A 55,753-nucleotide genomic window follows, 5' to 3' on the forward strand; every position below is an offset into this window, starting at 1 on the left:
CCTCATGAAAACACTGACCGAGAACCCGGTGGGAACTGAGTCCTCCCCGCGCCGGAACCTCAAGCGCGTAGCCGCCGCGGCGGCCGTCGGGAACTTTGTGGAATGGTTCGATTCCGCTGCATACGCCGTGATGTCCGTGACGATCGCTAAACTTTTCTTCCCCGACTACTCCACGACGGCCTCCCTGATGGCCGTGTGGGCCATCTTCGCCGGCGGCTTTATCGCCAGGCCGTTGGGGGCCGCCTTCTTCGGCCGCTACGGCGACAGAATCGGCCGCAACAAAATGCTCGGTTTGTGCGTCCTGATCATGAGTGCGGCCACGTTCTGCATCGGCATCCTGCCCACGTTCGCCGTGATCGGCGTCTGGGCGCCGATCCTACTGTTTGTGTTCCGCGCCATCCAGGGCTTCACCACCGGCGGAGAATATACCGGTTCCTCCGCGTTCATTGTCGAATACGCCCCGGAAGGAAAGCGCGCCACCTACGCCAGCATCATCCCCGCCACTGTAGGACTGGCTTCTGTGGCCGGCGCACTGCTGGGCGCGGCCATTACGGCCAACCTCAGCACGCCGGACCTCCAAGCCTGGGGCTGGCGCATCCCGTTCCTGCTCGCCGCCCCGCTTGGCCTGATCGGCCTCTACATCCGGTCACGGGTGGACGATACTCCCATCTTCCGCGGGCTTGAACAGAAGGGGAATGTGGCCAAGCGCCCGCTCGGAGATGCCATCAGGCTGTGCTCCCGGCAGATCTTCACCCTGTTTGGCTACAGCATCACGAACGCGATCGCCTACTACCTCATGAGTAGCTACATGATCGCGTACATGACCTCCAGCTTGGGCTACTCCAGCACGGAATCGATGATCACCAGCGTTATCACCATGCTGGTTTACACAGTGGCCTGTCCGTTTGCCGCACGGGCCAGCGACCGGTTCGGACGCAAACCCATGCTGCTGGCGGCCTGCCTCGGCTTTGTCGTGCTGACCATTCCGGCATTCTCCATCATGCCTCTGGGCCTTGGTTTCGCAATCCTGGGAACCAGCATCCTGGGATCGCTGGTGGCCGTGATCGGAACATCCAACGTTCCGGCCCTCGTGGAGATGTTCCCCAGCTCGGTTCGCTCCTCTGGATCCGCCATCGGCTACACCCTCGCCTACGTCCTGTTCGGCGGCACGGCACCGTTCGTTGCCACAGGCCTCGTGGCCAGCTTCGGAACCCCGCTGGCCCCTGCCTTCTACCTGATGGCCATGGCGGTAGTCTCCGCCGTCGTCGTCAAGTTCTCCTTCCGCGAAACCAAGTCACTGTCCCTTTCACGGACAACTGTCCTCTAAGGATAATTCCACGTCAGGACTTGATGCGCCTGGCGTGACGCCAGGGGCGCGGCCTCCGGTACCGAATTGGGTTAGCAAACTCACCTCGGATCCCGGAGGTCCGCGCCTTTTTGCGTGCCCGTTAAATACTGCGCCGTCCGCTACGCCACATCCGAGACAGCGCAAGCCCTGGATATTGATGACTTGATAGACATTGATTGGAGCATTAAAGGCATTGGACAGTCATCAAAGGGAAACCCTAGAGTTTCTCTTCAAGAGTCCATTCAGGTGTCACCGATCACACCTGCAACAACATTTTGGAGGTAAAGCAGTGGCACGTATCGACCTATCGAACGTTGAAGTAATGTTTCCGCCGTCGCAGCGGAACGGTGACCCGGTGACTGCCCTTAGTGGACTGGAGTTGTCTATCGGCGACAGTGAGTTTGTCTGCCTGCTCGGCCCCAGCGGATGCGGTAAGTCCACGGCACTGAACGTCATTGCCGGATTTGTCCAGGCAACGGACGGCGCTGCCACCGTGGACCGGAAATACATTGAAGGCCCCGGCACCGACCGGGGCGTTGTCTTCCAGAACGCCAATGTCTTCCCCTGGCTGACGGTGGAGAAGAATGTCGGCTTCGGGCTCACCCTGAAGACCGCCAAAGGCCGGCGCGACAATGGGGAGAAAGTCGCGACGATCCTGAAAAGAGTGGGCCTCGAAGGCTTCGAAGATGCCCTACCGATGGAACTTTCCGGAGGCATGCTTCAGCGTGTGGGAATTGCCCGCGCCCTGGTGAACGATCCGTCCGTCCTCCTCATGGACGAGCCTTTCGGCGCCCTTGACGCACAGACGCGCATCATCATGCAGGAACTGGTCCTGGAACTCTGGGAACAGCAGCGCAAGACCGTGCTTTTCGTAACCCATGACATCGACGAAGCACTGCTTCTTGGAGACCGCGTCGTCGTGATGTCAGCGCGGCCCGGCAGGATCACAGAAGACATCCGGGTTAAGCTCCCCCGTCCCCGCAGTTACGCCATGACCACCACCCCCGAATTCATGGCGCTGAAAGCCCACCTATTCGACAGCCTGCACTCCGAGGCTGTCCGCGCGGACCGCCTCGAAGCTCGCGCCTGACGTATCTGCACCTCCCCCGCATCAGTCCCCCTTTTTTCGTAGGAGTTGAAATTCAATGAAGCGCAAGCTTTCCATTCTGCTGGCCACAACAATGATGTTGTTCCTGGCCGCATGCGGATCCACCACCCCATCAGACTCGGGCGCGGCGGCACCCAAAGACGTGATCAAAATCGGGTGGGTACCGTGCCTCTGCTGGACCAGCTGGGCTTCGGTGCCGGCGGCGCTGGGATCATCCGATCTCAAGGTGGAACTGGTTCCTTTCAAGAGCAGCAACGACGTGATCGTCGGACTCTCCTCCGGTTCCATCGACATGGGCACGGCCGGTTACAACAACGCGGCATCCCTTCTGGTCAAGCAGGAGCTGCAGGCCAAGTACGTCTCCGGGATCAGCGCCAACGGTTCTGTGTTCATTGCGTCGCCAAAGAGCGGCATCGATTCCTGGGCGGATCTCAAGGGCAAGAAGATCGGCACGGTCCGTGGATCCACCCAGTACGTCAATCTGGTGACAGGCATGAAGGCCCAGGGTCTGGACCTCAACAAGGACTCTGAATTCGTCAACTTCCAGAACTTCAATGATCTCAACCTCGCCCTTCAGCGCGCGGACGTCGATGCCATGACCACCTTCCCGCCGAACTCCGGCATAGCTGTCTCTGGCGGCTACGGCGTTGAGGTTCCGGCCATCAACGAGACGCTCTACGACGGTTCCTTCTACGTCGCAAGTGGCGTCCTCGCTACCGACAAACTCATTGATAGCCGTCCGGACGATGTACAGAAGATCGTCGATACCCTCTACGCGCAGGGTGAGAAGCTCAACGGCGACAAGAATCTCTGGGTGGACACCTTCGCCAAATTCGCCACCAGCACCGAACCTGCGGCACTCCTCGCAGCACTCAACGCCGGACAGACCAAGTGGGACCCGCAGCTGAACGAGGACCAGCTCAACAAGGTTGCCTCAACTCTGGCCGAGCTAAAGGAAATTCCCCGCGACACTAGCGTGGAGTTGACGGCAATGCTTGATTACAGCTTCCTCGAAAAGGCATCCGGCAAGACCGCGGCCGCCCTCGGTCGGAAGTGACCGCCATGACCATCACAAACAGCGTCAAGGAGACGCACGCAGGGCCTTCCCCCAGGCCGCAGGCCGGACGCCCGCGCAAAGTGCAAAGCAGAAAAACGTGGGAATCCGTCCTGCGGATCGTGATCTGCCTCGCCGTTCCCTTAACCTTCCTCGTGTCTTGGGAATGGGCAGGCCAAGCTAAAGCTTTGGCCAATGGATTGTTCCCGCCGATCTCCACCGGTTTCTTCGCCTTGATCGACTGGGTCTTCAACGGCTCCGCGGAAAACGGACTGGTCCCCCAATCGATCTACTCGGGCACCTGGGTTGAACATGTGGGTGCCAGCATCGCCCGAATCCTTGCCGGCTTTGGAATCGGTGCGGCCCTCGCCGTTACGCTGGGAATCTCGGGAGGCGTGTCCTCGCTGGTTCGCGGCGCCGTTGACCCAATGATCAGTTCCATCCGCCCCATCTCCATCACGGCATGGGTTCCTTTGACCCTGGTGATCTTCGGCATCGGCAATAGCCCGGCCATCTTCCTGACAGCCCTCGCCAGCTTTTTCCCCATCTACGTCAACACTCTGGACGGAGCACGATCCGTCTCCCTCCAACTCATCAGGGCTGCCGAGATGCTGGGCGCAAACCGGAGGGAAGTCATTATCCGGGTGGTCCTCCCCGCAGCGCTTCCGTCCATCGTGACCGGGCTCCGTGTTGCAATCGCCATCGCCTGGACCACGGTGGTCATAGCCGAAATGTTGGGGGCGAAATCAGGACTGGGTTACGTCCTGATCGATTCCTATAACCAGTTCCGCTTCGACTATGTCATCGCCGGCATGATCAGCCTTGGTGCCATGGGCTTCCTGACGGAAAAGGGACTGAAGCTGCTGTTCGCCCATCCGCTCCGCTGGGTCAGCAAGTCTGCCCGATAGGACCATCGAGGTGCGCATTCCTACCGCACACCGTCCAACATCCTTTGATATCAGATAAGAAATGAGCACATTTTCATGGACCGCAATGACGTTCAATGGGCCGGCTACTGGAGCGCCCTTGTCACTCCCTTCACAGAGGAAGGGAAACTCGACGAGGAAGCCTTCGCACGGGTTACCGACATAACGGTCAGCCAGGGCGCACACGGAATCCTCGTCAATGGGAGCACGGGTGAATGGGTCAGCCAGAGCATTGAGGAACGTAAGCGTCTGGCCGAAATCGCCGTTGAAGTGGCAGCCGGGCGCGCACCAGTTGCCGTGAACGTCACCGCCCCTACCACCCAGGTCGCTGTGCGTTTGGCAAGGCACGCGGCCTCAGCCGGTGCGGAGTCGGTCATGGCGGCGGTTCCCGTCGGAGCCCGTCCCACGGCCAGGGAAGCCGAGAACTACTTCAAGGAGATCTTCGCGTCGACTGAACTGCCAGGCTGGCTTTACAACTTCCCGCAGGACTCCGCAACCCGACTCTCCGTTTCCCAGATCGTCAACCTGGCAAAGATCCCCACCGTCGTCGGCGTGAAACAGAGCACCGACAGTTTGCCGGAGTTCCTGGAGACCATCGCTGCTGTCGGAGATGAGCTGAGGGTCTTCGGCCACATGCTTTCACGGCTTGGCGCGTCCTTGATCCTGGGCGGCTACGGCGGTGACGGGCACTTCGGCTCGGGCATGCTCCTGGGCAGCAGGCAGCCGGACTTCTTCAACCACCTCCAAGCCGGGCGGGTGGCAGAGGCGCTCGAGATCGCCGATGCTGTCCATACCCTGAACGACACCCTGCGCGGCAGCGAGGATGACTACAACTGGCGCTATGGCGGAATGCAGGCCTCGCTCAAGGCTGCCATGAACATCCTCGGCCAGCCCGGCGGATACCCGCGGAAGCCGAAGCTCCCCGTTGAAGATGACGCTTCACTGGACGCCATCCGGCAGGCACTGGTGGAAGCGGGCGCCCTGACTCACGAGCCCGCGGCGTGACTGACCTGTCCGCTTCCCCGGCATACGTCCCGCTGGCGGTGTGCGAGCAGCTTGCCAGCGAAATAGCGCCGGAATCAGCATGGAAGTACGTTGATTCCGGCGCGGCCGACGAAATCACGATGTCGGAGGCTTCGACCAGCTGGAACTCCTGGCGGCTGCTGCCCCGGGTATGCCGGGACGTCAGGAACATTGATACCAGTACAACCTTCATGGGATCCGACCATGCCCACCCCATCGTGGTGGGTCCTACCGGTTGCCACAGGTTGATGAACGCAGCCGGCGAACCAGCGACGGCGGCCGGTGCCTCTGCAGCCGGGGCACCGTTTGTTTTGAGCTCGTACACGACAAGCACCATCCCGGACGTCAGCGCCGCAGCCACGGGGCAGTGGTGGATGCAGGTAAACGTCCCGCCGGACACCGGTTTCGTCCACGAGCTGCTGGCCGAGGCCAGGGAATACGGTGCCACCGGAGTGGTCTTCACAGTCGACACCCCGGTGGCCGGCCTGCGCGAAAGGCAGGGCTGGGACGGCGTTACCCTGCCCGTCGGTATGGAATTTGGCGTGCTGGCCAAAGCACCGTTCCAGACGAGGCCACCAGCGCACTTTGACGATATCTACAGACCGGCGCTGGATGCAGGACTCGTGTGGGACAAGCTGGCTGCACTGATTCAGGCGGCAGGGATGCCCGTGGCGGTCAAGGGCATTCTGCACCCCGAGGATGCCCTCTTGGCGGCCGACAGCGGTGCCTCGGCGGTCATTGTCTCCAACCACGGTGGCCGGAACCTGGACACAACGGTCCCGACGGCCCTTGCCCTGCCTGCTGTCGCGGCCGCCCTTGGATCGGCCGTGCCGCTGCTGGTGGACGGTGGAATCAGGCGTGGAACCGACGTCGTGAAGGCGATTGCTTTGGGTGCCAGCGGGGTGCTGCTGGGACGGCCCGCCCTTTGGGGGCTTGCTGTAGACGGCCAGCGCGGTGTCGAAGCGGTGGTACGACGCCTGCACTATGAACTGCGGATGGCCATGGCAGCCTGCGGGGCACGGTCCATCCAGGAGGTACGCGAGTTGGACCTGATCCGATGAGCTACGCCGGTATCCGCCGTCGCCCTCTGCCGGTCCGCAATGAACCGGAGCTGAACATGTCAGGCTTTGGAGGACATGTAATTACTGTCATCTCCATGCCTCCGAATGATGTCGCGGAGAGTTGACAGCGTGGGATCGTCTTCGCCCTTCCTCCACGCCATGGCAATAGTGGATCGCGCCGGACGGCCCTTGAACTCCGCGAAGGCAACTCCGGGCCGCGGAATAAGCGACACCGGCCCGGATACGACGCCGGTCCCCTCCCCCGCCGCCACTAGCGCCAGCAGCATCGGAGTGCTTGTCGTCAGATGCTTGATCCGGGGCCGGAAACCGGCCGCTGTACAGGCACTGATAAAAGCGGTGGAAATTCCGCGGCCGATTTTCTGGTCATACAAAACGAATTCCTCATCCTGCAGATCGATGAGGTCAACCTGCGCCTGCGCCAACGGATGCTTCACCGGCAAGGCCGCCACAAGGTAGTCATGGTAGGCAAATTCAAAGTCGACGGCGTCGTCCTCCACGGGTGCCCGGAGGATCCCCAGATCCAGCGAGAGGTCCTTCAAGCCCGCCAATTGCTGTGGGGTATGAAGATCGTGCAGCTCCAGGGATACCCCTGGCACTTCTGTCCTGAAGTCCGCAAGCACTTTGGGCAGGATCCCGTAAGCAGCCGTTTCCACACAGCCCACCATCAGGGTTGGCTCCTCACCTTCAGCAGCGCTGCGACCCGTTTCCACTATCCGCTCCCACCGGGCGACCAGGTAGCGCGCCTCATCAACAACAGCCTCGCCAGCGCGGGTCAGACGTACGTGCCGGGACGTTCTCTCCAGAAGAGGGACCCCCACGGACTTCTCCAGCGCCTGGATGGACCGGCTGAGCGGCGGCTGCGTGGTGTGCAGCATGGCGGCCGCCCGCCCGAAGTGCAGGGTCTCCGCCACGGCAATAAATGCCTGAAGCTGTGCCATGGAGGGCACCTTGGTCATTTCCAGTTCCCGTTCGTGAGCGTTAGTGAAAATCACTCTACCGTCACCTCACAAGCAGCGGGCCGCTCCGCAGCCCGGACCACACTCCCTACCCAGAAGGAATCAGAGAGATGAACGAATCCATCATCGGCGAATTGCAGGCGATCTGTCCGGAGGTGCGGATCAGCACAGACGAGGCAGTGCTCGCAAGCAACGCTGTGGACCAGTCCCCTGTCCTTGACTTCCACCTTCCCATCGCGGTGGTGTGGCCGGTATCTGTCTCCGAGGTTCAAACAGTCATGAAGCTGGCCCACAGCCAGCAGATTTCGGTGGTCACCCGCGGCGCCGGGACCGGCGTTTCCGGCGGCGCCCACGCCACAAGGCGCTGCATTGTGCTGAACCTGCAGAAGATGGACAAGATTCTCGAAATTCATCCGGAGGACGAGATCGCCAGGGTGGAACCGGGCGTCATCAACGTCAACTTGAACACCGCCGTTGCTGAATACGGACTGATGTTTGCCCCGGACCCGGGAAGCTACCGCCAATCGACACTCGGTGGGAACATAGCCACAAATGCAGGCGGCCTCCGTTGCGCCAAATATGGCGTGACCAGGGACTCCGTGCTGGCCCTTGAGGTGGTCCTGGCTGACGGCACCCTCATCACTACGGGACACCGGACTTTCAAGGGTGTCGCCGGGTACGACTTAACCGGGCTGTTCGTTGGCTCCGAGGGAACCCTTGGCGTTGTTGTGGGGGCCACGGTCCGCCTTCGGTACCTGCCGCGGGAGGTCCACACTATAGCCGCGTTCTTTCCCGCTTTCACGGATGCCGCTGCGGGAGTGCTGGCCATCGGTCAAGCACGGATCCAGCCCTCAATCATGGAAATGCTGGACGCCAACACCCTCTCCCAGCTCGACAGACTGCGCAACACCCAGCTGCGCGCGCTGGGCGGGGCACTCCTCCTGATCCAGACCGACGGCTTCGGTGCTGCGGCTGAGGCCGCGCATATCCGCACTCTCCTGGAGTCGCGGGGAGCCACCCTTCTGGATGATGCAGACGGCGAAGCCGCAGCATTGGTCGAGCTGCGCCGCGGCAGCAGGGGCGGCGAGATTGACGACGAATACAGCGTGGGTGAAGACGTCGCCGTTCCAAGGTCCCGGCTGGTGGACTACATTGCGGAAATGCAGAGAATGGCAGTAGAACATGGCGTCGGGCTCAAGGTCGTGGCCCACGCAGGCGACGGAAACCTCCACCCCACGTTCTGGGTGGGGTCGGGCCAGAAGGACAAGGTTCCCCACCTGGACGCCGCACTGGACGAATCGGTGCGCGTTGCCCTGGCCATGGGAGGAACCATCACGGGCGAACACGGAATCGGCCAGTACAAAGTCCGCTGGCTGCCCTTGGAACAGCAGGACGAAGTCCTGGAAATTCAGCGCGAAATCAAGCGCGTGCTGGACCCGACGAACATCCTCAACCCCGGCAAGATTTTGCCTGCCCTTAACTAGCCCGGCGTTTCCTGGAAGGCGCTCGTCGACGCCACCGGTTGACGACCGGACTGGGCGGTCCACTCATACCGGTCCCCCGGCCGTCCGCGTCGGGCAGCTGCCATTCCTGCACGAACAGGCGGTCAGCCTCACCGCCCACCGCTTCCGCGCTCCACCCCCAGAAAGTCAGAACGGAAATCAAATGAACCTCAACGAACCTACTGTCCTGCCCTCAGTGGCATTCCTGGGAGCAGGAGCAATGGGCGGAGCGATCATTCGCGGCCTGCTGAACGCGAAGGTGAAAGTCACGGGCGGCATCCGCGCTACCGGTCAGTGGTCCCCACAGATGCAGGAGCTGACCGGCGTCGAAGACGTAACGGGTTATGACGCGGCTACCGATCCAGCCGCCAACGTCAAGGCCGTCACCGACGCAGGCATCGTAGTCCTGGCCCTCAAACCCGACATAATTCCCCGAGTTCTCAAGGAGATTGGAGGCGCGGTCAAACCCGGTGCCGTTATTGTCAGCATCGCGGCCGGCATTACCATTGCTACCTTGGAGTCGCTGCTGCCCGATTACGTTTCGGCGATCCGCGTCATGCCAAACACCCCGGCCCTTGTCGGGAAAGGCGTCACCGGCATCAGCGCAGGAACAAGGGCGAGCGAACAGGACATGGCGCTCGTTGAGCAACTCTTCATCACCGTGGGGGCTGTACTCACAGTTCCCGAGAACCAGCTTCATTCGGTCACGAGCATCTCGGAGTCTGGTCCGGCTTACGTCTTCTTCCTCATCGAGCAACTCACGGAAGTCGCCATTGACAAGGGCTTCACGCCTAATCAGGCAGCATTGCTGGTCAATGGAACGTTCAGGGGCGCGAGCGAGCTATTGGCCAGTACGGACAGGTCGCCCGGTGAATTGCGTGCGCAAGTCACCAGCCCGAACGGCACAACCGCCGCCGCTCTGGCCATTCTGGAGGAAGGCGGTATCAGGGAATTGTTTGGAAAAGCCACTGACGCAGCTGTTTTCAGAGCCCAGGAGCTCGCCGGTCGACAGACCGCATGACTGCGGTCATGCTGGCGCTGCTCAGTCACGAGGACAGGCTCCTACCAAGCGAATACCAGAGGTCCTCTCCGTAATATCGCTGATTCGGGCTGATCGACGCCGAAACCTCGAGTTCATGGGCAACGAAAAAACCCCGCAGTTCCCGTGTATAAACGGGGAACTGCGGGGTTCTAGCTGGTGGCTCCGACCGGCGTCGATCCGGTGACCTTTCGATTTTCAGTCGAACGCTCTACCAACTGAGCTACAGAGCCTAGGTGACGTGTCACCTTGAGAGCCGGAACTTCTTCCGGCAATCAGAGCGACCCTGACGGGACTTGAACCCGCGACCTCCGCCGTGACAGGGCGGCGCGCTAACCAACTGCGCTACAGGGCCTTGCTGTTTTCTTGCTTCTCTGCAGTATCGCTACTGCAATTTTTCAAGGCCTTTAGCCTACCAGACTTTCACACCCGGTTTGACCAGTTCCTTGCGTACCCCCAACGGGATTCGAACCCGTGCCGCCGCCGTGAAAGGGCGGTGTCCTAGGCCGCTAGACGATGGGGGCCAGGACGCCATCCGGCTAAACACGCGATAACAAGGGCAAAAATTAAGGGCCGAAGCCTTTCGTTTTTGTCCTTTCGGGTTCCTCCGAACTGGACTATAAAACTATAAGGGCAGACCCCCGGATAATCCAAAACCGGCCGCCCCGCTGGTGCAAAATGGGTGCAAGACGGGGCGCGGTGGACCGAGGGACCTGGCTCCACGTTCAAGATTCAGGCGTTCCGGAGGGCTGGCGCTCGAGGCCGGTCCGGACGCGGAAAGTAGCGGCCGGGCCCATGACCCCCGGCCCACCGACAGCCTAGCCCCGGGACGGTTCCGCGCCCTCGCGCCGCCATGGAGTGAGCCTGGGCAGCCAGCGCGGGACATTACGGCGGTACTCCTCATAGACCGCACCGAACTTCCGGGTCAGTGCCGGCTCCTCGTACAGCCGGACGAAGGCCACCACCGGGACGGCGCCGATACCCAGGGCCACAAAGAGCTTCGGCTGGCCCAGCAGCAATCCCTGCCCGGCGATGGCCGCCGCAATGGACACGTACATCGGATTCCGCACGTACCGGTAGAGCCCGCCAACCACCAGTTGCCTGGGAGGGGCAAATGGTGCGGGGGTTCCGATGCCCTCGGCCGCGAAATGTACGAAGGAGTTCGCGATCACGGCCGCGCCTGCGCCGATCAGCAGGGCGCCGCTGATCTGCGCAGGTATCCCGCCCGGGACCGGGGCCTCCACTTCCCAGCGGGTCAGAAGCCACGGCACCACGCCGGCGACCGTTGCAGGGGCAACCGCGAAGGCGGCAGTACCGATGGCTGCGCGCTTTCTCTCGCGGGCGGAAGCCGAGGATGCTGTCATACCAGCAATCGTGAACCCCCGACACTGAGCGGGCTAGGGCCTACCGGCCCCTGAGCCGGCGGGGCCGGTTCCGGATCTGCCTCAGCTTTCCGCTATCCCGTGCGTTGGCACCGCACCGGCGGAATGGTGGGCGGACGCGATGCTCAGGTCACGAGCAGCACGGCGAGCGTTATCATCACGGCGGCGATGCCGGCGTCCAGCACGCGCCACGCGTTACGGCGCTGGAACAGCGGCGCTAGGTACCGCGCGCCGGCCCCGAGCGCCGCGAACCAGGCGATGCTCCCCAGTCCCGCTCCCGCCGCGAACCACCACCGCCCATCAGCCCCGTGGGCGCCGGCCAGGGAACCCAGCAGCAGGACAGTGTCCAGGTACACGTGCGGGTTCAGCCAGGTCAGGGATAGGCACGTGCCCAGGGCAGCCAGCCAGGTGCCCCCTTGCCGGACGCCGGGCTCGGCCAACGGCGCGCCGCGGATGGCCCGGAAGGCCGCGAGGCCGCCGTAGGCCAAAAGGAAGGCGGCGCCTGCCCACCGCACCACGTCCAGGACAGCCGGAGCCCGCTCGATCAGGACGCCGATGCCGGCTACCCCCAGCATGATCAGCACGAGGTCCGAGACGGCGCACACCGCAACAACCAGGAGGACATGCGAGCGCAGGATGCCCTGGCGGAGGACAAAGGCATTCTGGGCACCGATGGCGATGATGAGGGACAGGCCACTGGCGAGGCCGGAGAGCGAGGAGAGGACCACCCTCCCCACGGTAGATGCCGGAACAACATGAAGCCACTTAAAGATTCTGACGCAGCGTAAGCTCAGCTAATGATTGATCTCCACCCGGACCAGGCCCGGACCCTGGCGGCCATCGTCGCGTACGGAAGCTTCGACGCAGCGGCAAGCCACTTGTCGGTCACCGCCTCGGCCGTCAGTCAACGCGTCCGCGCCCTGGAGGTCGCAGTGGGCCGTCCGGTGCTGCGGCGGACCCGTCCGGTGGAACTCACGTCCGCGGGGCAGGCCGTGGTGCGCTTTGCCCGCCAACTGGACATGCTCTCCGCCGACCTGGCCGAGGAACTCGAGCCCGGCACCGCAGAGTCCAATCCCCGGCTCACCCTGGTGATCAACAGCGATTCGCTGCACACCTGGGCGCTGGCGGGCCTGGCTGCGGTGGCGGGTTCGGTGCAGCTGGAAATCCTGCGCGAGGACCAGGATTACTCGCTGGACCTCCTCCGCAGCGGGGCCGCCGCGGCGGCGGTCACCACCACCGCCAAGCCCGCGCCCGGCTGTTCGTCCCGCCGGCTGGGCGTCATGCGCTACCTGCCGGTCTGCAGCCCGGACTTCGCCAGCCGCTGGTTCGACGCCGGCGTGACCGCGGAAACGCTCGGCGCGGCCCCCGTCATCATCTATGACCGCAAGGACGATCTCCAGGACCGCTACCTGCGCAAGATCAGCCGCAAACCGCTGCAGCCGCCGCGCCACTACGTCCCCGCCGCCCAGGAATTCGGCGAAGCCATCCGGCTCGGGATGGGCTGGGGGCTGATGCCTGAAATCGAAACCGGGGGGGACCTGCAGCACCGGCGCCTTACTGTCCTGGCCCCCTCCAGCCACCTCGATGTGCCGCTGCACTGGCAGCAGTGGCGCCATGGATCGGCAGCCCTGGACGAGGTCGCCGCCGCGATCCAGGCCGCGGCGCACCTGCTCCGCTGAGGCCGCTGTTCCGGCGGCTGGCAGGAACTCGACTAGAAGTGGCCGATTTCCGCCAGCCGCCCGGACGCGGCACGGATTAGATTGGCAGCATGGCCACAACCGCCCAGACAGGCTCCCCGCACCCGGAAAGCAACCACCGGAAAACTTCGCAGCCGGACAGCACCCACGAAGTGCCGCCGGAGGCTGCCACCGCCGCATCCCCGAAACCGCCGATGAGGCCCGGCCAGATCAGCAGGCTCGGCATCGCCGCCGTCGTGGTCACCGTTGTGCTCTGGGCCTCCGCCTTCGTGGGGATCCGCGCAGTGGGTCCCAGCTTCTCCCCCGGCCCCCTGACGCTCGGCCGGCTGGCGATTGCCGCCGTCGTGCTGGGACTCGTGGTGCTCCCTCAACTGAGGAAGAACCGAAAGCACAGCCCTCTGCCCAAGGGCCGCGAGTGGTGGCCGATCCTGGCCTACGGCGTCATGTGGTTTGGCGGCTACAACGTCGCCCTGAACGCCGCCGAACACCTCCTCGACGCGGGCACAGCCGCCCTGCTGATCAACGTCAATCCCATCCTCGTCGCGGTCATGGCCGGTCTCATCCTCAAGGAAGGCTTCCCGCGCTGGCTGATCATCGGCAGCCTGGTGGCCTTCGCCGGGGTCGCGGTGATTGCCCTCGGTTCCGGCCAGCGGTCGACGGCGGATGTCGCCGGCGTGCTGCTGTGCCTGCTCGCTGCTGCCCTCGCCGCGGTCAGCGTGATCGTGCAGAAACCCGTGCTGCGGAAATTCCCCGCAGCCCAGGCCACCTGGTTCGGCATCATGGTGGGCGCCGTCTGCTGCCTGCCCTTCAGCGGCCAGCTGCTCACCGAGCTCCAGGCCGCCCCCTTGCCCACCACGCTCGGCCTGGTGTACCTCGGCGTCTTCCCGACCGCGATCGCCTTCACCACCTGGGCCTACGCCCTCTCCCTGATCGACGCGGGACGGCTCGCGGCCACCACGTATCTGGTGCCCGGCACCACCATCCTGATCTCCTGGCTCGTACTGGGCGAGATTCCCACGATCTGGGGCCTGGTTGGCGGCGTCATCTGCCTGGCGGGCGTGGCGCTGACCCGGCGGCGGTCCCGCTAGGCCACTCCTAGGGTTCGCGATCGGGGTTCGGCATTAGAGTTCAGCTATGCCCGCTTCGCTGCCGCCCGGCCTCCCCATCGTCCCTTCCGACCCGGAGGACTGGGACCACACCGGCGTCGGCCAGGATCCGGGGCCGTTCCCGATGTCGGAATCCGACTTCGAGGCTGCGGTGAGCGACGCCCTGGACCGGATCCCGCCGGAGCTGGCGAAGACGATGAACAATGTGGCGATTTTCATCGAGGATGACTACACGCCGCAGCCGGGCGAGGACCCAGATACGGTGCTGCTGGGCCTCTACGAGGGTGTCCCGCTGACCGAAAGGGACTCGTGGTGGGATGCCGGCTCGCTGCCGGACCGCATCACCATCTACCGCCTGCCCATCCTCGACATCTGCGCCTCCCGCGAGGACGTGATCGAGGAGGTCACGGTCACGGTGGTGCACGAGATTGCCCACCACTTCGGCATCACCGACGAGCGCCTGCACGAGCTCGGCTGGGGATAGTCTCCTAAACATCCACTGGGGACAGCCTTGTAACCATGGGACCCGACCACAGCGACTCGCACGGCATCACGGCCGCCGGGACGCAGCGGAAGCTGCCCGGCTCCCTCAGGACAGCACGTCCTTGGTGATGAACCGGCCGTAGGCGAGCGCCCCGAAAAGTGCAATGTAGCCGCCCTGCAGCAGGGCATTTGTCGCGAAAGAGTCCCAGGAAACCGGTTGGCGGAGCAGGTCCCCGAACTCCAGCCAGTAGTGGCTGAACAGCCAGGGATGCAGCCATTCCAGTTGCGGCAGGGCGTCCAGCACCTGCGAAACCACCGAGAGCACCACCGTGGCAGCCATCGCTCCCACGGGCACGTCCGTGAGGGTCGACATGAACAAGCCGATTGCCGAAAGCCCCAGCAACGAGACGGCGAGGTACGCGGCGATGAGCAGCAGCCGCACAAGCGCCTCGCCCGTCCCGATGGAGTCACCCGACAGCAGCGTCACCGGTCCAACCGGGAAAAGCAGGGCGCCGACTCCCGCCCCGACCAGAGCCACCACCAGCGGTGCCGCGACGGCGAACACCACGGCGCCCGCGTACTTCACGAGCAGCAACCGGACACGGCCGGCGGGCGCCGCGAGCAGGTAGCGGAGGGTCCCCATCCCCGCCTCGCCGGCCACGGTGTCCCCGGCCACCACGCCCACGGTCAGCGGGAGGAACAGGGGAACGGAGACGAGCATGGCGGTGAGCCCGACGAACAGCCCGTTCTGTGTGACCCGGTCCAGGAAGGCAGGGCCGCGGCCCGCCGGCACGGGGGACGAGAGCCGCACCGCGACGGCGATCAGGATCGGGATGGCGGCCAGCGCGCAGAGCATCGCCCAGGTCCTGCGGCGCCGGAACATCACACCGAGTTCGGACCCCAGCAGAGCGGCGGCCCGGGGGCGGACCGCGGCTCCCCGGGAGGACCCGCCGGACAAGTTTTCGCCGTCTAAGGATTCACTGGACAACGTCGAAGCCCTCCCCGGTCAACGCCACAAAACGTTCCTCGAGGCTGGCCTGTTCGGTCGCAAAGCCGCGGACCCGGACGCCGGCCGCCACCAGGGCGGCCACCACCGTCTCGGGTTCCACGCCGCCGTCGGAATCCCCGGCCGGCAGCGGGGCGAAAAGCACCCTGCCCTCCCGCGTGGAGCCGCTGCCCGGCGTTCCTGGGCTGGAACTTGTGCCGGCGAAGCTGCCGCCGGCGAAGCTGCTGCCGTCGCCGCCGTTGACGGTCAAACCGAGGCCGGCCAGGACCTGGACCGCTGCTCCGGCGTCGGGGGTCAGTACCCGGATCCGCGCCTGCCCTGCCTGTCGCAGCTCCTCGAGGGTTCCCTGTGCCACCAGCCGGCCGGCACTCATAATGGCCGCGTGGGTGCAGATCTGTTCCACCTCGGCCAGCAGATGGCTGGAGACGAACACTGTGGCGCCGTCCGCCGCGAGCGAGCGCACCAGGCTTCGGACCTCGCGGGTTCCCTGCGGATCGAGGCCATTAGTGGGCTCGTCCAGGACCAGGAGCTCGCGGGGAGCCAGCAGGGCGTTGGCGATGCCGAGCCGTTGCTTCATGCCCAGGGAGTAGGCCCGGACCTTCTTTTCACTGGCATGGCTCAGGCCCACCCGCTCCAGTGCTGACCGGACCCGTGCTTTCCGCGTGGTGGCGGCCCCATACGGGTCCGCGGCGTCGAAGCGGTGCAGGTTGGCGGTGCCGGACAGAAACGGGTAGAACGCCGGCCCCTCAACCAGGGCACCCACCCGGGGCAGCACCTCATGCAGGTGCCGGGGCATCTCCTGGCCCAGCAGGCGCACCGAGCCTCCCGTGGCTGCGGCGAGCCCCAGCATGAGCCGGATCGTGGTGGTTTTGCCCGAGCCGTTGGGTCCCAGAAAGCCAAAGACCGAGCCTCTTGGCACGGCCAGGTCGACGCCGTCGACGGCCAATTGGTGGCCGAACCGTTTGCTGAGGCCGCGCGTCTCGATGCTCAGTTCAGCATCCGGCACGACGGCGGTCACCGGGCCGCCGCACTGCCGTCACCGCGCGCCGCCACCGCCCGCTCAGCCCTCTGCGGCGGCGGACTGGAGCCGTTCCAAAGGCACGGAACCGGCGAAGCTGCGCCCGTCGTCGAGGATCAGGACGTTCACGAGCGCGGTGGACAGGAGCTTGCCGCCCGGGACCGCAACGGCCGCCTGCTCAAGCAGCGCGCTCGCGCCGGCTCCGGACCCGCCGGGGAGTCCGCGGTCCGTCGACGGCGGGGCGGCCGACGTGGCATCCGGCAGCCCCGCACCGGACGGGAGTTCGATCACGGATTCCCAGCCGGTGCCGGTAACGGAGGGATGCTCACCCTGCGGCGAGTGGCGCTTGGACGACGGCGGCACGGAGCCTTCCAGTCTGCGCTCCGGAACCGGGATTTCCTCGACGGTAGCCCCTGGAGGCGGACTGAACTCGAAGACGGACGCGTCCGGGGCGTCGAGCGAGAGGCTTGTGAACGCGACCCGGAAGGCCGGTTCGGCCTGTCCACGCGCCTTCAGTTCGACGCCGAGCGGCAATCCGCTCTCCCCGTCAACGGAGATAGCGATGGAACCCATCAGAGTGACGGTGGACCTGGGCGTGAGCACAAGGTTGTACGCGGCCCGCCCGGCCACCCGGACGTCCGCGCCCACCGTCACATCCGAAGTCTCATCGAGTTTGGCCAGCAGAGTATCGGCCAGTTCCGCCGGGGTCCGCACGCTGCCTGGACCCGTCCGCTGGCGTTCGGTGCCCGCCGGCAACTGGGCGTGGGCGGCGGTGTTGTCCCTGGAATTGTAGAACCACAGCTCATTGCCGCGCTTGACGGCATTGCGCTCCGCCATCCGGTCCATCACCTGGATACGGGCATTCTCCGGCCCGTCGAGGTAAACGCGGGCAGTGTGCGGGCCGGAGAGCAGCTCCAACCACGCGGTGTCCGGGGGACCGGCATCCGGTCCGGCCTTCGGCAGCTGCGGCAGGCCGAGCTCAGACGTCTGCTCCAGCGTTCCGGAGAGGGACTTCTCCTGGTGCTGGGCGATCATCGCCAATACTTCCTGCGCCGTCTTGGCCGGCAGCGGGTCACCGGCGCTCGCCGGCATCGAGCCCACCAGCACACCCCCCGCGATCACGGCGGGGACGGCCACAGCCGGGACCCAGCGCAGCCATTTGCGGGTCACCGGGACCGCGCTCCATCGTTGCAGCTCATGATCCAACAGTACGCCCGGAAGATGCCGGGGGCACCCCGGAACGGGACATGGCTCCGGCGAGGGCGGGCCTGGCTCCGGCGAGGGCGCTGCTACTCCAGCACCGAGAGGGTCAGCTCGACGGCCCCCAGCAGGAGCGTCAGGACGGACGTGCCGAGCCCGGCGACGAGCAACAGTCCGGGATGGGCGAGCCCGAGCACCACCCGTCTGAGCCGCGGCCTGCTGCGCAGGAACTTTTTCGGGACCCGGGCTCCGGCCGGATCCTGCTGCCAGCCGCGGAGCCGCCGGAGAAACCAGGCGCAGCGGATGATGAAAGCCAGCCACAACACGGAGACCACAAGGGGAATTGCGGCCAGCAGCAGGTTGAACCCCAGGGAGGTGACCTCCCGCTCCGAGGCGCCGGCGAGCGACTGGATGGTCGTCGAGACGGAGGCACTCATGACCACCGAGAGGCCCCAGACCAGGAACGCCGCTATCAGGGCCAGGAAGCGGACAAAGAAGTGTCCCAGTACCGAATCCCGTCGCGGCTTCAGGAAGCGCCGCGGCGTGGCCTGGAGCAGGGTGAGGCTTGCCAGCAGGGTGGGAAGCGCGGCCATGCCCACCAGGACATACCAGGACCAGCCCGCCAGGTCGACGAATTCATCGGCGACGATCAACGCGCTCCAGAATGCGGCCCAGACCCAGCCTGCTGTGAGCGGACGCCGCACCAGCCACTCCGGCAGCCAGGCGTCGTCGATGTCCGGCCGCGCCAGCGAAAGGGTCGCGGCCTCGGCCGGCGTCCGGCTGTCCGGGCCGCGCTCTTCACTCATGGCCCAACTGTAGCGAGCGCAGGCGCCTGCAGGGGCCCAGAGACGCCTGCAGGGCCCTCGGGCATCGGCTGAGTTGGGTCTGCCGGCGCCTAGGTGCCGGCTCAGTCCAGGGTCACCGTGCCCGGCTCAGGCGGCGTCACGGTGCCGGCGGCGCCGTCGACGGTGATGCTCTGCCCGGTGCGGATCCGGGCGGTGGCGTCCGGGACGCCGACCACCGCGGGAATTCCGTATTCTCGGGCAACAACGGCTCCGTGGGAGTTGGGCCCGCCCATCTCCATGACCAGCCCGCCGGCAGTGAGGAACAGGGGCGTCCAGCCCGGGTCCGTGGACGGCGCCACGAGGATTTCGCCCGGTTCCAGGCGCGCCCCCTGCGGGTCCAGGATCACGCGGGCCCGGGCCGTGACCGTGCCCGCTGACGCCGGCGCGCCGGTCAGGGTTCCCTCGGCCACGCCGTCTCCGCCGGCACCGGCGCCTGCTGTTGCGCCTGCTGTCCCGGCTGCTGTCCCGGCTGCTGTTGCGGCTGCGCGGGTCGGCAGCGCCTCGGGCTCGGTACCGTCCGACAGCAGCACCCGGGGAATGTGACGCCGGCCCAGCTCCTCTGCGTAGGCGTTGCGACGCTGCTCCCACGACGCCATGAAAAGGCCGGCCGCCGAGTCCGGCCCGGGCCTCTGCGAGATCCAGGAAGAAGACATCATCGGCGGCTCCAATGCGGCCCAGCGCCACCAGCTCCGCCCCGACCTGGGCGAGCTGCTCCCGCACCGCAGCCAGGGCCTCTACGATGTGGTACTTCGGCAGTTCACGCAGTCCGGCGAGCAGGCGGGTCCGTTTCAACGCGGCACGCACCAGCGCGCCCCGCAGCCGGCTCCGTTCCCGGGCCACCGTGGCGAGCCTGTCCACATGTTCCTCCGCCGCGCGCGCCGCCTTGCGGAACTGCCGGTCCGGGGCCAGGAGGGGATCGTCCAACCGCAGATAGTTCGCCAGGACGCCGAGGATGTGGGAGGGGTCCTCGGACCAGCGGGGCATCCCGAGGTCAATTTCGGCCACGGCCCGGTGCCCGTAGCGGCTTAGGAAGCCGGCGAGCCCGGACTGCACGACGACGGGAAGCTCGCGCGCGCGGTAGCGGCGGGCCAGTTCCGGAACCGCGGTGTCGGTGAATACGGTGGCGGACCCGGCGTCGGCCCGGATGGCGGCGGCGAGCTGCCAGAGGGCCAGATCCATCTCGGTGGTGACGTTGTTCGGCAGCCCCCGCAGGACGGCCTGCAGCTCGCCCGGTTCGGCGCGGCGGCCGAGCATCTTGCCGGCGGCGGCCAGCAGGGCGAACCCGAGGGCGGGAAGGGGAACGATGTTGGGGACGACCGGGAACAGTTCCCGGCCCAGAATGCGCTCGGCGTGGTCCAGCCGCTGCACGGGCGTGGCGTCTGCCGGCACTGCAAGGGCCGCCCTGAACCGCGCGCCGAACCGTTCGACGTGGCGCAGGGCCGCCTCGGGGGAGACCAAAGCGCGGAGCAGCGACTCCGGGACCCGGCCGCGGGCGGCGACCGGAAGGATGTGCTTCAGGACCGGCCAGGGCGACCTGATCGCGACGGAGAACCTGGGATCGTCGAAGAGCCGGCGAAGCACCGCCGCGGAGCGCGCCTCCATCATGTCGAAAACCCGCGGAATAACCGCGCGGCCCGTGGAGCTGCGGGCCACGGGTGTCAGGTCAAAAAAGATGCGCTGCCCCGCCTGGACATAGGGGGAAGGGCCGGCGGACGGTTCGGGGACGTCAAAACGTGCCGCCTGCGCCATGGAGGAGGCAATCCGCCGGAAGCCCGCGAGCCCCATGGGTGTCAGCGGGCGGGTGAGGCCCTGGGCGAGGCTGAGACACAGGTAGACCCGTGGGCCGTCCCCGGAAGGCGGCTTCTCCGGGAGCGGGTAGAGCGTGGTGATGGGCCGGGACTGGGTCAGCCAGGCCGTGCCTTCCTGGTCGATGGCCCATTCGAGGTCCTGCGGCGAGCCGAAATGGACCTCCGCGCGGCGGCCCAGCAGTTCCAGCGCGGCCAGCTGGCTGTCGGTCAGGCAGGGCGCGGACACCCCGGCGGCCCGTTCGATCCGTTCGGTTCCCCCGCCGGGCAGGGGCCGGATGGCCACGGCTTTGCTCCCGATCCGGCGTTCCAGAATTCTTCGCGTTGCGCCGTCCACGACGAAGTGGTCCGGGTTCACGGCCCCGGAAACGACCGCCTCACCGAGGCCCGGGCTGGCATCAATGACCGCCTCATGCCGTCTCCCGGTGACCGGGTTCGCGGTGAAAAGCACTCCGGCGACGGCGGCGTCGACCATCCGCTGGACCACGACTGCCAGCGCCACGGTCGAGGGGCTGATCCCGTGGGTGGCGCGGTAGCTCACCGCCCGGTCCGTCCACAGCGAGGCCCAGCACCGGCGGACGGCGGCGAGCACGGCTTCAGCGCCGACCACGTTCAGGAAGGTGTCCTGCTGCCCGGCGAAACTGGCGAACGGCAGGTCCTCGGCCGTCGCGGAGGACCGCACGGCAACCGGGACGTCCGTGCCGAGGGCCGTGTAGGAGGCCGTGACCGCATCGGCGATCCCCGCCGGAACGGCAGCGCCAAGGGCCAGGCCGCGGGCGGACGCGGCCAGCCCGGCCAGCGCAGGGAGATCATCGGTTGCGGTCGCAGCGAGTCCGCGGTGGACCTGCTCGAGTCCCGTGGGCGCCATCGCCTCCCGGTAAGCCTTGGTTGTCACGCAGAACCCGGCCGGCACCGGCAGTCCGGCGCATAGCAACTCGCCCAGGTTCGCTGCCTTTCCGCCGACCTCGGCAAGCATGTCCTTGCCGACCAGCTCCAGCCCGAGCACCAGCCGGTGCTGCGGCTCCGGCCGGTGCGGAGGCTCACGCCGCCGCGAATCCGTGCTGCGGAGCCGCTCCACGGGCCGGCCTCCCTTCGGCGCGGAGGATTACGGGCCTGTCAGCGGCCCAGGATGGGGCCGAAGGAGGCCCGGTCCGCCAGCCGCGGATCGTCCCGGTCGGGGACCACCAGAACCGGGCCTTTGGCGTGGTGCAGGATGCCGTCCGACGTCGACCCGAGCAGCATTCCCGTGAACCCGCCGCGGCCGCGGGTTCCGACGACCACGAGTTCGACGTGTCGGCTGGCCTCAACGAGGATGTCCACCGGGGAGCCGTCCACGAGCTGGGTCTCCACCGTCAGCCGGGGAAAGTGGCTCTTGAGCCAGGCCACGCCGGCGTCGAGCTGGACCTTGATGTCGGCGAAGAGTGCTTCCCGGTCCATCGGGGCGGGAACCCAGGCGAGCGATCCGTTGTACTGGGGTACGGCGCAGACCAGCCGGAGCGGTGCCGAGAACCGCTCGGCCTGGGCGGCCGCCTCCAGCACAGCCACGCGGGCCTGTTCGGAGCCGTCGACCCCCACGACCACCACGTTCTCGATCGGCTGGTGCCCGGACTTCGCCCGTTCGGCCAGGATGTGTTTGTCGTCGGTGGTTTCACCGAGCCGGTCGGCGCAGATCAGCGGGACGGTGACCGTGGGGCATTTCGCATGGGCGGGCAAGGCGCTGCTGACGGAACCGAGCAGCCGGCCCACGAAACCGCCGCGCCCGCGGGTTCCGAAGACGAGGAGTTCGGCGGTCTCGGACATTTCCAGGAGCACACCGGATGCATCGCCGTTTTCGACGGAGGCGTCGACGTCGATGTTGTAGCCGGCGACCTTGTCCAGCGCCTGCTTCAGGATGGCTTCCGCACCTTCGCGAATCACCGAATCGTCCACCGTGGCGTAACCGCCGTCGAGCCCGGAAGCGGCGAAGATCGGGACGGAGTAGGCGGTCACAATGTGCAAGGGACGCTGGCGGCGTTCAGCCTCACGGGCAGCCCACACGAGGGCGCAGTGGCTGTGGTCCGAACCGTCCACGCCGACCACGATCCCCCGGGGAGCGGAAGGTCCCCGGGTTTCCCCTGCCGGATCCGGATGAACCTGTTCTCGGCCCATGGGTCCGCCTCCTCGCGATTCTTGCCTGATGTTGCCGCTATTCTGCCAGAGGTATCGGCGCGCATTGTCCGCATGCGCCGATCAACGGCGTCGAGGTCCGGATGCAGCAGGCAACAACCCCTGTTTTCCCAACTATTCTCGGTTAATCGGCAACTGGCAAGCATGCCGACGGGCTCCCGTGCGGACGGGCCAGGCAAAGGTTTTACCCAGTGTTAACATCCCATCCGGCGGGGCGGAAAGCCGCGGTTTTGCAGTCCCCACCCGGGCCGGAACCACCGGAACGGCTGATCCGGGGCATGTTCGGCGGGCCCTATCCATGGCCGGGAATCTTAGGTAGTCTACGAGGCATCGCTGAACCGAGACACTAGTTTCAGAACGCGGCTCCGCACGGGGCCGGTATCCGGATCGGTCAACGAAATGCGTCGGCGTATTGCCCCACTGCGGGCACCATTGGAGAAAGGACACTGTAGTGTCGAGCATGCCTGTGCCTGGGGGTATCGAGCGGACCACCGCGGTAATCATCGGCACCGGCCTTTCCGGCCTGGCAGTCGCCAGTGAATTGCGACGCCGCGGGGTGGACTGCATCATTGTGGATGGTCTGGACCTGCTGGGAGCGGGCCATCCGGCGAACACGTCCTCCCTCCAGCGTTGCGACGCGGCAGATGCAGCAACGCTCCGGGAACGCAATGAAATCCTGCGGCACCTGAGGAATTACGCCACCAGCCACAAACTGGATGTCCGCAACAACATCCGGGCCCTTCAGCTGGACCACCTGGGCGCCGGGGACGCCGGGTCCCCCACGCAGCAATGGGCCGTCCGCACGCCTGGCGGTGTCCTGCTGGCAGACCATTTGGTCCTGACCCGGTGTGCCCACAGCCAGCTCCGCCGCATGCTCTCCGAACTCGGCGTCGCAGCCGGGCAGAACCTGATGGCTGCCATGCATGCTCTCGGGATGTATCTGGTGGGCGTGGGCGAGCTGATCACCCCTACGCCGAAGGAAGTCCTGCGCCAGGCCAAGGTGGTGGGCAATGCGATCTCCGCCAAAGTCCATCCGGGCGGCTTCCCGGCTGTACTGTCCGCCGGGTTTGCCCTGGCGGCGCCCGCCTGAACAGGCTGCAGGCCGCCTGACCCGCCGCGGCCCCTGCTTCAGCGGCAGCCACCTCGACGGCAGGCGCTTCGGTCAGCGCTCCCCGTCCCGGATCCGGCCCGCGGACCCTTGTTCCTGACTGCGTTCGCCTGCACCGCCGGCGTCCGGTCCGGTGACGCCGTCGTCGTTCACCCTGTCGTCTCTTTCCCCGACGTCGTTGCCCTCGCCGCCCGGGGTAAGGCGCCATTTTGCCATCAGCGCCAGGGTGACCAGGATCCCCACGGCCGTTCCAACGAAAATCACGAGGCTCCACGGGAACGGCTCGGCGGCGTCCGGCAACGGCACCGAGGTTCCCGTGACGCCGGGCTGGGGGGTGGTCAGCGTGGGGACCACAGGGGCCGCCGTCGAACCTGACGCGCCCGCCGTGGCGGTAAAGCTGAAGCTGCCTTCGATGGGGTGGGAGTCGGAGCTGACCACGCGCCACGCCACGGTGAACGCTCCGGCGGGGGCGCCCGGCTTGAGCGCCTGCGAGGCGACGTTGTCCACGATCTCCACGTTGCCCTCAGCCCAACTGTTTCCCGCGGCGTCGGTCACCACGATTTGGGATCCCAGCGTCAGGGGGTTCTTGTTGAAGGTGATCGAGACCTTCTCCGGCGGCATTGCCACGGTGGCACCCGGGGCGGGGCTGGTGGATTCCGCGGCGTCGTGCGCGGACGCCGGAGCCGCGGCCCCGACCAGGGCGGAGACGAGGATCATGGCACCGAGCACGGCGCCCAGAAGCTGTCGGATCAGGCGCATGGGTTGACTACTCCTCTTGTTGGCTTGCTTACAGACTAGGCGAAATCGCCGAGTCGGCCGGGTCGCGGCCAATAGGATTCAAGTAACCACCCATATCTCCCGGAGGACCAATGCTGAAGCAGGGCTCTGCACTCGACCGGTATTTCAAGATTTCCGAGCGGGGATCGAACTTCTCGCGCGAGATCCGTGGCGGCTTCGCTACGTTCTTTGCGATGAGCTACATCGTGGTGCTGAATCCGCTCATCCTCTCCGGTCCCGATTCCTCCGGCGCAACCCTCGGCTTTCCCGCCGTCGCCGCAGTCACCGCTTTTGTCGCCGGCATCCTCACCATCCTGATGGGGGCCTGGGCCAAGCACCCCTTCGCGATGGCAACCGGCCTAGGCGTCAACGCCTTCGTCGCCGTCACGGTGGCCACTAACCCGGGCCTGACGTGGCCGGACATGATGGGCCTCGTGATGCTCTCCGGCGTCACCATGCTGATCCTCGTCCTGACCGGCTTCCGGACCGCCGTGTTCAAGGCCGTCCCGGAAGGGCTGAAGACCGCGATCGTGGTGGGCATCGGGCTTTTCATCGCCCTGATCGGACTCGTCAACGCGGGCTTCGTGCGGCGCATCCCGGACGTCGCCGGCACCACCGTTCCGGTCGGCCTGGGCTTCGACGGCAAGCTTCTGGGCTGGCCCACCCTCGTGTTCGTCTTCGGGCTGATCCTGACCATCGCGCTCGTGGTCCGCAAGGTCAAGGGCGCGATCCTGATCGGCATCGTCGTCTCGACCATCCTGTCCGTGATCCTGGAATTCACCCTGCACATCGGCCCCAGCTTTGACGGCAAGAGCTTCAACCCGCAGGGCTGGTCCCTCGTGGCCCCGAAGTTCTCGGAATGGGCTGCCCCGGACCTGTCCCTAATCGGCAAGGCCAACCCGTTCGGCGCCTTTGAGCATCTGGGCTTCGTCGCCGCAACGCTGCTGGCCTTCGTGATCCTGCTGAGCATCTTCTTCGACGCCATGGGCACCATGGTGGGCCTGGCCACCGAGGCTGGCACCATCGACAAGGACGGCAACATTCCCAACGTTGACCGCGTGCTGCAGGTGGACGCGCTCGGCGCCATCCTGGGCGGCGGAACGTCCGTGTCCTCGAACCAGATCTATGTCGAATCCGGCGCGGGCATCGGCGAAGGCGCCCGGACCGGGCTGGCCTCGATCGTCACCGGCCTGCTGTTCCTCGTGGCCATGTTCTTCACCCCGCTGATCAACCTCGTCCCGTTCGAGGCCGTGGCGCCCGCACTGGTGATCGTCGGCTTCATGATGGTCGCCCAGGTCGGCAAGATCGACTGGCAGGACTGGGGCATCGCGATCCCGGCGTTCCTGACCTTCACCCTGATGCCGTTCACCTACTCGATCGCCAACGGCCTCGGCGCGGGCTTCATCGCCTTCGTCCTGATCCGCTCCTTCCAGGGCCGGGCCCGCGAGGTGCACCCGCTGATGTGGGCCGTGGCCGCGGCGTTCCTGCTGTTCTTCGCCATCGGCCCGATCGAAGCAGCACTCGGAATGCACTAGGCACGCTCGGTGCCCTCCCCGCCGGCCCCCGCCCGCGCGCCCTGGTCTGTCCGCCGAAACGACGCTTCGCGGCAGTGCGTTTTCAAAAACACGGCCGCAACCTGTCATCTCGGCGGCGTTTAGGGGCGATTTCCGGGATACCGGACAGCCCGGCGGCGGCGCTGCTGGTTTTCCGGCCCGGGCTGCGGTGAGCTAGGGGCATGGTTTCTCCCGCACTCCCCGTGGATGTCCCGCCGCAGCCCTGGACCGGCCGGTTCGACGGCGAAAGCGTCGAGCACCGCCGCTGGTGGCAGGCCGTGACCCCGCACTCCCCGCGCACCCTCCCCACGACGGCCGCTGCCGCGCCGGGTGTGCCGCCGGCTGTGGTCCTCGGCTTCGGCAGCGACGCCGGCGTGCGCCGTAACAAGGGCCGCACCGGCGCCGCCGCCGCCCCCGATGCCATCCGCGCCGCCCTCGGCCCGCTCGCGTTCCACCTGTCCCGGGACGTGTACGACGCCGGGAACGTCACCGTCGCCGGGGACGCGCTCGAGGCCGGGCAGGCGCGGGCAGGACTCGCCATCACCAGGCTGCTCGACGCCGGCAGGCTTCCCGTGGTGCTGGGCGGCGGGCACGAGACCGCCTTCGCGAGCTACCTCGGCGTGGCCGGTTCGGCCGCGGTCCGGGAGGGCCTGCGGGTGGGCGTGCTGAACCTGGATGCCCACTTCGACCTCCGCGACGAGCCCGTGCCCAGCTCCGGCACCCCGTTCCTGCAGATGGCCCGCGCGGAAGCCGCCGCGGGCCGCGAACTGCGGTACGCCGTCGTCGGGATCTCCGAACCGAACAACACCCGTGCGCTGTTCCGCACCGCCGGAGAACTCGGCGTGGACTATCTGCTGGATGAGGACTGCTCGGCGGAGGCCGCGCACGCCTTCGTGGCCGCCTTCCTGGCGCAGGTGGACGCGTTGTATCTGACCATCGATCTTGACGTGCTGCCCGCATCGGTGGCGCCGGGCGTGAGCGCGCCGGCCGCCTACGGCGTGCCGCTGCCGGTGATCAGCGCGGTCTGCCGGCAGGTCGCCGCGAGCGGGCAGCTTCTGCACCTGGACATCGCGGAGCTGAACCCGGAATTCGACATCGACGGCCGCACGGCAAAGGTGGCGGCGCGGCTGATCAATACGCTGCTGCGGTAGGGCGGCCAGGAACGGGGGGCGGGTCCGTCAGATCGGTGTCTTCGGCGCCTGGCCTTTATCGCCGCGCTCCGCTTCGGCCTTCAGTTCGCGGAGCCGGTCCAGCCGGTTCATGACCGGAGCTGTTGTCGCCCCGTGCACCACGATGGAGGCCGCCACGACGAGGCCGATGATCGCCCACAGCTGCTCGGCCTGAGCACTGAAATCGCCCTCGCCGAGGGCGTAGGCGAGGTAGTAGAGGGAGCCGATCCCGCGGATGCCGAAGAAGGAGATGGCGATCCGTTCCCGCGGGCCGGTCTTGCCCCGCGCCAGGGCCAGCCAGCCCGACAGCGGCCGGACCAGCAGCAGGAACACGAGCGCCACCAGGATCTCCGGCCAGCCGATGCCCGCCAGCAGGCCCCGCGCGATCGCGCCGCCGAGCAGCACCAGGATGACCACCGTCATGAGCCGTTCGAGCTGTTCGACATAGGAGTGCATCACGCGGTGGAAGCCGTGCGTCCGTTCCGCGGCCCGGATCGTTACGGCGCACACGAACACGGCGATGAACCCGTAGCCTTCGACCATCTCGGTCACACCGTAGGCCAGGAAGGTCGCCGCCAGCGCCACGAAGCCTTGGGAGTGGGCGGAGAGCCGGATGCTCTCGTGCCGGGCGGAGAAGAAGATCCGGCCCAGCGCCTTGCCTGCCAGCCAGCCGAGCAGCACACCGACGGCGATCCGCCAGAGGACGTCCACGGCGAACCAGGAGCCGAACCACTGGGACGGTGCCGCGCCAACCAGGCTGATGGCGATGGCCAGGTAGACGAAGGGAAACGCGAATCCGTCGTTCAGGCCGGCCTCGGAGGTAAGGCTGAAGCGGACCTCGTCCTCACCGCGCTCGGATTCGCTCTCGTCATCGGCAGGCTCCCCCACCTGGACTTCGGAGGCGAGGACCGGATCGGTGGGTGCGAGGGCGGCGCCGACCAGCAGCGCGGCGCCGAGGCCGAGTCCGAGCACCCCGAGCCCGAGCAGGGTCAGCGCCGCAATGCAGATGGGCATCGCCAGGCCGAGCATCCGCCAGGTGGTGGACCATTGGCGCCGTCCCAGCGGGCGGTCCAGGGCGAGGCCTGCACCCATCAAGGAGATGATGACGCACACTTCGGTCAGGTGCGTGGTGAATTCCCCGTATTGCAGGGGGTCCGGATCCGGCAGGCCCGGCATGAGGGTGAAGGCCAGCATCCCCGCGGCCAGGAACACCATCGGCATGGACAACGGCGCGTTGCGCAGCAGTTTGGGCAGTACAGCGGCGGCGAAGACGGCCAGGCCTGCCGCCGTGAAGACGATACTGGGAGCCTCAAACACGTGCTGTCCCTCCTGCCGCGGCCCGGATCCCCGGGGATGAGTCGGGGCGCCGTCCCTACGGACCGGCGCCCCTCCCACCAAGATACTCGCGTGCGGCGTCTACAGCCGCTGACGGCTAACCGCGCCGCACGTCAACACCGTCGGACTTCAGGAAGAGCAGCGTCTCGGACGGGTCCGCCGGGACCAGCCAGAGGACATTGCCGCTCACTGAAACTTCTTCAACCTCACCGGCGGCCAGAACCTGTGCGTGCTTGAGGATCTCGACCCGGTCACCCGCCTTGAGGCTTCTCCAGTCGGAAACCGTGGCGGCGGATACCTGGCGTCTGGAAAGAACTGTCCCGCGTGCTTTCATGAACTTCTACCCCTTTGTATACGTTCTTCGCCACAACATCGTTGGTGTGTACTTCTATTTGTACTACAGTCCCGGCGCCCCCGCCTGCCGCGTTGCCGAGTATTTCGGAGCGCCGGGAATTATTCAGCCAAACTGCATTTGTTCTTGCTCAGGCGAGATTCCCGACGGCGGATTCGGCCGCCGCCCGGACCTTGCCGGAGGCGACGAGCAGGTCCGCCGCCTCCAGTTCCGGCGACAGGAACCTGTCCGTCCCCGGGCCGTCGACGACGTCGCGCAACGCAGCGATCACGGCGGCGCCCGCGGGCCCCGGAGTGAGTTCGCCGCCGGAGAGCTGGGTGCGGATGTCGAGCGCCCGGGCCGAGGTGACGAGTTCGATCGCCAGTACGCGGCGCAGGTTCTCGACGGCACGGCGGAGCTTGCGGGCCGCGTGCCAGCCCATCGAGACGTGGTCCTCCTGCATCGCGGAACTCGGGATCGAGTCCACCGACGCCGGGACGGCCAGCCGTTTGTTGTCCGAGACGAGCCCGGCCTGGGTGTACTGGGCGATCATCAGCCCGGAGTCGACGCCCGGGTCCGCGGCCAGGAAGGCCGGCAGTCCGTGCGAGCGGGCCGGGTCCAGCATCCGGTCCGTGCGCCGCTCGGCAATGGAGCTGAGGTCCGCAACGACGATGGCCAGGAAGTCGAGCACGTACGCGACCGGTGCGCCGTGGAAGTTGCCGTTCGAGCTGACCCGGCCGTCCGGCAGCACCACCGGGTTGTCGATCGCGGCGGCTAGTTCGCGGGAGGCGACCAGTGCGGCGTGGTCCACGGTGTCGCGGACGGCGCCGGCCACCTGGGGTGCGCAGCGCAGTGAGTAAGCATCCTGGACCTTGGTGTCGTTGACCCGGTGCGAGGCCACGATCGGCGAGTTGGACAGGACCCGCAGCATGTTGTCCGCGGAGGCGGCCTGGCCCGGGTGCGGGCGCAGCGCGGCGTGCAGCTCGGGCAGGAACACCTGGTCCGTGCCGAGCAGCGCCTCGACGCTGAGCGCGGCGGTGATGTCCGCCGTCGTGAGCAGCTGGCGGATGTCCGCGATGGCCATCAGGAGCATGCCGAGCATGCCCTCGGTGCCGTTCACGAGGGCCAGGCCCTCCTTTTCCGCGAGGGTGACGGGATCGATCCCGTGCGCGGCGAGGAGCGCGGCGACCGGGCGGCCGTCCCTGGTGCCGTACAGTTCCCCGTCCGGTCCCGTGGCCTCGCCTTCGCCCATCAGCACGAGGGCGCAGTGGGACAGCGGGGCGAGGTCGCCGGAGCAGCCGAGGGAACCGAATTCGCGGACCACGGGGGTGATTCCGGCGTTGAGGACATCCACCATGGTCTGCAGCACCACGGGCCGGACACCGGTGCGGCCGGAGGCGAGGGTCTTGGCGCGCAGGAACATGATGCCGCGGACCACCTCGCGCTCCACGGCCGGGCCCATCCCGGCGGCGTGGCTGCGGATCAGGGACTTCTGCAGCTGGGTGCGCAGTTCGTTGGGGATGTGCCGGTTGGCCAGCGCGCCGAAGCCGGTGGAGATGCCGTACGCGGGGACCTCACTGTGCGCTAGGTCGTCAATGTGGGCGCGGACCTTCGCGACGGCCTCGAGGGCGTCCTGGCTGATGGTCACCTTGGCGTTGTGGCGGGCGACGGCGACGACGTCCTCGGGCGTGACGCCGCTGGAGCCGAGGGTGACGGTGAGCGGTTCGTGGGTCAGTACAGACATGATGTTCCTACTTCTTTGCTTCTGCGGAGTCTGCCGACTCCGACATGGGGATGCGGACGCCGCGTTCCTGGGCGACCTCGACGGCGCGGTCGTAGCCTGCATCGGCGTGGCGGATGACGCCCATACCGGGGTCGTTGGTGAGGAGGCGTTCGAGCTTCTGCGCGGCGAGGTCGGTGCCGTCGGCGACGGACACCTGGCCGGCATGGATGGAGCGGCCGATCCCGACTCCGCCGCCGTGGTGGAGGGAAACCCAAGTGGCGCCGGAGGCGGTGTTGAGCAGGGCGTTGAGCAGCGGCCAGTCGGCGATCGCGTCGGAGCCGTCGGCCATGGCCTCGGTCTCGCGGTACGGCGAGGCGACGGAGCCGGAGTCCAGGTGGTCGCGGCCGATCACGATGGGTGCCTTGACCTTGCCCTCCTTGACCAGCTGGTTGAACAGCAGCCCGGCCTTGGCGCGGTCACCGTAGCCCAGCCAGCAGATGCGGGCCGGCAGGCCCTCGAACTCGACGCGTTCCTGGGCGGCGTCGATCCAGCGGTGCAGGTGCTTGTTCTCCGGGAAGAGTTCCTTGATGGCCGCATCGGTGACGGCGATGTCCTCGGGGTCACCGGAGAGCGCGACCCAACGGAACGGGCCGAGGCCCTCGCAGAACAGCGGGCGGATGTAGGCCGGGACGAAGCCGGGGAATTCGAACGCCCGGTTGTAGCCGCCCTTGCGGGCCTCGTCGCGGATCGAGTTGCCATAGTCGAACACCTCGGCGCCGGCGTCCTGGAACTCGACCATCGCCTGGACGTGCCGGGCCATTGAGGCCTGGGCCTTCTTGGTGAAGCCCTCCGGATCTGCCGCGGCCTCACGGTGCCAATCCTCGACCGTGATGCCCTCGGGGAGGTAGCTCAGCGGGTCGTGGGCGGAGGTCTGGTCCGTGACGATGTCGACGGTGAGCTCGCCGGCATTGTGGCGGCGCAGGATTTCCGGGAAGACTTCCGCTGCGTTGCCGACGTAACCGACGGACCAGCCGCGGCGCTCTGCCTTGGCCGCCAGGACCTTGGCGATGGCGGCGTCGAGGTCGGTTTCCACCTCGTCGAGGTAACGTTTGCCGGCGCGGCGGCGCAGGTGGCTTTCGTCGACGTCGACGATCAGGCAGGCGCCGTCGTTCAGGGTCACGGCGAGCGGCTGGGCACCGCCCATGCCGCCGCAGCCGCCGGTAAGGGTCAGGGTGCCGGCGAGGGTGCCGTTCTCGTCGCCGGTGAGTTTGCGGGCGATCGCGGCGAAGGTCTCGAAGGTGCCCTGCAGGATGCCCTGGGTGCCAATGTAGATCCAGGAGCCGGCGGTCATCTGGCCGTACATCATCAGGCCCTCGGCCTCAAGCCGGCGGAATTCGGGCCAGTTGGCCCAGTCCCCCACGAGGTTCGAGTTGGCCAGGAGCACACGAGGCGCCCATTCGTTGGTGCGGAAGACCCCGACGGGCTTGCCGGACTGGACCAACAGGGTCTCGTCCTTTTCCATGGTCTCCAGCGTGCGGGTGATCGCGTCGAACGCTGCCCAGGACCGGACGGCGCGGCCGGTGCCGCCGTAGACTACAAGGTCATCCGGGCGTTCGGCGACCTCGGGGTCCAGGTTGTTCATGAGCATGCGCAGCGGGGCTTCCGTCTGCCAGCTCTTGGCGGTGAGCTCGGTGCCGCGGGCAGCTTTGACCGGGCGGGCACCGGTGGTGAAATCGGCGGGTGCCATGAGGGCTCCTTCGTTTCTCGGTGGTTCAGTGGTTCGGTGGATGAGGTTCTGTATCAACTAAAGCCTGCGCGCAGCCACGGAAACAGGGGCCAGGGATGGGTACTGTCCGGGATACCAGACCAACGCCAAGCCCCGCCGCTGTCCCCGGAGTCGGGGTCAGGCTGAGGGGCGGCCGTGGATGCGGATGGAGAGCTCGTCCGCGACCTTCTGCACCCGAGCGGCCAGGGCCGGCCATTGCTCCGCGGGAAGCTTGTCCTCGAGGAAGGTTACGGCGACGGCGGCCGTCGGCCAGCCCACATGGTCTGTGACGGCGGCGGCGATTGAACCGAAGCCCGGCGTCACCTCGCCATGTTCGGTCGCGTAGCCGCGCTGCCGGACCTGGTCCAGGTGCGAGGACAGCGTCGAGTACTTTCTGATGGGCGATTCGGTCTCATGCCGGGCACTGAAGGCGGCCGCGTTGGGATAGAGCGCACGGACCTGGGATTTCGGCAACGCCGCGAGGATGGCACGCCCGCTCGCGGTCAGGTGGCTGGGGAGCCGGACGCCGACATCGGTCACGAGCGAGGGCCGGTTCTTCGCCCGCTCCTCCACGATGTAGAGCACGTCGCGGCCGTGCAGCACAGCGAGGTGGGCGCTTTCGCCGATCACGTCCACGAGCGAGGCGAGCAGCGGCCGACCGAGCCGGGAGAGCGGTTCCTGCCGGGAATAGGCCGAGCTGAGTTCGAAGGCGCTGATGCCCAGGCCGTAGCGCTGCTCCTCGTGCAGGTGCAGGACGAAGCCGTTCGCTTCCATCACGCCAAGCAGGTGATAAACGCTGGAGCGGGGCAGGCCCAGCGCCGCGGCAATGTTCGACGCCGCCATGGGCCCCCGCTTGGAGGCCAGCAGTTTGAGGATACGCAGGGTGTTCTCCGCCGCCGGCACCTTCGACGTCGGCTTTGCGGTCTTCGCGCCGGGATTGACGGCGGCGCGGGGGTTGATAGCGGTGCCGGGCTTGATGGCGGTGCCGGGCGCCGCACGCGCAGGGGCGTCCGGCGTGATGCTGTTCAGGGTGCTGCTGCTGGCTGCCACGCGTCCTCTTCGAAATTGGCGGTGTCCGGCCTCCGGATCAGAGTGTCCGGTATCCCGTACTTAAGCATGCTCCACAATGCTGCAAGTACGCGTGCCGCTCCGGCTCCCCATGTCTGGTATCCCGGACATTTGCCGTTCGCCTCAAGGGACGGCCTGCGGCCCGACTGCTGGCGCTATCTGGTGGAGGTCCAGGAAGCGGGCCTCCCGGCGGATGCCTCCGGATACCGCTGAGCTACCGGGCCGGAGCGCCGGTCCAGCACCGCGTCCCTCCGCGCCACTACTCCCGCCGGCCGCCCAGCCCCCGGGACCGGTGCAACCGGGCGCGGTGCGGCCCGGCTCAGCTCAGATCGTGATGACCACCTTGCCGCGGGCCTTGCCCGCGTGCATGTACTCGATGGCCGCCGGAGCGTCGCCCAGCGCAAAGCTCCGGTCGATGACCGGCGTCACCTTGCCTGCTTCGATGAGCTCGGCCAGGGCGCGGAGGTCCTCGGCCCGCTCGACGGCAAGAAGTCCCTTGAGCTTCTGGCCCACGAAGAGGGACAGGCCTGCGGCACGAAGCGAGCGTTCGAAACCGCCCGTCAGCTTTCCGCCGCCCTCGCCGCCGACGATCACCAGGGTGCCGTGCGGCTTCAGCGCCCGGCGGAGGACCGAAAGTCGGCGGTTTCCGGCGGTGTCGAGAATCAGGTCCCACTGCTTCGCGCCGTCGGAGAAGTCGTCGTGCGTGTAGTCGATGACGTGGTCAGCGCCGATGGACCGGACGAGCTCCGTCTTGGCGGTGCTGCACACACCGGCGACGCGCGCCCCGAAGGACTTGGCCAGCTGCACGGCATAGGCCCCGACTCCCCCACCCGCGCCGATAATCAGGACGTCCTGTCCGGGCTGGACCCGGCCGCTGTCGCGGAGCCCCTGGAGCGCCGTTCCGGCGGAGATGGGCACCGCGGCCGCCTGCTCAAAGCTGAGGTTCACCGGCTTGAGCGCGAGCCTGTCCTCCTTGGCGCACACGTATTCGGCGAAGGACCCCTCGGCGGTACCGAACACCCCGTCCCCCGGCCGGAATCCGACGACGTTCCGGCCGACCGCCTCCACCTCCCCGGCGAGCTCCCGTCCGCGGATGCCGATTTTGGGCGCCTTAAGGCCGAAACCGGCGGCGCGGGTCAGGTAGGGCAGCCCGGTCATCAGGTGCCAGACGCCCTGGTCGACGCCGGCGGCCCGCACCCGGATGAGCACCTCGTCCTCGCCGGGTACCGGCTTGTCCACGTCGCGCAACTCCAGTACCTCCGCCGGTCCGTAAACGTCCTGAACAATCGCTTTCATGGTGCTTCTCCTTCGCTGCCGGGATACTGGAACACATCGTCGAGGGGGACCCTGAGGACGTGGGCAATCTGGAATGCCAGCTCGAGCGAGGGCGAGTAGCGGCCCTGTTCGATGGCGATGACGGTCTGGCGGGTGACGCCGATGCGCTCGGCAAGCTCAGCCTGGGTCAGTTCGCCCCGCTCGAAGCGGAGGCGGCGGATGGAGTTTGTGACCCTGGTGGGCTTCACCATGGCTGGAAGCCGCGGCGGTAGGCCAGGATCTTTGCCACGGAGCCCAGGATCGCCGAGAGGAAAAAGGCCAGGTAGATGGCGTTGGCAATCCAGAAGTGGTTTACCTCGGCCATCGCCATGATCAGGGCGGCCACTCCTCCGAGAACGAGGAAGGACTGGCCGATGTATTCGCCGAAGCGGTAGATCTCCTTGTCGCGCTGATCCTTGATGCCCGCATCTTTGGCGGAGAAGGTCCTGATCACGGTGTGCAGCACGACGGAGGCGGCGATCGATCCCCCGACGGTCCACAGCAAGGGCGCCACGTACGGCACCTCGGTCAGCGGCATAACGCCGGACAGTGCCAGCACCACGGCGAGGTACACGGTGTAGGCCGCGACCGCGAGCAGGCCCATGACCCAGGCACTTTTCTCTTCGAAGGACATTTCCGCTCCCATGTAAAACAAAGCTGACATGGCAAACGTAAAGAAACTTTTACACGGAGTCAATAGTGTTCGACATCGAGGATTTGGCCCACCACCGCCGCCCAGTCTGAAATCAAAGACACCATTTGCCCATGACACTGATCACAGCCCCGCCGGACATGGTCTGCTGGATAGCGATCCCCCTCCCAATGACGAGAAGGTATTCGCATGCAACAAGCCCAGACCGCCGCCGAGGCCGCACCCCCTTCAGCCCGGGCAACAGCCGGCAGAAGTATCGGCGCCGCCGCCGAGACCGTCCTGAATCGGGGGCTCAACGTCCGGCACATCCGCTTCATGGCCCTGGGATCGGCCATTGGCACGGGGCTGTTCTACGGCTCGGCCTCCGCGATCCAGAAGGCAGGCCCGGCCGTATTGTTCGCCTACATGATCGGCGGCGCGGCCGTCTTCATGGTGATGCGGGCCCTGGGCGAGATGGCGGTCCGGCACCCGGTGTCGGGCTCCTTCGGACAGTACGCAAGCCGCTACCTCGGCCCGCTGGCCGGCTTCGTCACCGGCTGGACCTACGTGTTCGAGATGGCGATCGTGGCCATCGCGGACGTCACCGCATTCAGCATCTACATGGGATTCTGGTTCCCCGCGGTGGAACGCTGGATTTGGGTGCTGGCCATCATCTTCTTCCTCGCGGCGTTGAACCTGCTCAGCGTGAAAGTCTTCGGCGAACTCGAATTCTGGTTCTCGCTGATCAAGGTCGTGGCAATCATCGCGATGATTGCCGGCGGGGCGGCCATCATCGTGTTCGGATTCCAGGCCGGCGGCGCCACGGTGGCCCCGGGTCTGGGCAATCTCGTGGAGCACGGCGGGCTGTTCCCCAACGGCTTCGAAGGACTCCTGGCCTCGTTCGCCGTCGTGATGTTCGCCTTCGGCGGGATCGAGACCATCGGCGTCACAGCCGGCGAGGCAGCCGACCCGAAGTCGGTCATTCCGAAGGCCGTCAACACCGTTCCGGTGCGGGTGCTGCTGTTCTACGTGCTGACCCTTGGCGTGCTGATGAGCCTGTTCCCGTGGAACGAGATCGGCACCAACGGCAGCCCGTTCGTGCAGATCTTCAGCGGCCTGGGCATTCCGGCCGCACCCCACATCCTCAACGCCGTGGTGATCACTGCCGCGCTGTCGGCGATTAACAGCGACATTTTCGGCGCCGGCCGGATCCTCTTCGGCCTGGCCCGGCAGGGGCACGCCCCCGCCAGTTTCGGCAAGGTCTCCCGCCACGGCGTGCCGTGGCTGACCGTTGTCATGATGGCCGCCATCCTGCTGGTGGGCGTGGTGCTGAACGCGGTGATCCCCGAGGACGTGTTCTTGCTGATCGCCTCGATCGCGACCTTCGCCACAGTTTGGGTCTGGGTCATGATCCTCGCCTCCCATGTCGCGATGAAGCGCGAGATCACCCGCAAGAATCTGCCGGCGTCGGAATTCCCCTCACCGTGGTGGCCGGCGGCATCCGTGCTGACCCTCGTCTTCATGGCCCTCGTCTTCGCGATCCTTGGCGCTTTTGAAGACACCCGGGTGGCGCTGTATGTGGGCGCGGTCTGGCTCGGGCTGCTGGTGGTTGCCTACCGGCTGCGGGTCCGCGGCCACGGCCGTGTCCGGGCCGAACTCGTGGACGAAACCGCTGGCGTGCAGGGGGCGGGCCGGAGTTAGGATCAGGCATGGTACCAGCCACAAACCTGCTCGCCTTCGCGATTGCGGCCTTCCTGCTCATTGCTGTTCCCGGGCCGAGCGTGCTGTTCGTGATCGGGCGGTCGCTGGCGCTCGGACGCAAGGGCGGACTGTTCAGCGTGCTGGGCAACGCCCTCGGCGAACTGCTGCAGATCGCCGCGGTGGCGCTGGGCGTCGGCGTGGTGTTGGCCCAATCCGTCCTGCTGTTCAGCGTCGTGAAGTTCGCCGGCGCGGCCTACCTCATCTACCTCGGCATCCAGGCCATCCGACACCGCGGAAGTGGGCCGGCGGCGGCAGACCCCTCGCGTTCGGCGTCCACCGTCCGCATGCTTCGGGAGGGCTTCATCGTCGGCGCCACGAACCCCAAATCGATTGTGTTCTTCGTGGCGGTGCTGCCGCAGTTTGTTGACTATGAAGCCGGCGCGATCCCGCTGCAGCTGGGCACCCTGGGCGCACTGTTCCTGTTGATTGCATTGGTTTCGGACAGTGCGTGGGCCTTCGCGGCCGGGACGGCACGCCACTGGTTCGCCAGTTCGCCGCGGAGGATTGCCGCCCTGGGCACCACGGGCGGTGTGATGATGATCGGGCTGGGCGGCACGCTGGCGCTTGTCGGGAACGCACCGGACCTTCAGCCCGGCAAGTAGGCCGCCGTCTCCTGCCGGTAATGACGCACCCTTCGCCCATGTCCGGCGCGAGCGGCGCGTCCGCAGAGCTGCAGGATCAGCGGGCGGACCAGCCGCCGTCCATGGTGTAGCTGGCGCCGGTGACCATACCGGCGTCGTCCGAGGCGAGCCAGGCCACCAGGGAGGCCACTTCCTCCGGCTCGACGAGGCGCTTAATGGCTGACTCGGTCAGCATGATCCTGGCGAGCACCTCGGACTCCGGGATCCCGTGCACCTTCGCCTGGTCCGCGATCTGGGTCTCCACCAGGGGCGTCCGGACGTAGCCGGGGTTGATGCAGTTGGACGTGACGCCGTGCGCGCCGCCCTCGAGTGCGGTGACTTTGCTCAGCCCCTCCAGGCCGTGCTTGGCGGAGACGTAGGCGCTCTTGAACGGCGAGGCGCGCAGGCCGTGCACGGAGGACAGGTTGATGATCCGGCCGAAACCGTTGGCGTACATGTGTGGCAGGGCGGCGCGGATCAGCAGGAACGGGGCCTCGAGCATGAGCGTGATGATGCGGCGGAAGTCCGCCGGATCAAAATCCTCAATGGGGCTGACCCGCTGGATGCCGGCATTGTTGACGAGGATATCGCAGTCCAGGCTCAGGGTCTGGAGGGCCTCGACGTCGAGCAGGTCGATCGCCCAGGCGGTGCCGCCCACTTCGTCGGCCAGGGCCGAAGCCGCTGCTTCGTCGACGTCGGCGATCGTCACCTTGGCGCCGCGCGCCGCCAGGGCACGGACGCTGGCGGCACCGATCCCGCCGGCTCCGCCCGTGACGAGGGCCTTGCGGCCGTTCAAGCTGCTCTCCATGTCTGCACTCCTCAGTTCGCGTCAATAACGGCCCAGGCGAGGCAGGATGCACGGCACTGAGCAGCTTCACTGAGTATTGCTGCAGAAAGCGGGCGATTCAATGGTCAAACCGGCACCCCTTGTGTGCAGAATTGCAGATATGAAGGCAAACCCCGACGACCTGCTCGTGCTGCTGGCCGTCGCCCGTTCCGCAAAGTTCACGACGGCGGCCCAGACTTTGGGGCTGAACCACACGACCGTCTCCCGCCGGATCGCGGCCCTGGAGAAGGCGCTGGGCGGCCGGGTGCTGTCCCGGGCCGCGGGGGGCTGGGAGCTTACGGACCTCGGGGTTGAAGCCGCGCAGGTGGGAGAGCGGGTGGAGGAAGCCGTCCGGGCGCTCGAACAGACCGGCCGCACGCCGGACCCGATCACCGGCGTCGTCCGGATGACCGCAACCGACGGCTTCAGCGCCTACATCGCGGCGCCCGCGGTCGCCCGGCTCCGCCGTGAGCACCCCGGTCTCAGCGTCGAGATCATCACGGTGACCCGGCGGGCGCTCCAGCAGCGCTCCGGCCTGGATATTGAAGTGGTGGTGGGAGAGCCCCAGGTGCACCGGGCCGCGGCGGCGCGGCTCGGCGAATACATGCTCGGGATGTATGCCTCCCGCGACTATCTGGCGGAATATGGCACCCCGGCGACGGCGGAGGAGCTGACGGCCCATGCCCTCGTGTACTTCGTCGATTCCATGCTCCAGGTGGACGATCTGGACGCGCCGCGCCGGCTGGTGCCGAGCATGCGGGAAGGGCTGAGCTCCACGAACGTCTTTGTCCACGTGGAGGCGACGCGCGCCGGTGCCGGGATCGGCTTCCTGCCCTGCTTCGCGGCGGATCTGCACCCGGATCTCGTTCGGCTGCTCCCTGAGGAGTTTGCCGAGCTGCTGCCGTATTGGATGGTGTTGCGCCCCGATTCCATGCGCCGTCCGGCGGTGGCTGCTGTGGCGCAGGCGCTGCGGCAACAGACCGCAAACCACCGCGAGGCACTGATGGGCCGGGGCGGGAACTCACCGGCTGCTCCGTAACCGCCGCTCTGAGGCAGCAAAAGGGCCGTCACGGAGCAATCGACGGGGTTACGGGGTCGCGCCGGACGGGGGCACCGGCGGCGAAGGCGCGGACCCTGGCATCGTTCCAGATATGGGCCGGCATCGCACCGCCCAGCAGCCGGCGCGCCAGCCGGGGGTCGTCCTCGAACGGAAGATCGCTGCCGACCATGACCATGTTGCCGTAGCGCCGGCCCTTGAGCATCGCCGGGTCCGCAATGATCATGGTGTGCTTGAAGGCCTCCGCGATGGTAGCCGCGTCCTCCCGCGCATTCCTCAAATCGGGGGCATCGCCGGAATTGACGGCATAGATCCCGCCGGGCGCCAGGACCCGCTTGGCATGCGCGGTGAATTCCCGCGTGGTCAGCGGCCGGGGCGTGACCGAGCCGGCGAAGACATCGCGGATGATGACGTCGCGGGTCTCCGGGGTCAGGCTTTCGGTGACCTCCCGCGCCTCCCCCACGCGCAGCCGCAGCAGCGGGGCCTTGGGCAGATCAAACCAACCGCGGACGTACTCGGCGAGCTTGCCGTCCAGCTCCACGACCACCTGGCGGGCCTCCGGGTAGGCGGCATGGAAGTAGCGCGCCAACGAGCATGCTCCCCCGCCGAGGTGAAGGGCGCGCAGCTTCGGCCTCGTGTCCGGGGGCCAGCGCGATTCCACCAGTGCCGCGATCCAGCGCATGTACTCGAAGTCAAGGAACAGCGGATCGGCCAGATCGATGTGGGAGCTCATCACGCCGTTGATGCGCAGCAACCAACCGGTGGAATTATCCTGGTCCGGGATCAGCTCACAGTCGCCGGTGTCGATGTAGTAGACGCCCTCAACCGGGCCGTCCGGGCGGCTTCCCTTGGACACCTCCACGACACCCGGCGTCGCCTGTCCGGCATTCCGGCTGGCCGCCCTGCCCCGCTTCGCCATCAGCCGTCCGCCGTTTTCCTCATCCTTTAACCCTAGTTCACCGGGCTGCCCGGCCGGAGCGGCGCCCGGCGGCAAACTCCCCCCGTCATCAGGCAGCTCGCAAAAAGAACAACAAGGGTACTTACTATTCAATAGTAACCATGCTTACTATTGGTACTCCAGCATTGCTGGTTTGCGATCAGCATCCGATCTTCTTGGAAAGAGAGCGAAGATGACAGAGAACCAATGGCACCAGGACGGGAGCCTCGGCACCCCTCCGGCTACCCAGCAGACTCCCGTCCGGCCGGCATCGACCTTTCCCGCCGGCACGGGCGCCGGAACACCGCTTGGCGCGTCCGCGGGTGCAGGCTCCAAGAAGGATGCCGCCAAGGACGAAGCCGCGGAAGTAACCCGCCAGGCCGCCGACGCGGCCCAAAATGTTGCAGAGACGGCGAAAACGGAAGCCGCCAACGTCGCGGCCGAGGTCAAGACAAACGCCAGGGACCTCCTGCACCAGGCCAAAACTGATCTCACCGACCAGGCCGGCACGCAGCAGCAGAAGGTCGCCGAGGGCCTGCGTTCCTTCTCGACCGAGCTGCACTCCATGGCCTCGGCTTCCGATCAGCCCGGGGTCGCCAGCGACCTCGTGCGCCAAGCCGCCGAGCGGTCTTCCGCCGTCGCGTCCTGGCTTGACGGACGCGATCCCGGTTCGCTGCTGACAGAAGTAAAGTCGTACGCGCGCCAGCGTCCCGGCACGTTCCTGCTGCTCGCGGCCGGTGCAGGCGTACTGGCCGGACGGCTGAGCCGGAGCCTCTCCGCGGGCGCTCCCGAAACGACGGGCACCGCATCGGGCGCTTCGGTCTCCCGGGTTCCGGATACCGGGACGGCAGTCCCCCCGCCGTCCGTGCAGCTGCCGGCTCCGGCAACGACGACGGCGAGCGCAGCCGACACGTACCCGCCCAACCCACTGGACTCCGACCCGGGCGCCGGCGGCCGGCAGGACCGGTGGGGCTCTGAGCCGGTGGTCCCCGATCCGTTCCGCACCGACCCGCCCCGCGACGACCCCTTTGACAGTGGCCGTCGATGAGCAGCGAGGTGCCTCCCACAGCCGCGCGGGCCAAGGCCGAAACATCGTCCCTGGGTGAGCTCCTCGGCGACGTGGCACAGGACGTGTCCACCCTGATGCGGCAGGAAGTCGAGCTGGCCAAGATCGAGCTCAAACTGTCCGCCACACGGGCCGGCAAGGGCAGCGGAATGCTCGCCGGCGCCGGCGTCGCGGGTCACTTCGTACTGCTGTTCCTCTCCCTGGCGCTCTGGTGGGCGCTCGGAGGGCTGATGGGACTGGGCTGGTCCGGCGTTGTTGTCGCCATCATCTGGTGCATCGTTGCAGCCGTCCTGGCCTCGACCGGCCGCAAGGAGCTCAAGGCGGTCAAGGGCCTGCCCCAGACTGTCGGGACCGTGCAGGAAATTCCCCCCACGCTCAAGCCCAGCTCTTAGATCCAGCGAGGAAACAGTATGAGTGAAAACCCTGATGTCATCCGAGCACATATCGAAGCAACCCGCGCGCGCCTCGGCACGAACATCGACGCAGTGGTGGACAAGGCCACGCCGTCGCACATCGTCCAACGGCAAAGTGACAAAGTGACAAAGTCCGTCAAGGACGCCGTCTTCGGAGTAAAGGAGAAAGTCATGGGAGCAGCCGACCACGCAGCCGGTAACGTGCATTCCGCCGCGGGCAGTGCCGGTTCGCACCTTGGCGACGCCGGCTCCGCGATTGGGAACGTCGGCTCCGCGATTGGGGACGCTCCGACCCAGGTCAGGGCCAAAGCCCAGGGCAACCCGCTGGCAGCGGGTCTGATCGCGTTCGGGGCAGGCCTGCTGGTCTCGTCCCTGATTCCGGCCAGCCAGAAGGAGCGCGAAGCCGCCGAGGCGCTCAAGACGACCGCGGAACCGCTCACGACGGAACTCACCGACGCCGCCAAGAACATCGCCGAGGGGCTCAAGGAGCCCGCCCAGGCGGCCGTGGAAAACGTCAAGGCAACCGCCGCGGACGCCACCGAGCATGTCAAGGCCGAGGGCCAGGGCGCTGTGGCCGACGTGAAGGACAAAGCTGCGGACGCCAAGGACACCGTCCAGCAGGCTTAAGCACGCAGGATCCGGCCGGCCGCCCTGCGGGAACGTGACGGGCGGCCGACCGCTGCACTGAAAACCCCTAAAGGATGGTCCCCATGGCAACGAACGACGCCGAGCACGCCCCTACCGACGCGGAAACCGAGGACAGCAGCACCGCCAAGGCCCGCACGGCGCCTGCCCCGGACGACTCCCGCAAGCCGGACAGCCCCACGGATGTCACCAAACCCTCGTGGAAGTACATCGCGAAGAAGACGCTGCGCGAATTCACCAAGGACCAGTGTCCCGACCTCGCCGCGGCCCTGACCTACTACGCGGTCCTCTCGCTCTTCCCGGCGCTCCTGGCCCTGGTGTCGCTGTTGGGCATCTTCGGCCAGGCCGAGAGGACCACTGGCGCGCTCCTGGAGATCGTCCAGGGCTTCGCCCCGGCTGACACGGTGGAAGCCATCCGCGAGCCGATCCAGAAGCTCAGCAGCTCCTCCGCTGCCGGTTTAACCCTGGTGGTCGGCATCCTCATGGCCCTCTGGTCAGCCTCCGGCTACGTCGCGGCGTTTGCACGGGCGACGAACCGGGTCTACGAAATCGACGAAGGCCGGCCGTTCATCAAGTTCCGGGGCACCATCGTTGGCGTCACCATCGTCAATCTGCTGATCGTCATCGTGCTGGCCGCCATGCTGGTCCTCACCGGGCCGGTGGCGGAGTCCGTCGGCAACGTGATCGGTTTGGGCGGGGCCTTCCTGACCCTCTGGAACATCGTGAAATGGCCGGTCATGGTGGTCCTTGTCGTGCTGGCGATCGCCATCCTTTACTACGCCAGCCCGAACGTGAAACAGCCCAAATTCCGTTGGATGAGCCCGGGGTCATTCATCGCCTTGGTGATCTTCCTGCTGGCCTCGCTCGGCTTCGCGCTGTACGTGGCCAACTTCAGCAGCTACAACGAGACCTACGGGACGATCGGCGGCGTCATCGTGTCACTCCTGTGGCTCTGGATCCTGAACATGTCACTGCTGTTCGGTGCCGAGTTCGACGCCGAGATGGAACGTGGCCGCCAGCTCCAGGCCGGCATCCAGGCCGAGGAAACCATCCAACTGCCGCCCCGTGACACCAAGAAGAGCGACAAACTGCAGGAAAAGGAAGAGGAAGACATCCGTCACGGCCGCGAGCTGCGTGAACAACACGGCGACACCGACGGGGATACCGGCCGGAAGGATGCCACGAACCGGCGCGACTCGCGGGACCAAAGCCCCTAGCCCCGCCGGGCATGGTGCGGTCTACTGGGGCCAGATCCGGCGGTCAGCGCCGGCTGACCCGGGAGGAAGCAGTTGGCACCTGCAGCAGGGCAGGGGCGCGGCACGGTGGCCGTGGGCTACGACGGGTCCGAGGCCGCGCAGCAGGCGGTCCGGTGGGCCGCCGAGTACGCGGCCACCCTGCAGTCCCCGCTCCGCGTTGTGCACGCCTGGGTCTGGCCCGTCTTCACCAAGAACCTCGGGCCGGTTAAAGGCGTGGAAGGCAGCGGGCTGCGGCATTCCGCCGAAACCATCCTTGCGGAAGGCGTCGAGCTCGCCCGTCAGGCCTACCGACCGCTCGCGGGCGTGGTCCCGGGCGCCTCACCGGAGGTAAGTGCCGCCGTCCCGGCCGACGCCGGTGCCGACGGCAGTGCCGACGGCGGTGCCGACGCTGCCGCCGTCGACGGCGTCATGGAAGCCGGGCTACCGGCGCCGGTTCTCCGGAGCGCCACCTGGGATGCCCGCCTCCTGGTGATCGGCAGCCGAGGCATCGGCGGCATACTTGGGCAGCTGGCGGGCTCCGTCTGCCTGGATCTGGCCGGCTCCTCGCCCTGCCCGCTGATTGCCATCCGTCGTCCGCGCAGCCCCGGTAGGCCAGTCGTCGTGGGTATCGACGGGACGTCACGGAGTTCAGCGGCCCTGGCCGGCGCCGTCCATCTGGCGACCACGCTCGGTACCTCCCTGCAGCTGATCCACATCGACAAATCCCGCGGAGGGGACCGTGACGAGCATGGCCGTCACACCCCGCTCCAAGGCCAGGAAGTGCTGGACCATGCCTTGGCTGAAGCACGGGAGCTGGCTCCGGAGTTGGCGGTCTCGGGCACGCTGGTCCACGGCCGCGCCGCATCCAAGGAGCTGCTGGCGGCAGCAGGCGAGGCAGACGTACTGGTAATCGGAACGCATAACCGGGAGGGCGGCCCCGGCAACACTGTTTCCGCTGTGCTGCACAAGGCGCGCTGCAACGTGCTGATTACGCGCTGACGCCAGACCCGGACGTGTTCCTAAAGGCCCCGGGTGCGCAGAGACGGAATGCGCGAGAAGAGGAGTGCGTGGTGCGAGCTTGGCGGGTGGTCCGGCCGGGACCGATCAGGACGAGTCCGCTCGCCGTCGCGGAGTGCCCTGACCCCCGCCCGGGTCCCGGCGAAGTGCTGCTGAGGGTCCGGGTCTGCGGGGTGTGCCGTACGGACCTGCACCTGGCCGTGGGCGATCTGGCGCCGAAGCACGACGGGACGATTCCCGGGCACGAAGTCGTTGGCGAAGTACTCCAGTGCGGGCCGCGCGCCAAACGGTTCAAACGGGGTGAGCGCGTCGGCGTGGCATGGCTGGGCGGGACCTGCGGCTCCTGCCGATTTTGCCTGCGCGGGCAGGAAAACCTCTGTCTGAACCCGACCTTCACCGGGTGGGACCGGAACGGCGGGTATGCCGAGCTGGTCACCGTGGCCGAGAAGTTCGCCTACCGCATTCCGGAGGTCTTCTCGGATCAGGAGGCCGCACCACTGCTCTGCGCCGGCATCATCGGGTACCGCGCCCTGCTCCGGGCGGACCTGCCCATCGGCGGCCGGTTGGGGATCTATGGTTTCGGCGGGTCCGCACACCTGGCCGCCCAGATCGCCCTCTACCAGGGCGCCCGCCTGTATGTCATGACCCGGTCGGAGAACGCCCGGCGTCTTGCCCTGGAACTGGGCGCGACGTTCGCCGGCGGCGCGGAGGAGGACCCGCCGGACCCGCTGGACGCCGCGATCCTGTTCGCACCGGCCGGCAGCCTGGTGCCGGTGGCACTGCGTGCCTTGGACCGTGGCGGGACCCTCGCGGTCGCCGGCATCCACTTGAGCGACATTCCGCCGCTGAACTACGCCCGGGAACTGTTTCAGGAACGCCAAGTCCGCAGCGTCACGGCCAACACCCGTGCCGACGGCGAGGAGTTCTTCCGCATCGCCGCGGAGATCCCGCTCCGGCCCGCCACCGTGACCTACCCTTTTTCCGCCGCGGATCAGGCTCTGCTGGATCTCGCGGAGGGCCGCATCACCGGTGCCGCCGTGTTGCAGATCGCTGAACCGGTCCAGCTGCGCGGCCAGCGGACCGCTAGTCAAGCACGGCATCAAGGGCGGTGAAGCCGTAGCCGGCCTGCTGGATTCGGCTGATGATCTGGCTGAGGGCGTCGGCGTCGAGCGTGGTTCCGTCACTGGGGTTGGACCCGATGTGCATGAGGACAATCTCCCCCGGTTGGAGCTGCGCGAGGACCCGGTCCGCCACAATCTGCGCCGTGATCCCACCGCTGGTGCCTTTCCATCCCAGCGTGTCCACGGTCCAGCGGACCGGCAGGTAGCCGAGCCTGTTCACCGTGGCAATGGTCCGGGCATCGCGTTCGCCGAAGGGAAACCGGAACAACGGCCGGGGATCGCTGCCGGCCGCCTGGATGGCCTGCTGCGCCCGGATCAGCTGGTCCCCGATCGCAGCATCCGGAAGTCCGGTGAAGCCCGGATGCGTCATCGAGTGGTTGCCCAGCCGGTGTCCGCCGGCCATGATCGTGGCGACTCCCGCCGGGTTGGAGCTGGCCCAGCTGCCGGTCAGGAAGAATGTGCCGCGGACGCCGGTGGTCGCGAGCGTCTGCAGGATCCCGGACAGCCCGGCAGAATTGCCTCCGGCGTCGAACGTCAAAGCCACCACCCGTCCGGCGCCGGGGATGACTTCGAGGTCCCGGCCGGCAAGCTCTGCGGGAAACGGCGCCCCGGGGACGGGCGGCGCCGGGGCGGGAGACGCCGGACCGGGAACCACTGGTCCGGGAGGTAGCGGCGCGGGCGGCTGCACAGGCGGAACGGGAATCGGCTCTGCCGGGATCGGCGGCGTCGGCGCCGGTTCGGCGGGGGTTGAACCGTTTGGGTCCGAAGTTCGGGTTTCCGACGGAGCCGCGCCGGCGGACGCACCCGGGGTCAAGGTGCTGGCGTTACCGGGGGTCGTGGCCGGAGCCGCTGGCCCGGCGGCCGGAGGACGTGCGGCAAAGATGAGCGCCAGGACCACCCCCGCTGCCGCCAGCGCTATGGCGGCCCCCACGGCCACGAGGCGGCGCTGGTCGGAGAAAATCGACCCCATGGTTAACGGTGGCACCACGGCCCGGGCCGGACTAGGGCAGAAAGGCCCGCCGCGGCGCGTGCGGCGGTCGGCGGGGGCGGCCCGCAGTAAATCCGAGCATACTGAACACTTCGCTGTGGGCTGGGCGCCGGGGAACCACACGCGGCTGCCGGCGGCGCAAATCGGGGGGACAGTCCGCCTAGCGGACCAGCGCCAGGGCGAAGCCGTCCCAGCCTTTCGAGCCCACGGTCTGGATGACGGTCCCGTCCAGCCTCGGATCCTCGCCCATCATCGTCAACGCGCTGATGATGCCCGGCGCGTTGACGGGATCGAGGTCAGCGTCCAGCAGCGCGCCTTCCCAGACCACGTTGTCCATCACCACCGTGGTGCCGGGCCTGCCGAGTCGGATGGCCCAGTCCAGATAGTGGGCATTGTTTTCCTTGTCCGCGTCGATGAAGACGAAGTCGAACGGCTCGGCACCTTCATCCTGGAGCGCCTGCAGCGTGTCCAGCGCGGCACCGACCCTAACCTCCACCTTGGAGCCAAATCCGGCTTCGTCGAGGTTTGCGCGGGCCACCTCGGCATGCCTGGGCAGGTATTCGCAGCTGACCAGCCTGCCGCCGTCGGGCAGGCCCTGTGCCATCCAGATGGTGCTGAACCCGGCCAGGGTGCCGATCTCCAGCACGCGGCGGGAACCGGAGAGCTGGACCAGCAGCTTGAGCAGCTTGCCCGCATTGGGCGCGACTTCAATGGGCGGCATGCCCGCTTCAAGGGCGCTCGTCACGGCGCGTTCGAGGGAGCCGTCCGGACGGACCACGAGTTCGGTCACGAAGTCCTCGACGGCGGTCCAGCGTGGTGTGGTCTGATGCTCGATCATGCCCCAGTCTTACAGTTCGCCACTCCGGGCGGTAGCGTCCGGGCGGTCACATCAGGAGGCCGCGTCGGCGGGGCTAGCGTCCGCGGGGTAGCTTCCGGGCGGTCGCGTCGGGCGGTCGCGCCGGCGGGGCTAGCGTCTGCGTGGCCTGGCTTTAGCCCTGGTCGGTTGCCGCGGCGTCGCCGATCGCCATTTCCAGTCGTTCCAGCTTGCCCGTCAGTTCCCCCGCGTAGCCCGGTCGGATGTCCGCCTTGATCACCAGCGAGACCCGGCTGCCGTAACGGCCCACGGCCTCCGTGGCGCGCTTAACCACCGCGAAGACTTCGTCCCACTCGCCCTCGATGGTGGTGAACATGGAGTCGGTATGGTTGGGCAGCCCGGACTCCCGGACGATCCGCACCGCCTCCGCGACGGCGTCGTGGACCGAGGCTTCGTCTGCCGCGGCAGAGGGGACTGAGGGCGCGGCAGACGATGTGTCCGCCGTGGTCATGGGCCGGCCTGAGGGTGCGACAGAGAATGCGAGCAACATGGCTCCAGTCTGCCATGTTGTCCAGGGCCGCCGGGTGCCGGGGGGGGAGCCCGGTTGGGCACGGAAACCGTCATCTTGGCTGTTACCGGCCAGTATCACCTTTACTCAACCCTCGCGTTGCTACCCTAGGCAAATGAACCGGGCAGTAGAAGGCAGGCCGCTCCGCGCTGACGCGGCGCGGAACGTGGACAAGATCATCACTGCGGCCCGGACCTGTTTCCGCGAGCACGGGCCGGAAGTCCCGCTCCAGACCATCGCAGTCACGGCAGGCGTCGGCCCGGCCACGCTGTTCCGCAATTTCGCGGACAAGGAAGAACTGGTGCTCGCGGCGCTGAACCGGCAGCTCCGGCGCCTGGTTGACCCTGTCATCGACGATGCCCTGGCCGGCCCGGATGCGGCGGACGGCCTCTTCCGCGTGATCAATGCAGTGATGGGCGTCGCCAGCGAGGAAGCCAACCTGCTCGGCGCCGTCGCCGGCCGGCGCGGGCTGCTGACCGGCATCACCGGTGAACTGTTCGAATCCGTGGCCGTGCTGCTGGGGCGGGGCCAGGGCCAGGGATCCCTCCGCAGCGACATTTCCATGACCGACCTGATCCGGCTGCTCGCCATGCTGATCGGCGCCGTGGACACCATGGAGGCCGGATCGGACGCCTGGCGCCGGCCCGTCGCCCTGGTGGAGGACGCCATCCGCACCGACCGGCCCGACCGGCCCCTGCCGCCACAGTCGCCGTTGCCCGGCACCGCCTTCGACGCCATCCTCGGCTAGCGCCGATGCCTTGGGACATGATCGCCGCGGTCGTCGGCGGGCTGCTCCTCATTCTCCGGCTTGCCGGGCTGGGCGCCCCGCGGCAGGGCGGGAATGCTTCCACCTGACGTCCGGCCGCCAACGGACGAGGACCGTCAGAAGAGGACGACGCCGGCCGGAATCTTCGCCTCAAAATTGCGGCCGAGCCGGTTGCGAAAGTCAGTTCCAGCCCAGCAACCGCAGTCCGGCGGCGGCGCCTGCCCCTGCCAGCACCACCACGAGGAACGGCGCCCGGAAACACAAGGCGACACCGGCCGCTCCCAGCGCCCCCAGGCGGGCATCCAGCGCCAACGACTGACCCGACGCCATGGCGTTCACGATGGTCAGGGACGCCAGCAGGCCGATGGTCATGGTGCCGGCAATCCGGGACATGCGCGGATCGCGGAGCAGGCTGGCGGGGACGAGGTAGCCCAGCAGTTTCCAGGCGTAGCCCAGCAGGCAGGCCAGCAGCAGCCAGAGCCACAGGTTCATCGGGTGTCTCCGGAAGTGCGGGATGAAGGATGGGCAGGGTGATGCCCGGTATAGGGGTCCACGTCGGGTTCCAGGCCTTCGTCACTGCGGCCATGGCTCAGCCAGCCGATTCCGGCCGCCACGACGGCGGCCACCAGGATCGGCACCCCGGCGGGCACGAACGGGACGGCCAGCACGGTGGCCAGGGCACATACGACGGCGATCGCCACCGGTTCGCGGCCCTTCAGCCGCGGCCAGAGCAGGCCCAGGAACGCCGCCACCGCAGCGCCGTCGAGACCCCACTGCTTGGGGTCCCCCAAAGCGGCCCCCGCGAGCGCGCCGACGGCGGTGAACAGGTTCCAGAGGAGAAAGATGCCGACGCCGGCAGTCCAGAAACCGCGCTTCTGCTCTAGTGGATCCGTCTGTCCGGTGCTGGTGGCGGTGGACTCGTCGATCGTCACGTGGGCAGCAGCGAACCTGAGCCAGCCGCGCGGCCGAAGCAGGGCGTTGATCTGCATCCCGTAGATCCCGTTACGCATACCCAGCAACGTGGCGGCCCCCATCGCGGCGACGCCGGAGCCGCCTCCGGCCACCACGCCGATGAAAGCGAACTGCGAGCCGCCGCTGAAGAGCAGCAGGCTCAGCGCCATGGTCTGCCAGAAGTCCAGCCCCGAGGTGACCGACAAGGCACCAAAGGACACGCCATAAAGACCGGTGGCAATGCTGATAGACAGCCCCACCCGCACCGCCGGGGACTGCAGGAGCTTCACCGCCGCCGTCCCGGGGCCGAGATCCGCAGGGCGTCGACGTGCCCTGCCACGAACAGTGTGAAGATGGCGGCGGCGCAGCCGGCCGCCGCGTGGCGCGTGGCCGGAATCAGGAGTCCGACGGCGCAGCCGACTTCGAGCAGACCGCTCGCGGCTACCCATTCCTCCCGGGACAGCATGGCAAACGGACCGTTGGCTCGCTCGCCGGAGTCGTCCCGGCACAGGAAGTCCGGCACCATCGGGCTGAAGAACTCCGGTTCCCGGAAGTGTTTCCCGGCGCTGGCCAGCAGCAATGCGCTGAGGGCAGCCGCGGAAAGTGTCTGGGTGGCCCGGCCGGCCCAGCGAAATGGCATGGACCAACTCAATCACAGCCGCAGAACGTGCAGAAACCAGCGGGGGTTGCGCCGACGACGCCTGGCTGCCGGAGTGCCAGCAACTCGGCCTAGGCCCGCCTGAGTCCCGAAGCTTCCCGTTTCGAGCTTGGTGATCTGCTCCCAAGTCCGGCTCATAGCAGCGGGCCTGATCGAATCAGCCGGATACGGGAAGGTGAACTTCGCCGTTCCCGGCCTGCGCCAGTACCTCCGAGGCTGAAGTTCACCAGCCGCGGCTCCCCGCAGGCAAGCCACTCTCCCATGCATCGTCGCGACTCAACCGATAGCGGATCTTCCGTCAACTAGATGTATTACCCACGGAGGTTGGTGACACGGCTGGCGGGTGGTTGACCCTTGAGTGAGGTGTGGCCTCGGTTGTGATTGTAGTGGTGCAACCAGGCGGGGAAAGCGGCAACACGCTCGGCCTCTGATGCGTAGGGCTTCGCGTAGGCCCATTCGTCGAGCATGGTGCGGTTGAACCGCTCAACCTTTCCGTTGGTCTGGGGGCGATAGGGGCGCGTGCGTTTGTGCTTGATGTCCGCACCGAGAGCCTGGGCGAAGACGCGGGAGCGGTAGCAGGAGCCGTTATCTGTCAAGACCCGGCTCACCGTGATCCCGGCGGCGTTGAAGGCAGCGTTTGCCCGTTCCCAGAAGCCGGCGGCGGTTTTTTTCTTCTCGTCAGAGAGGATCTCGGTGTAGGCAAAGCGGGAGTGGTCATCGACTGCGTTATGCAGGTAAGCGTAGCCGGGCCTGCGGTTGGCGTTTGTGCCGGTCTTGTTCCGGTTCCCCGCGGCCCGGCCGGTCACGCGGTGTCCGCCGCCGTCAGGAATCCGGCCGAGTTTCTTGATGTCCACGTGGACCATGTCCCCGGGGTTCTGGTGCTCGTAGCGGCGGATCACCCTGCCCGTGGCCCGGTCCAGCCACGACAGCCTGGCAAGCCGGTACCGGGAGAGGACCTTGTGCACGGTGGACGGGTGGATACCGAGCAGGTAACCGATCCTCGCCGGCCCCCAGCGGCGGTTGACCCGCAGCGCGATGATTCGTCGTTCCCGCCGGGCAGGAGTGCGGCGCGGGGACCGGGACGGCCGGCTGGAGAGGTCCTCCATGCCGTCTTCGCCCAGCTCCCGGTAGCGGCTGGCCCAGCGCGCCGCGGTCGGGACGGAGACCTGAAAACGTTCTGCAGCCCGACGTAACGGCCAGCCGTCCTCGACAATGCACTTTGCCAGCTCGATCCGTCCCCTGCGGGCGAGAAAAGCATTAGGGTGGGACATTGAAGACCTCCGTTTGTGGAATTGGACTCTAGACAAGCCCCACTCCACTCGGAGGTCTTCTTCATGTCACCACACCACGCCGACCGTCACTAACGTCTGTGGTTAATACAACTAGATGGCGAACAGGGGAGTGGCCGCCAAGGCGAGATAAAATCCTGCGTTCGGCTGCATCTCGCTTCGCCCCTGTACCGGCCACTACTGGGAAGACCGTGGAAACATCCAGACCTGTCCATAGCCGGTGAGTTACTCCCGGGATGTCCCGGTAACTCTTCTGCCGGCCGGCCGCACGAAGTGCGGACATTTCCCCGTGCGCGATGGGGTCCCCGTTTTGGACTCGTTCGTTGTGTCCACTCGCGATGACCACACCGTCACGCGCGGCCGTTCTTTCATCGTTCCTCCTTGCGCGGCGCCGCCGCACCGGCAGCCTCCCGTTCGTGCTCCTCGTGTTCCCGGACGCCTTCCGGAGGACCCTCATAGCCATGGTCTTCGTCCATCGTGACTTCGTCGAACGGGAAGGCACCGGACAGGACCTGCTCCACCTGGTCTTTGTCAATTTCCCGGGTCCAGGTGCCGATCAGCACCGTGGCCACGGCGTTGCCGGTGAAATTGGTCAGCGCCCGGGCCTCGGACATAAACCGGTCGATCCCCACGATCAGTCCCACACCCTCCACCAGGTCTGGCCGGTGCGACTGCAGACCACCGGCCAGGGTGGCCAGTCCAGCCCCGGTGACCCCAGCGGCGCCCTTGGAGGCAATGATCATGAACACCAGCAGCGAAATCTGCTCACCGATGGACAACGGCGTGCCCAGAGCTTCCGCAACGAACAACGAGGCCATGGTCAAGTAAATGGCCGTGCCGTCCAGGTTGAAGGAATACCCCGTCGGCACCGTGATACCGACCACCGGCTTCGCGATACCCAGATGCTCCATCTTGGCGATCAGCCGCGGCAGCGCCACCTCGGAGGATGAAGTGGAGAAAATGAGCAGATATTCACGGGCCAGATACCTCATCAACCGGAAGATATTGACCCCGGTGACGAACTTCAACAGACTCCCCAACACCACGACGATGAAGACAATGCAGGTGATGTAGAAGGCGACCATGAGGGTCGCCAGACTGATAATCGCCTGGATGCCAGTCTGCCCGACGACGGCGGCGATGGCGCCGAAAGCACCGATGGGCGCCAGCCACATGATCATAGCCAGGATCCGGAACACGAGCGTCTGGACGGAACCAATCGCTTTTAGGATCGGCACACCCGACCTGCCCATCCGCTGGAGGGCGAAACCGACCAGCAGCGCCACAAACAGCGTCTGAAGGATGCTGGCGGAGGTCAGCGAAGACAGCAGCGTGGTCGGGATGATGCCCAAGATAAACTCGGTGGTTCCCGCGGCCTCCCCGTCACCGCCTCCGGCTTCGAAGGTGCCGCCCTGGAGGTTGAGCCCTTCACCCGGCTGAACGAGGTTGCCGACAATGAGCCCGATGGCCAGTGCGAAAGTGGACATTAGCATAAAGTAGCCGAGCGCCAGACCGCCAACTTTGCCCACGGTGGCCGCCTTGGCGATCGACCCGACGCCCAGCACGATGGTGCAGAAGATGATCGGGGCGATCATCATCTTGATCAGCGCAATGAAACCGTCGCCCAACGGCTTCAGCGCCTGTGCAAAGCCCGGCGCCACCAGACCGAGCACAGCGCCCAGCACGACGGCTGCGATCACCGTCACATAGAGAACGTGGGTCCTGTCCTTCTTCTTCCTCGCCTCCGGGGGAGATGCTGCACTGCCCGCAGGGACCTGCGCCGAGGATGACATCGAAAGCCTCCTTAAGATCCGGTGAATTACTCGATGTCTACTAATGTCCCACTGTGTAACCGGGATCACCATGGTGGTACGCGTGAGATAGTCCCCGGCCTCTCCCTCCGCTACAACTCATCGCCTTCGCGTCAGGGCTTCCAGACCGCGAATCTCCTTGGTTCTTGTGCCTTCATTGTCAATGGCTCATTCCACGAAGCATGGCCGTCCGTGGCCACGAACTTCACCTGGTTTTTCATCTCCGCGATGGCACTTTTTCGCATGCGCTCCTTGGACGAGTCGCCGCGCTGGATCACCACCCGTTATTTAACGATCGTCGGGAATCGGCTAACGGGGTGTCATTTGGCGGAAATCACGGTTGTCGTTTCCGTGGCCGTGTTGTTCGCGCTGTCAGGGTCCGGTTGGTTGGCGCGCGCGGTTGCGGTGTTGGAGATGGTTCCGGCTTTCGCCGGGTTGACGACGATGGTCACTGTGGCCGTTCCGGATGCCGCCAGCGATCCGAGGTCACAGGTCAGTATGCCGCCGCTCTTGCCGCTGCCTTCACGCTGGCAGGAACCTTGGCTGGACGATGCCGAGACGAAGATGGCGTCGGGCAGGGTGTCTGTCATGCTGAGGCCGGATGCGCCGCCCGGGCCGTGGTTCTGAAGCGTGACCGTGTAGGTGACCTGGCCGCGGGCCAGGACCGGGTCCGGCGAGTCCGTCATTGTTAGGGCGATATCAGAAGCGAGTCTCATGTCCCGGACAAAGGCATCCCTGAAAGTATTCCCGTCGTCGGGCACGAGTGACGACTGCGAATCGAAGGCTATGACCTGGCCACTGGGGGTCATTGACGGAAACAGGCTGTTACCGTCGCCGAAGGTGCCGTCACTGGACACGCTGACAATCTCGGTTGTCCCCTCCGCAATGTCGCGCAGATATATGTTTTCGCGGAAGTCCTCGGGGCCGCCGAAATTGGTGGCGCGGGATACGAGCGCCACGTACCGGCCGTCATCGCTCACGTCTCCCGCAAACGTCAATTCATCACCCTGCTCGCCTGTGTCGTTCACGCTGACGAGCGTGTACTCACCGGTGGCGGTATCGACGTGCCAAGCGTCCTCATTGAAGCCGTTGGTGTCCGGGCTGATGAAGCCGTCGTCCTTGGTAGTGAAAGTGAGAAACCGGCCGTTGTTGCTGATCCCGTTGGCGAGGCCGTGCAGGGTGACGAACGAAAACGGATTGCCGCGCCCGGTTGTGACAGCGGACATAACGCCGGTTCCGCGGTTGTACAAGAACGCGTCGACGTCGTCGGTGTCCGCCTCCGCACCGGGCACCAGGTTTGAGGCGAAGGAGGAGAAGTAGACAAAGCTTCCGTCTTCACTCAGCTGTGGGGTGAAATACGATCCGCCGTTGGCGTCGGAACCCTCGGGAGTTTGGCTGATGCGTTCGGTGACCGAGGCCTGACGGTCATGAACGAAGATATCTGCAGCGAAATTGGTGTCGGACGGAACAAGGTCCTCAGCGTAGGAATAGAACGCCACGTACCTGCCGTCGGCACTAATGTCCGGATTTTCACCGCCGCCGGCCTGGGCGCCGCCGCTCGCAACGCTTACGCGTGTGGTCACCTTGGTGACGCGGTCGTGCACAAAGACGTCCGCGGTATTGTTGGTGTCTCCCTTGACCAGGTTGGTGGACTCCGAGTCAAACGCCACATACCTGCCATCCGCGCTGA

Annotated in this window: 54 protein-coding genes, 3 tRNA genes and 2 pseudogenes (2 of these 59 running past the window's edge); 25 read left to right on the plus strand and 34 right to left on the minus strand. The window is 66.8% G+C overall.

The genetic code is table 11. The features are described from left to right. The 7 genes from QFZ69_RS19100 to QFZ69_RS19130 form a co-directional block, all read left to right on the plus strand. On the plus strand, positions 1-8 hold the end of the coding sequence (locus tag QFZ69_RS19100; protein WP_306913621.1) for an acyl-CoA synthetase. The gene continues 1,594 nt to the left of window position 1, outside the view; 8 of the gene's 1,602 nt are visible here — the last part of the coding sequence; its start codon lies off the left edge, out of view; the stop codon is at positions 6-8. Continuing rightward, positions 5-1,327, plus strand: coding sequence for an MFS transporter (locus tag QFZ69_RS19105; RefSeq protein WP_306913622.1), 1,323 nt, complete (start codon positions 5-7; stop codon positions 1,325-1,327). Before QFZ69_RS19100 ends, QFZ69_RS19105 begins: the two co-directional genes overlap by 4 nt. 376 nt (positions 1,328-1,703) lie before the next feature. Next, positions 1,704-2,438, plus strand: coding sequence for an ABC transporter ATP-binding protein (locus tag QFZ69_RS19110; RefSeq protein ID WP_306913623.1), 735 nt, complete (start codon positions 1,704-1,706; stop codon positions 2,436-2,438). Positions 2,439-2,493: 55 nt separating this feature from the next. Further along, entirely contained in the window at positions 2,494-3,513 is a 1,020-nt protein-coding gene (locus tag QFZ69_RS19115) for an ABC transporter substrate-binding protein (protein ID WP_306913624.1), read from the plus strand. Between the two features lie 5 nt (positions 3,514-3,518). Continuing rightward, entirely contained in the window at positions 3,519-4,418 is a 900-nt protein-coding gene (locus tag QFZ69_RS19120; RefSeq protein ID WP_306913626.1) for an ABC transporter permease, read from the plus strand. A 75-nt stretch (positions 4,419-4,493) separates the two neighbouring features. Next, the gene (locus QFZ69_RS19125) at positions 4,494-5,441 is read left to right on the plus strand and encodes a dihydrodipicolinate synthase family protein (RefSeq protein ID WP_306913627.1); all 948 of its coding nucleotides are present in this window, start codon (positions 4,494-4,496) and stop codon (positions 5,439-5,441) included. After that, positions 5,438-6,520 carry an alpha-hydroxy acid oxidase gene (locus tag QFZ69_RS19130; RefSeq protein WP_306913628.1) on the plus strand — a complete coding sequence of 361 codons (1,083 nt, stop codon included), beginning with the start codon at positions 5,438-5,440 and terminating at the stop codon, positions 6,518-6,520. The genes QFZ69_RS19125 and QFZ69_RS19130 overlap by 4 nt, the downstream gene beginning before the upstream one ends. Before the next feature lie 59 nt (positions 6,521-6,579). Here QFZ69_RS19130 and QFZ69_RS19135 read toward each other — a convergent pair whose 3' ends face one another. Beyond that, positions 6,580-7,479 (minus strand): LysR family transcriptional regulator, encoded by a 900-nt coding sequence (locus QFZ69_RS19135; protein WP_306913630.1) that lies wholly within the window; start codon positions 7,477-7,479, stop codon positions 6,580-6,582. A gap of 128 nt (positions 7,480-7,607) precedes the next feature. Between QFZ69_RS19135 and QFZ69_RS19140 the strand changes: the two genes are divergently transcribed. After that, entirely contained in the window at positions 7,608-8,981 is a 1,374-nt protein-coding gene (locus tag QFZ69_RS19140) for an FAD-binding oxidoreductase (RefSeq protein WP_306913631.1), read from the plus strand. Positions 8,982-9,162: 181 nt separating this feature from the next. Continuing rightward, entirely contained in the window at positions 9,163-10,020 is an 858-nt protein-coding gene (proC, locus tag QFZ69_RS19145) for a pyrroline-5-carboxylate reductase (RefSeq protein WP_306913633.1), read from the plus strand. 175 nt (positions 10,021-10,195) lie between these two features. Here proC and QFZ69_RS19150 read toward each other — a convergent pair. The 5 genes from QFZ69_RS19150 to QFZ69_RS19170 form a co-directional block, all read right to left on the minus strand. Next, positions 10,196-10,271, minus strand: a tRNA-Phe gene (locus tag QFZ69_RS19150). A 48-nt stretch (positions 10,272-10,319) separates the two neighbouring features. Next, positions 10,320-10,393 (minus strand) — tRNA-Asp (locus tag QFZ69_RS19155). Between the two features lie 96 nt (positions 10,394-10,489). Next, positions 10,490-10,562: transfer RNA gene (locus tag QFZ69_RS19160), tRNA-Glu, on the minus strand. 294 nt (positions 10,563-10,856) lie between these two features. Next, entirely contained in the window at positions 10,857-11,402 is a 546-nt protein-coding gene (locus tag QFZ69_RS19165; protein ID WP_306913634.1) for an isoprenylcysteine carboxylmethyltransferase family protein, read from the minus strand. Between the two features lie 143 nt (positions 11,403-11,545). Beyond that, on the minus strand, positions 11,546-12,148 hold the full coding sequence (locus QFZ69_RS19170; protein ID WP_306913635.1) for a LysE/ArgO family amino acid transporter: 603 nt from the start codon (positions 12,146-12,148) through the stop codon (positions 11,546-11,548). 69 nt (positions 12,149-12,217) lie between these two features. Here QFZ69_RS19170 and QFZ69_RS19175 point away from each other — a divergent pair, with 69 nt between their 5' ends. The 3 genes from QFZ69_RS19175 to QFZ69_RS19185 all read left to right on the plus strand — a co-directional run bounded on the left by QFZ69_RS19175 (position 12,218) and on the right by QFZ69_RS19185 (position 14,707). Next, positions 12,218-13,099 (plus strand): ArgP/LysG family DNA-binding transcriptional regulator, encoded by an 882-nt coding sequence (locus tag QFZ69_RS19175; RefSeq protein WP_306913637.1) that lies wholly within the window; start codon positions 12,218-12,220, stop codon positions 13,097-13,099. A gap of 89 nt (positions 13,100-13,188) precedes the next feature. Next, a complete protein-coding gene (locus QFZ69_RS19180; protein ID WP_306913639.1) occupies positions 13,189-14,205 on the plus strand; it encodes a DMT family transporter in 1,017 nt (338 codons plus the stop codon). A gap of 46 nt (positions 14,206-14,251) precedes the next feature. Next, positions 14,252-14,707, plus strand: coding sequence for a metallopeptidase family protein (locus tag QFZ69_RS19185; protein WP_306913640.1), 456 nt, complete (start codon positions 14,252-14,254; stop codon positions 14,705-14,707). 105 nt (positions 14,708-14,812) lie between these two features. Here the strand turns inward: QFZ69_RS19185 and QFZ69_RS19190 are convergent, their stop codons facing one another. The 7 genes and pseudogenes from QFZ69_RS19190 to QFZ69_RS19220 form a co-directional block, all read right to left on the minus strand. Next, positions 14,813-15,664: an ABC transporter permease gene (locus QFZ69_RS19190; RefSeq protein ID WP_306919508.1), complete on the minus strand. Its 852-nt coding sequence runs from the start codon at positions 15,662-15,664 to the stop codon at positions 14,813-14,815. 19 nt (positions 15,665-15,683) lie between these two features. After that, positions 15,684-16,730: an ABC transporter ATP-binding protein gene (locus QFZ69_RS19195; RefSeq protein ID WP_306913642.1), complete on the minus strand. Its 1,047-nt coding sequence runs from the start codon at positions 16,728-16,730 to the stop codon at positions 15,684-15,686. 42 nt (positions 16,731-16,772) lie between these two features. Then, complete coding sequence (locus QFZ69_RS19200; protein WP_306913644.1) at positions 16,773-17,900, minus strand: hypothetical protein; 1,128 nt, start codon at positions 17,898-17,900, stop codon at positions 16,773-16,775. A gap of 119 nt (positions 17,901-18,019) precedes the next feature. Further along, positions 18,020-18,736: a hypothetical protein gene (locus QFZ69_RS19205; protein ID WP_306913646.1), complete on the minus strand. Its 717-nt coding sequence runs from the start codon at positions 18,734-18,736 to the stop codon at positions 18,020-18,022. Positions 18,737-18,837: 101 nt separating this feature from the next. Further along, positions 18,838-19,431, minus strand: coding sequence for a PEP-utilizing enzyme (locus QFZ69_RS19210; RefSeq protein WP_307000485.1), 594 nt, complete (start codon positions 19,429-19,431; stop codon positions 18,838-18,840). A 1,282-nt stretch (positions 19,432-20,713) separates the two neighbouring features. Beyond that, a pseudogene (locus QFZ69_RS19215) lies at positions 20,714-21,556 on the minus strand (PEP/pyruvate-binding domain-containing protein); the annotation flags it as partial. A 140-nt stretch (positions 21,557-21,696) separates the two neighbouring features. Next, positions 21,697-22,728, minus strand: coding sequence for a universal stress protein (locus QFZ69_RS19220; RefSeq protein ID WP_306913649.1), 1,032 nt, complete (start codon positions 22,726-22,728; stop codon positions 21,697-21,699). A 478-nt stretch (positions 22,729-23,206) separates the two neighbouring features. Here QFZ69_RS19220 and QFZ69_RS19225 point away from each other — a divergent pair, with 478 nt between their 5' ends. Continuing rightward, the gene (locus QFZ69_RS19225; protein WP_306919509.1) at positions 23,207-23,836 is read left to right on the plus strand and encodes an FAD-dependent monooxygenase; all 630 of its coding nucleotides are present in this window, start codon (positions 23,207-23,209) and stop codon (positions 23,834-23,836) included. A gap of 72 nt (positions 23,837-23,908) precedes the next feature. On the opposite strand, the gene QFZ69_RS19230 is transcribed toward QFZ69_RS19225, so the two are convergent. Further along, entirely contained in the window at positions 23,909-24,613 is a 705-nt protein-coding gene (locus QFZ69_RS19230) for a copper resistance CopC family protein (protein ID WP_306913651.1), read from the minus strand. Between the two features lie 110 nt (positions 24,614-24,723). Here QFZ69_RS19230 and QFZ69_RS19235 point away from each other — a divergent pair, with 110 nt between their 5' ends. Continuing rightward, complete coding sequence (locus QFZ69_RS19235; RefSeq protein ID WP_307000336.1) at positions 24,724-26,166, plus strand: NCS2 family permease; 1,443 nt, start codon at positions 24,724-24,726, stop codon at positions 26,164-26,166. 200 nt (positions 26,167-26,366) lie between these two features. Beyond that, a complete protein-coding gene (gene hutG / locus QFZ69_RS19240; RefSeq protein WP_306913652.1) occupies positions 26,367-27,335 on the plus strand; it encodes a formimidoylglutamase in 969 nt (322 codons plus the stop codon). A gap of 27 nt (positions 27,336-27,362) precedes the next feature. Here the strand turns inward: hutG and QFZ69_RS19245 are convergent, their stop codons facing one another. The 8 genes from QFZ69_RS19245 to QFZ69_RS19280 all read right to left on the minus strand — a co-directional run bounded on the left by QFZ69_RS19245 (position 27,363) and on the right by QFZ69_RS19280 (position 35,553). Further along, positions 27,363-28,670 carry a sodium:proton antiporter gene (locus tag QFZ69_RS19245; RefSeq protein WP_306913654.1) on the minus strand — a complete coding sequence of 436 codons (1,308 nt, stop codon included), beginning with the start codon at positions 28,668-28,670 and terminating at the stop codon, positions 27,363-27,365. A gap of 115 nt (positions 28,671-28,785) precedes the next feature. Further along, positions 28,786-29,022, minus strand: coding sequence for a hypothetical protein (locus QFZ69_RS19250; RefSeq protein ID WP_306913655.1), 237 nt, complete (start codon positions 29,020-29,022; stop codon positions 28,786-28,788). A 148-nt stretch (positions 29,023-29,170) separates the two neighbouring features. Beyond that, a complete protein-coding gene (gene hutH / locus QFZ69_RS19255; protein WP_306913656.1) occupies positions 29,171-30,763 on the minus strand; it encodes a histidine ammonia-lyase in 1,593 nt (530 codons plus the stop codon). 7 nt (positions 30,764-30,770) lie between these two features. Then, on the minus strand, positions 30,771-32,489 hold the full coding sequence (locus tag QFZ69_RS19260) for a urocanate hydratase (protein WP_306913657.1): 1,719 nt from the start codon (positions 32,487-32,489) through the stop codon (positions 30,771-30,773). A 156-nt stretch (positions 32,490-32,645) separates the two neighbouring features. After that, positions 32,646-33,467, minus strand: coding sequence for an IclR family transcriptional regulator (locus tag QFZ69_RS19265; protein WP_306919510.1), 822 nt, complete (start codon positions 33,465-33,467; stop codon positions 32,646-32,648). Positions 33,468-33,899: 432 nt separating this feature from the next. Further along, entirely contained in the window at positions 33,900-34,871 is a 972-nt protein-coding gene (locus tag QFZ69_RS19270) for an NAD(P)-dependent alcohol dehydrogenase (protein ID WP_307000338.1), read from the minus strand. Then, positions 34,868-35,101, minus strand: a complete 234-nt coding sequence (locus tag QFZ69_RS19275; protein ID WP_306913659.1) for a helix-turn-helix transcriptional regulator — start codon at positions 35,099-35,101, stop codon at positions 34,868-34,870. The genes QFZ69_RS19270 and QFZ69_RS19275 overlap by 4 nt, the downstream gene beginning before the upstream one ends. Beyond that, a complete protein-coding gene (locus QFZ69_RS19280) occupies positions 35,095-35,553 on the minus strand; it encodes a hypothetical protein (protein ID WP_306913661.1) in 459 nt (152 codons plus the stop codon). Before QFZ69_RS19280 ends, QFZ69_RS19275 begins: the two co-directional genes overlap by 7 nt. A gap of 177 nt (positions 35,554-35,730) precedes the next feature. Between QFZ69_RS19280 and QFZ69_RS19285 the strand changes: the two genes are divergently transcribed. Both QFZ69_RS19285 and QFZ69_RS19290 read left to right on the plus strand, forming a co-directional pair. Then, a complete protein-coding gene (locus QFZ69_RS19285; protein ID WP_306913662.1) occupies positions 35,731-37,221 on the plus strand; it encodes an amino acid permease in 1,491 nt (496 codons plus the stop codon). A gap of 8 nt (positions 37,222-37,229) precedes the next feature. Continuing rightward, on the plus strand, positions 37,230-37,883 hold the full coding sequence (locus QFZ69_RS19290; RefSeq protein ID WP_306913663.1) for a LysE family translocator: 654 nt from the start codon (positions 37,230-37,232) through the stop codon (positions 37,881-37,883). A gap of 76 nt (positions 37,884-37,959) precedes the next feature. On the opposite strand, the gene QFZ69_RS19295 is transcribed toward QFZ69_RS19290, so the two are convergent. Next, positions 37,960-38,709 carry a 3-hydroxybutyrate dehydrogenase gene (locus QFZ69_RS19295; RefSeq protein ID WP_306913665.1) on the minus strand — a complete coding sequence of 250 codons (750 nt, stop codon included), beginning with the start codon at positions 38,707-38,709 and terminating at the stop codon, positions 37,960-37,962. 139 nt (positions 38,710-38,848) lie between these two features. Here QFZ69_RS19295 and QFZ69_RS19300 point away from each other — a divergent pair, with 139 nt between their 5' ends. Continuing rightward, complete coding sequence (locus QFZ69_RS19300; RefSeq protein ID WP_307000341.1) at positions 38,849-39,766, plus strand: LysR family transcriptional regulator; 918 nt, start codon at positions 38,849-38,851, stop codon at positions 39,764-39,766. Positions 39,767-39,794: 28 nt separating this feature from the next. Here QFZ69_RS19300 and QFZ69_RS19305 read toward each other — a convergent pair whose 3' ends face one another. Next, on the minus strand, positions 39,795-40,703 hold the full coding sequence (locus QFZ69_RS19305; RefSeq protein WP_306913667.1) for a spermidine synthase: 909 nt from the start codon (positions 40,701-40,703) through the stop codon (positions 39,795-39,797). A gap of 211 nt (positions 40,704-40,914) precedes the next feature. On the opposite strand from QFZ69_RS19305, the gene QFZ69_RS19310 reads away from it, so the two are divergent. The 6 genes from QFZ69_RS19310 (at position 40,915) to QFZ69_RS19335 (ending at position 46,209) form a co-directional block, all read left to right on the plus strand. Then, the gene (locus tag QFZ69_RS19310) at positions 40,915-41,769 is read left to right on the plus strand and encodes a hypothetical protein (RefSeq protein ID WP_306913668.1); all 855 of its coding nucleotides are present in this window, start codon (positions 40,915-40,917) and stop codon (positions 41,767-41,769) included. After that, on the plus strand, positions 41,766-42,179 hold the full coding sequence (locus QFZ69_RS19315) for a phage holin family protein (protein WP_306913669.1): 414 nt from the start codon (positions 41,766-41,768) through the stop codon (positions 42,177-42,179). Before QFZ69_RS19310 ends, QFZ69_RS19315 begins: the two co-directional genes overlap by 4 nt. 18 nt (positions 42,180-42,197) lie before the next feature. Then, positions 42,198-42,827, plus strand: a complete 630-nt coding sequence (locus QFZ69_RS19320; protein WP_306913670.1) for a DUF3618 domain-containing protein — start codon at positions 42,198-42,200, stop codon at positions 42,825-42,827. A gap of 83 nt (positions 42,828-42,910) precedes the next feature. Continuing rightward, positions 42,911-44,062, plus strand: coding sequence for a YihY/virulence factor BrkB family protein (locus tag QFZ69_RS19325; protein ID WP_307000343.1), 1,152 nt, complete (start codon positions 42,911-42,913; stop codon positions 44,060-44,062). Between the two features lie 72 nt (positions 44,063-44,134). After that, positions 44,135-45,079: a universal stress protein gene (locus QFZ69_RS19330; RefSeq protein WP_306913671.1), complete on the plus strand. Its 945-nt coding sequence runs from the start codon at positions 44,135-44,137 to the stop codon at positions 45,077-45,079. 71 nt (positions 45,080-45,150) lie between these two features. Next, positions 45,151-46,209: a zinc-dependent alcohol dehydrogenase family protein gene (locus QFZ69_RS19335; RefSeq protein ID WP_306913672.1), complete on the plus strand. Its 1,059-nt coding sequence runs from the start codon at positions 45,151-45,153 to the stop codon at positions 46,207-46,209. On the opposite strand, the gene QFZ69_RS19340 is transcribed toward QFZ69_RS19335, so the two are convergent. From QFZ69_RS19340 to QFZ69_RS19350, 3 genes are all read right to left on the minus strand, one after another. Then, positions 46,181-47,188 carry a polysaccharide deacetylase family protein gene (locus QFZ69_RS19340; RefSeq protein ID WP_306913674.1) on the minus strand — a complete coding sequence of 336 codons (1,008 nt, stop codon included), beginning with the start codon at positions 47,186-47,188 and terminating at the stop codon, positions 46,181-46,183. The genes QFZ69_RS19335 and QFZ69_RS19340 overlap by 29 nt on opposite strands. 178 nt (positions 47,189-47,366) lie before the next feature. Next, positions 47,367-48,044: an O-methyltransferase gene (locus QFZ69_RS19345; RefSeq protein WP_306913675.1), complete on the minus strand. Its 678-nt coding sequence runs from the start codon at positions 48,042-48,044 to the stop codon at positions 47,367-47,369. 151 nt (positions 48,045-48,195) lie between these two features. Then, positions 48,196-48,570, minus strand: coding sequence for a thiamine-binding protein (locus QFZ69_RS19350; RefSeq protein WP_306913676.1), 375 nt, complete (start codon positions 48,568-48,570; stop codon positions 48,196-48,198). 133 nt (positions 48,571-48,703) lie between these two features. Between QFZ69_RS19350 and QFZ69_RS19355 the strand changes: the two genes are divergently transcribed. Further along, positions 48,704-49,336, plus strand: a complete 633-nt coding sequence (locus tag QFZ69_RS19355; protein WP_306913678.1) for a TetR/AcrR family transcriptional regulator — start codon at positions 48,704-48,706, stop codon at positions 49,334-49,336. Between the two features lie 198 nt (positions 49,337-49,534). Here the strand turns inward: QFZ69_RS19355 and QFZ69_RS19360 are convergent, their stop codons facing one another. From QFZ69_RS19360 to QFZ69_RS19390, 7 genes and pseudogenes are all read right to left on the minus strand, one after another. Beyond that, entirely contained in the window at positions 49,535-49,846 is a 312-nt protein-coding gene (locus QFZ69_RS19360) for an AzlD domain-containing protein (protein WP_306913680.1), read from the minus strand. Further along, positions 49,843-50,595 (minus strand): AzlC family ABC transporter permease, encoded by a 753-nt coding sequence (locus QFZ69_RS19365; protein ID WP_306913681.1) that lies wholly within the window; start codon positions 50,593-50,595, stop codon positions 49,843-49,845. The genes QFZ69_RS19360 and QFZ69_RS19365 overlap by 4 nt, the downstream gene beginning before the upstream one ends. Beyond that, complete coding sequence (locus QFZ69_RS19370; protein ID WP_306913682.1) at positions 50,592-50,945, minus strand: hypothetical protein; 354 nt, start codon at positions 50,943-50,945, stop codon at positions 50,592-50,594. The genes QFZ69_RS19365 and QFZ69_RS19370 overlap by 4 nt, the downstream gene beginning before the upstream one ends. 329 nt (positions 50,946-51,274) lie before the next feature. Then, positions 51,275-52,234 (minus strand): IS481 family transposase, encoded by a 960-nt coding sequence (locus QFZ69_RS19375; RefSeq protein WP_306913683.1) that lies wholly within the window; start codon positions 52,232-52,234, stop codon positions 51,275-51,277. Between the two features lie 256 nt (positions 52,235-52,490). After that, positions 52,491-52,610 (minus strand): annotated as a pseudogene (locus QFZ69_RS19380) (nucleoside deaminase); the annotation flags it as partial. A 10-nt stretch (positions 52,611-52,620) separates the two neighbouring features. Further along, positions 52,621-54,045, minus strand: coding sequence for a cation:dicarboxylate symporter family transporter (locus QFZ69_RS19385; protein ID WP_306913684.1), 1,425 nt, complete (start codon positions 54,043-54,045; stop codon positions 52,621-52,623). 338 nt (positions 54,046-54,383) lie between these two features. Next, on the minus strand, positions 54,384-55,753 hold the 3' portion of the coding sequence (locus QFZ69_RS19390) for a hypothetical protein (RefSeq protein ID WP_307000345.1). Its footprint extends 382 nt past the window's final position; the window shows 1,370 of its 1,752 coding nt (coding positions 383-1,752); its start codon lies off the right edge, out of view; it ends in the stop codon at positions 54,384-54,386.

The sequence above is a fragment of the Arthrobacter sp. V1I7 genome (genome assembly GCF_030817015.1).
Lineage (GTDB): Bacteria > Actinomycetota > Actinomycetes > Actinomycetales > Micrococcaceae > Arthrobacter.

Bases quoted from the DNA above. Each gene is read 5' to 3' on its own strand.
- QFZ69_RS19105 (WP_306913622.1), top strand. From the start codon at position 5: ATGAAAACACTGACCGAGAACCCGGTGGGAACTGAGTCCTCCCCGCGC.
- QFZ69_RS19115 (WP_306913624.1), top strand. From the start codon at position 2,494: ATGAAGCGCAAGCTTTCCATTCTGCTGGCCACAACAATGATGTTGTTC.
- QFZ69_RS19120 (WP_306913626.1), top strand. From the start codon at position 3,519: ATGACCATCACAAACAGCGTCAAGGAGACGCACGCAGGGCCTTCCCCC.
- QFZ69_RS19125 (WP_306913627.1), top strand. From the start codon at position 4,494: ATGGACCGCAATGACGTTCAATGGGCCGGCTACTGGAGCGCCCTTGTC.
- QFZ69_RS19135 (WP_306913630.1), bottom strand. From the start codon at position 7,479: ATGGCACAGCTTCAGGCATTTATTGCCGTGGCGGAGACCCTGCACTTC.
- QFZ69_RS19140 (WP_306913631.1), top strand. From the start codon at position 7,608: ATGAACGAATCCATCATCGGCGAATTGCAGGCGATCTGTCCGGAGGTG.
- proC (WP_306913633.1), top strand. From the start codon at position 9,163: ATGAACCTCAACGAACCTACTGTCCTGCCCTCAGTGGCATTCCTGGGA.
- QFZ69_RS19165 (WP_306913634.1), bottom strand. From the start codon at position 11,402: ATGACAGCATCCTCGGCTTCCGCCCGCGAGAGAAAGCGCGCAGCCATC.
- QFZ69_RS19175 (WP_306913637.1), top strand. From the start codon at position 12,218: ATGATTGATCTCCACCCGGACCAGGCCCGGACCCTGGCGGCCATCGTC.
- QFZ69_RS19180 (WP_306913639.1), top strand. From the start codon at position 13,189: ATGGCCACAACCGCCCAGACAGGCTCCCCGCACCCGGAAAGCAACCAC.
- QFZ69_RS19185 (WP_306913640.1), top strand. From the start codon at position 14,252: ATGCCCGCTTCGCTGCCGCCCGGCCTCCCCATCGTCCCTTCCGACCCG.
- QFZ69_RS19205 (WP_306913646.1), bottom strand. From the start codon at position 18,736: ATGAGTGAAGAGCGCGGCCCGGACAGCCGGACGCCGGCCGAGGCCGCG.
- QFZ69_RS19210 (WP_307000485.1), bottom strand. From the start codon at position 19,431: ATGATGTCTTCTTCCTGGATCTCGCAGAGGCCCGGGCCGGACTCGGCG.
- QFZ69_RS19220 (WP_306913649.1), bottom strand. From the start codon at position 22,728: ATGGGCCGAGAACAGGTTCATCCGGATCCGGCAGGGGAAACCCGGGGA.
- QFZ69_RS19225 (WP_306919509.1), top strand. From the start codon at position 23,207: ATGCCTGTGCCTGGGGGTATCGAGCGGACCACCGCGGTAATCATCGGC.
- QFZ69_RS19230 (WP_306913651.1), bottom strand. From the start codon at position 24,613: ATGCGCCTGATCCGACAGCTTCTGGGCGCCGTGCTCGGTGCCATGATC.
- QFZ69_RS19235 (WP_307000336.1), top strand. From the start codon at position 24,724: ATGCTGAAGCAGGGCTCTGCACTCGACCGGTATTTCAAGATTTCCGAG.
- hutG (WP_306913652.1), top strand. From the start codon at position 26,367: ATGGTTTCTCCCGCACTCCCCGTGGATGTCCCGCCGCAGCCCTGGACC.
- QFZ69_RS19250 (WP_306913655.1), bottom strand. From the start codon at position 29,022: ATGAAAGCACGCGGGACAGTTCTTTCCAGACGCCAGGTATCCGCCGCC.
- hutH (WP_306913656.1), bottom strand. From the start codon at position 30,763: ATGTCTGTACTGACCCACGAACCGCTCACCGTCACCCTCGGCTCCAGC.
- QFZ69_RS19260 (WP_306913657.1), bottom strand. From the start codon at position 32,489: ATGGCACCCGCCGATTTCACCACCGGTGCCCGCCCGGTCAAAGCTGCC.
- QFZ69_RS19270 (WP_307000338.1), bottom strand. From the start codon at position 34,871: ATGAAAGCGATTGTTCAGGACGTTTACGGACCGGCGGAGGTACTGGAG.
- QFZ69_RS19275 (WP_306913659.1), bottom strand. From the start codon at position 35,101: ATGGTGAAGCCCACCAGGGTCACAAACTCCATCCGCCGCCTCCGCTTC.
- QFZ69_RS19280 (WP_306913661.1), bottom strand. From the start codon at position 35,553: ATGTCAGCTTTGTTTTACATGGGAGCGGAAATGTCCTTCGAAGAGAAA.
- QFZ69_RS19285 (WP_306913662.1), top strand. From the start codon at position 35,731: ATGCAACAAGCCCAGACCGCCGCCGAGGCCGCACCCCCTTCAGCCCGG.
- QFZ69_RS19290 (WP_306913663.1), top strand. From the start codon at position 37,230: ATGGTACCAGCCACAAACCTGCTCGCCTTCGCGATTGCGGCCTTCCTG.
- QFZ69_RS19295 (WP_306913665.1), bottom strand. From the start codon at position 38,709: ATGGAGAGCAGCTTGAACGGCCGCAAGGCCCTCGTCACGGGCGGAGCC.
- QFZ69_RS19300 (WP_307000341.1), top strand. From the start codon at position 38,849: ATGAAGGCAAACCCCGACGACCTGCTCGTGCTGCTGGCCGTCGCCCGT.
- QFZ69_RS19305 (WP_306913667.1), bottom strand. From the start codon at position 40,703: ATGGCGAAGCGGGGCAGGGCGGCCAGCCGGAATGCCGGACAGGCGACG.
- QFZ69_RS19310 (WP_306913668.1), top strand. From the start codon at position 40,915: ATGACAGAGAACCAATGGCACCAGGACGGGAGCCTCGGCACCCCTCCG.
- QFZ69_RS19315 (WP_306913669.1), top strand. From the start codon at position 41,766: ATGAGCAGCGAGGTGCCTCCCACAGCCGCGCGGGCCAAGGCCGAAACA.
- QFZ69_RS19320 (WP_306913670.1), top strand. From the start codon at position 42,198: ATGAGTGAAAACCCTGATGTCATCCGAGCACATATCGAAGCAACCCGC.
- QFZ69_RS19325 (WP_307000343.1), top strand. From the start codon at position 42,911: ATGGCAACGAACGACGCCGAGCACGCCCCTACCGACGCGGAAACCGAG.
- QFZ69_RS19340 (WP_306913674.1), bottom strand. From the start codon at position 47,188: ATGGGGTCGATTTTCTCCGACCAGCGCCGCCTCGTGGCCGTGGGGGCC.
- QFZ69_RS19345 (WP_306913675.1), bottom strand. From the start codon at position 48,044: ATGATCGAGCATCAGACCACACCACGCTGGACCGCCGTCGAGGACTTC.
- QFZ69_RS19350 (WP_306913676.1), bottom strand. From the start codon at position 48,570: ATGTTGCTCGCATTCTCTGTCGCACCCTCAGGCCGGCCCATGACCACG.
- QFZ69_RS19355 (WP_306913678.1), top strand. From the start codon at position 48,704: ATGAACCGGGCAGTAGAAGGCAGGCCGCTCCGCGCTGACGCGGCGCGG.
- QFZ69_RS19360 (WP_306913680.1), bottom strand. From the start codon at position 49,846: ATGAACCTGTGGCTCTGGCTGCTGCTGGCCTGCCTGCTGGGCTACGCC.
- QFZ69_RS19370 (WP_306913682.1), bottom strand. From the start codon at position 50,945: ATGCCATTTCGCTGGGCCGGCCGGGCCACCCAGACACTTTCCGCGGCT.
- QFZ69_RS19375 (WP_306913683.1), bottom strand. From the start codon at position 52,234: ATGTCCCACCCTAATGCTTTTCTCGCCCGCAGGGGACGGATCGAGCTG.
- QFZ69_RS19385 (WP_306913684.1), bottom strand. From the start codon at position 54,045: ATGTCATCCTCGGCGCAGGTCCCTGCGGGCAGTGCAGCATCTCCCCCG.